42 protein-coding genes, 2 tRNA genes and 1 pseudogene (1 of these 45 only partly in view) are annotated in these 55589 nt (G+C 68.5%); 17 read left to right on the top strand and 28 right to left on the bottom strand.

Going from position 1 to position 55589, the window contains the following annotated elements; translation table 11 throughout:
• The 3 genes from AC1DKN_RS11700 to AC1DKN_RS11710 form a co-directional block, all read left to right on the top strand.
• Positions 1-396: the 3' portion of a tRNA (cytidine(34)-2'-O)-methyltransferase gene (locus AC1DKN_RS11700; protein ID WP_026538402.1), read on the top strand. Its footprint begins 72 nt before the window's first position; only the last 396 of its 468 coding nucleotides appear in the window; its start codon lies beyond the left edge, outside the window; the stop codon is at positions 394-396.
• A 307-nt stretch (positions 397-703) separates the two neighbouring features.
• On the top strand, positions 704-1309 hold the full coding sequence (gene sigK / locus AC1DKN_RS11705) for an ECF RNA polymerase sigma factor SigK (protein ID WP_223913940.1): 606 nt from the start codon (positions 704-706) through the stop codon (positions 1307-1309).
• A gap of 10 nt (positions 1310-1319) precedes the next feature.
• The gene (locus AC1DKN_RS11710; RefSeq protein WP_043436603.1) at positions 1320-2219 is read left to right on the top strand and encodes an anti-sigma factor; all 900 of its coding nucleotides are present in this window, start codon (positions 1320-1322) and stop codon (positions 2217-2219) included.
• A gap of 136 nt (positions 2220-2355) precedes the next feature.
• Here the strand turns inward: AC1DKN_RS11710 and AC1DKN_RS11715 are convergent, their stop codons facing one another.
• From AC1DKN_RS11715 to AC1DKN_RS11740, 6 genes are all read right to left on the bottom strand, one after another.
• On the bottom strand, positions 2356-3750 hold the full coding sequence (locus AC1DKN_RS11715; protein ID WP_223913985.1) for a GntT/GntP/DsdX family permease: 1395 nt from the start codon (positions 3748-3750) through the stop codon (positions 2356-2358).
• Between the two features lie 54 nt (positions 3751-3804).
• Positions 3805-4335, bottom strand: coding sequence for a gluconokinase (locus AC1DKN_RS11720; protein ID WP_028277966.1), 531 nt, complete (start codon positions 4333-4335; stop codon positions 3805-3807).
• A gap of 74 nt (positions 4336-4409) precedes the next feature.
• On the bottom strand, positions 4410-5189 hold the full coding sequence (locus AC1DKN_RS11725) for a PIG-L deacetylase family protein (RefSeq protein WP_230008546.1): 780 nt from the start codon (positions 5187-5189) through the stop codon (positions 4410-4412).
• 4 nt (positions 5190-5193) lie between these two features.
• Positions 5194-6144 (bottom strand): electron transfer flavoprotein subunit alpha/FixB family protein, encoded by a 951-nt coding sequence (locus AC1DKN_RS11730; protein WP_223913937.1) that lies wholly within the window; start codon positions 6142-6144, stop codon positions 5194-5196.
• Between the two features lie 16 nt (positions 6145-6160).
• On the bottom strand, positions 6161-6961 hold the full coding sequence (locus tag AC1DKN_RS11735; RefSeq protein ID WP_230008547.1) for an electron transfer flavoprotein subunit beta/FixA family protein: 801 nt from the start codon (positions 6959-6961) through the stop codon (positions 6161-6163).
• A 255-nt stretch (positions 6962-7216) separates the two neighbouring features.
• Positions 7217-8947, bottom strand: coding sequence for a S1C family serine protease (locus tag AC1DKN_RS11740; protein WP_476848767.1), 1731 nt, complete (start codon positions 8945-8947; stop codon positions 7217-7219).
• A 296-nt stretch (positions 8948-9243) separates the two neighbouring features.
• On the opposite strand from AC1DKN_RS11740, the gene AC1DKN_RS11745 reads away from it, so the two are divergent.
• The 3 genes from AC1DKN_RS11745 to AC1DKN_RS11755 all read left to right on the top strand — a co-directional run bounded on the left by AC1DKN_RS11745 (position 9244) and on the right by AC1DKN_RS11755 (position 13845).
• Positions 9244-11292: a TPM domain-containing protein gene (locus AC1DKN_RS11745; RefSeq protein ID WP_476871336.1), complete on the top strand. Its 2049-nt coding sequence runs from the start codon at positions 9244-9246 to the stop codon at positions 11290-11292.
• Between the two features lie 156 nt (positions 11293-11448).
• On the top strand, positions 11449-12240 hold the full coding sequence (locus tag AC1DKN_RS11750) for a PspA/IM30 family protein (protein WP_223913934.1): 792 nt from the start codon (positions 11449-11451) through the stop codon (positions 12238-12240).
• Positions 12241-12420: 180 nt separating this feature from the next.
• Positions 12421-13845, top strand: coding sequence for a cryptochrome/photolyase family protein (locus AC1DKN_RS11755; protein WP_476856667.1), 1425 nt, complete (start codon positions 12421-12423; stop codon positions 13843-13845).
• A gap of 107 nt (positions 13846-13952) precedes the next feature.
• Here AC1DKN_RS11755 and AC1DKN_RS11760 read toward each other — a convergent pair.
• The 4 genes from AC1DKN_RS11760 to AC1DKN_RS11775 all read right to left on the bottom strand — a co-directional run bounded on the left by AC1DKN_RS11760 (position 13953) and on the right by AC1DKN_RS11775 (position 18979).
• Positions 13953-14026 (bottom strand) — tRNA-Met (locus AC1DKN_RS11760).
• A 259-nt stretch (positions 14027-14285) separates the two neighbouring features.
• Positions 14286-14359: transfer RNA gene (locus tag AC1DKN_RS11765), tRNA-Met, on the bottom strand.
• Positions 14360-14619: 260 nt separating this feature from the next.
• On the bottom strand, positions 14620-17616 hold the full coding sequence (locus AC1DKN_RS11770) for a UPF0182 family membrane protein (protein WP_476871337.1): 2997 nt from the start codon (positions 17614-17616) through the stop codon (positions 14620-14622).
• A 214-nt stretch (positions 17617-17830) separates the two neighbouring features.
• Entirely contained in the window at positions 17831-18979 is a 1149-nt protein-coding gene (locus AC1DKN_RS11775) for a YlbL family protein (RefSeq protein WP_476871338.1), read from the bottom strand.
• 257 nt (positions 18980-19236) lie between these two features.
• Here AC1DKN_RS11775 and AC1DKN_RS11780 point away from each other — a divergent pair, with 257 nt between their 5' ends.
• Positions 19237-20763 (top strand): zinc-dependent metalloprotease, encoded by a 1527-nt coding sequence (locus AC1DKN_RS11780; protein ID WP_476871339.1) that lies wholly within the window; start codon positions 19237-19239, stop codon positions 20761-20763.
• Positions 20764-20770: 7 nt separating this feature from the next.
• Here AC1DKN_RS11780 and AC1DKN_RS11785 read toward each other — a convergent pair whose 3' ends face one another.
• From AC1DKN_RS11785 to nudC, 3 genes are all read right to left on the bottom strand, one after another.
• Positions 20771-21400 (bottom strand): M48 metallopeptidase family protein, encoded by a 630-nt coding sequence (locus AC1DKN_RS11785; protein WP_476871340.1) that lies wholly within the window; start codon positions 21398-21400, stop codon positions 20771-20773.
• Complete coding sequence (locus AC1DKN_RS11790; RefSeq protein WP_476871355.1) at positions 21400-23502, bottom strand: ATP-dependent DNA helicase UvrD2; 2103 nt, start codon at positions 23500-23502, stop codon at positions 21400-21402. Before AC1DKN_RS11790 ends, AC1DKN_RS11785 begins: the two co-directional genes overlap by 1 nt.
• A 181-nt stretch (positions 23503-23683) precedes the next feature.
• On the bottom strand, positions 23684-24775 hold the full coding sequence (gene nudC / locus AC1DKN_RS11795) for an NAD(+) diphosphatase (protein WP_476871341.1): 1092 nt from the start codon (positions 24773-24775) through the stop codon (positions 23684-23686).
• 187 nt (positions 24776-24962) lie between these two features.
• Here nudC and AC1DKN_RS11800 point away from each other — a divergent pair.
• Positions 24963-26231: pseudogene (locus AC1DKN_RS11800) on the top strand (macrolide 2'-phosphotransferase); the annotation flags it as partial.
• A gap of 377 nt (positions 26232-26608) precedes the next feature.
• On the opposite strand, the gene AC1DKN_RS11805 reads toward AC1DKN_RS11800, so the two are convergent.
• From AC1DKN_RS11805 to AC1DKN_RS11815, 3 genes are read right to left on the bottom strand one after another with little or no spacing between them, the layout of a single operon-like run.
• The gene (locus AC1DKN_RS11805; RefSeq protein ID WP_476871342.1) at positions 26609-30214 is read right to left on the bottom strand and encodes an ATP-dependent helicase; all 3606 of its coding nucleotides are present in this window, start codon (positions 30212-30214) and stop codon (positions 26609-26611) included.
• Positions 30211-33564, bottom strand: coding sequence for an ATP-dependent helicase (locus AC1DKN_RS11810; protein WP_476871356.1), 3354 nt, complete (start codon positions 33562-33564; stop codon positions 30211-30213). Before AC1DKN_RS11810 ends, AC1DKN_RS11805 begins: the two co-directional genes overlap by 4 nt.
• Positions 33565-33590: 26 nt before the next feature.
• Positions 33591-34007: an MGMT family protein gene (locus tag AC1DKN_RS11815; RefSeq protein WP_028277185.1), complete on the bottom strand. Its 417-nt coding sequence runs from the start codon at positions 34005-34007 to the stop codon at positions 33591-33593.
• 110 nt (positions 34008-34117) lie between these two features.
• Here AC1DKN_RS11815 and AC1DKN_RS11820 point away from each other — a divergent pair, with 110 nt between their 5' ends.
• From AC1DKN_RS11820 to AC1DKN_RS11835, 4 genes are all read left to right on the top strand, one after another.
• Positions 34118-34828: a 3'-5' exonuclease gene (locus tag AC1DKN_RS11820; RefSeq protein ID WP_028277186.1), complete on the top strand. Its 711-nt coding sequence runs from the start codon at positions 34118-34120 to the stop codon at positions 34826-34828.
• 423 nt (positions 34829-35251) lie between these two features.
• Entirely contained in the window at positions 35252-36187 is a 936-nt protein-coding gene (locus AC1DKN_RS11825) for an ABC transporter substrate-binding protein (RefSeq protein ID WP_223913927.1), read from the top strand.
• A 3-nt stretch (positions 36188-36190) separates the two neighbouring features.
• Complete coding sequence (locus AC1DKN_RS11830) at positions 36191-36955, top strand: amino acid ABC transporter permease (protein ID WP_028277188.1); 765 nt, start codon at positions 36191-36193, stop codon at positions 36953-36955.
• Complete coding sequence (locus AC1DKN_RS11835; protein ID WP_028277189.1) at positions 36952-37689, top strand: amino acid ABC transporter ATP-binding protein; 738 nt, start codon at positions 36952-36954, stop codon at positions 37687-37689. Before AC1DKN_RS11830 ends, AC1DKN_RS11835 begins: the two co-directional genes overlap by 4 nt.
• A gap of 79 nt (positions 37690-37768) precedes the next feature.
• Here AC1DKN_RS11835 and hemL read toward each other — a convergent pair whose 3' ends face one another.
• The 10 genes from hemL to hemE form a co-directional block, all read right to left on the bottom strand.
• A complete protein-coding gene (hemL, locus tag AC1DKN_RS11840; RefSeq protein WP_476848756.1) occupies positions 37769-39100 on the bottom strand; it encodes a glutamate-1-semialdehyde 2,1-aminomutase in 1332 nt (443 codons plus the stop codon).
• A gap of 45 nt (positions 39101-39145) precedes the next feature.
• Positions 39146-40246 carry an LLM class flavin-dependent oxidoreductase gene (locus tag AC1DKN_RS11845; protein WP_476871343.1) on the bottom strand — a complete coding sequence of 367 codons (1101 nt, stop codon included), beginning with the start codon at positions 40244-40246 and terminating at the stop codon, positions 39146-39148.
• A complete protein-coding gene (gene hemB, locus AC1DKN_RS11850; RefSeq protein WP_476871344.1) occupies positions 40243-41226 on the bottom strand; it encodes a porphobilinogen synthase in 984 nt (327 codons plus the stop codon). The genes AC1DKN_RS11845 and hemB overlap by 4 nt, the downstream gene beginning before the upstream one ends.
• A complete protein-coding gene (locus tag AC1DKN_RS11855) occupies positions 41223-42191 on the bottom strand; it encodes a uroporphyrinogen-III synthase (RefSeq protein ID WP_476871345.1) in 969 nt (322 codons plus the stop codon). The genes hemB and AC1DKN_RS11855 overlap by 4 nt, the downstream gene beginning before the upstream one ends.
• 19 nt (positions 42192-42210) lie before the next feature.
• A complete protein-coding gene (gene hemC / locus AC1DKN_RS11860; RefSeq protein WP_230010623.1) occupies positions 42211-43209 on the bottom strand; it encodes a hydroxymethylbilane synthase in 999 nt (332 codons plus the stop codon).
• Entirely contained in the window at positions 43206-44489 is a 1284-nt protein-coding gene (locus tag AC1DKN_RS11865; protein ID WP_476871346.1) for a ferrochelatase, read from the bottom strand. The genes hemC and AC1DKN_RS11865 overlap by 4 nt, the downstream gene beginning before the upstream one ends.
• A complete protein-coding gene (gene hemQ, locus AC1DKN_RS11870; protein ID WP_028277195.1) occupies positions 44486-45232 on the bottom strand; it encodes a hydrogen peroxide-dependent heme synthase in 747 nt (248 codons plus the stop codon). The genes AC1DKN_RS11865 and hemQ overlap by 4 nt, the downstream gene beginning before the upstream one ends.
• Positions 45233-45389: 157 nt before the next feature.
• Positions 45390-46229, bottom strand: a complete 840-nt coding sequence (locus AC1DKN_RS11875) for a hypothetical protein (RefSeq protein WP_476871347.1) — start codon at positions 46227-46229, stop codon at positions 45390-45392.
• Between the two features lie 277 nt (positions 46230-46506).
• Positions 46507-48042 carry a protoporphyrinogen/coproporphyrinogen oxidase gene (locus tag AC1DKN_RS11880; protein WP_476871348.1) on the bottom strand — a complete coding sequence of 512 codons (1536 nt, stop codon included), beginning with the start codon at positions 48040-48042 and terminating at the stop codon, positions 46507-46509.
• Positions 48043-48046: 4 nt separating this feature from the next.
• On the bottom strand, positions 48047-49204 hold the full coding sequence (hemE, locus tag AC1DKN_RS11885) for a uroporphyrinogen decarboxylase (protein ID WP_476871349.1): 1158 nt from the start codon (positions 49202-49204) through the stop codon (positions 48047-48049).
• Positions 49205-49374: 170 nt separating this feature from the next.
• Here hemE and AC1DKN_RS11890 point away from each other — a divergent pair, with 170 nt between their 5' ends.
• Positions 49375-50769 (top strand): glutamyl-tRNA reductase, encoded by a 1395-nt coding sequence (locus AC1DKN_RS11890; protein WP_476871350.1) that lies wholly within the window; start codon positions 49375-49377, stop codon positions 50767-50769.
• A 38-nt stretch (positions 50770-50807) separates the two neighbouring features.
• Here the strand turns inward: AC1DKN_RS11890 and AC1DKN_RS11895 are convergent, their stop codons facing one another.
• Both AC1DKN_RS11895 and moeB read right to left on the bottom strand, forming a co-directional pair.
• On the bottom strand, positions 50808-51893 hold the full coding sequence (locus AC1DKN_RS11895) for an SDR family NAD(P)-dependent oxidoreductase (RefSeq protein ID WP_476871351.1): 1086 nt from the start codon (positions 51891-51893) through the stop codon (positions 50808-50810).
• An 85-nt stretch (positions 51894-51978) separates the two neighbouring features.
• Positions 51979-53202: a molybdopterin-synthase adenylyltransferase MoeB gene (gene moeB, locus AC1DKN_RS11900; RefSeq protein WP_476871352.1), complete on the bottom strand. Its 1224-nt coding sequence runs from the start codon at positions 53200-53202 to the stop codon at positions 51979-51981.
• A gap of 108 nt (positions 53203-53310) precedes the next feature.
• Here moeB and AC1DKN_RS11905 point away from each other — a divergent pair, with 108 nt between their 5' ends.
• From AC1DKN_RS11905 to AC1DKN_RS11920, 4 genes are all read left to right on the top strand, one after another.
• The gene (locus tag AC1DKN_RS11905; RefSeq protein WP_374208359.1) at positions 53311-54006 is read left to right on the top strand and encodes a TetR/AcrR family transcriptional regulator; all 696 of its coding nucleotides are present in this window, start codon (positions 53311-53313) and stop codon (positions 54004-54006) included.
• A gap of 61 nt (positions 54007-54067) precedes the next feature.
• On the top strand, positions 54068-54292 hold the full coding sequence (locus AC1DKN_RS11910) for a DUF3107 domain-containing protein (protein WP_028278253.1): 225 nt from the start codon (positions 54068-54070) through the stop codon (positions 54290-54292).
• Positions 54293-54349: 57 nt separating this feature from the next.
• Positions 54350-54652, top strand: a complete 303-nt coding sequence (locus tag AC1DKN_RS11915; protein WP_476848746.1) for a hypothetical protein — start codon at positions 54350-54352, stop codon at positions 54650-54652.
• Positions 54653-54819: 167 nt separating this feature from the next.
• Positions 54820-55589, top strand: a 770-nt coding sequence (locus AC1DKN_RS11920; RefSeq protein WP_476871353.1) for a DUF222 domain-containing protein, incomplete at its 3' end; no start/stop codon positions are given.

Consider the following 55589-nt stretch of genomic DNA (forward strand, 5'->3'; position numbering starts at 1 on the left):
ACGGGGGCCGAACTGCATCTGGTGGAGCCCCTGGGCTTTGACTTCTCCGACGCCAAACTCCGGCGGGCGGGCCTTGATTACCACGACCTCGCCGTCGTGACCGTCCACCCGGACATCGACGCGGCGTGGGCCGCTCTCGAGCCGGAACGGGTATTTGCCTTCACCTCCGACGGCGAGACCACGTACACAGACATCCGCTACCGTGCCGGCGACGTCCTCTTGTTTGGTCCTGAATCCGTAGGCCTGCCCGAGGAAGTCAAACACAGTCCCCGGGTGACGTCCCGGGTGCGCCTGCCGATGCTCCCAGCCCTCCGGTCACTGAACCTGGCCAACGCGGCATCCATCGCCGTCTACGAGGCGTGGCGCCAGAACGGGTTTGCAGGGGCCAAGTTGTAGCGGTCCGCCGCGAAGGCCCGCCAGGACGTGCGGCGGCCCCCTGGGCGGCCCGCGGGAAAGAATTCCCGCGCAGCACGCCCATCCAGATGCCGGGGCGCACCGAATCACTTCTGAAGGCGGACACCAATCCGCCCACTCACATTGTGTCTACCGGGCATAGTGCGGAGAAACGGAAGGGAGCGAGGAGCGGCAGGTGAGAACAGTACATCTGGACAGATCCTCTGCCCGCGTGGCAGGGGACGGCCCCTCGACGCATGCCGCACCGATTGGCCCGCGTTGGGCTGCAAGCGCCCTATGCTTGGGAGTGATGGAAACTCCGAATGCCCCGAACCCCGAGGCCGCCGCACCGGCGGACACCTCAGCCGACATCAACGGCCGGCTCAGCAGCCTGCTGGCACTGATTGCCCAGGGCGACCAGACGGCGTTCGCGGAATTTTACAGCCTCACCTCCAGGCGCGTCTTCGGCATGGCACGCCGGGTCCTGATCGATACCGAACTCAGTGAGGACACCACCCAGGAAGTCTTCCTGCAGGTCTGGCAGAACGCCGCCAAATTCAATCCCGCCGCCGGCAGTCCGCTCGCCTGGCTCATGACGATCTCGCACCGACGCGCCGTTGACAAGGTCCGGTCCTCGCAGTCCGCCACCGACCGCGAAGCCAGATACGGTGCCAGCAGCCAGGAGATCGACCACGATTCCGTCTCGGACGAAGTCGGCAGCCGGCTCGAGGCCGAGGCCGTGGTCCGGTGCATGGAGACGCTGACCGATACGCAGCAGGAGTCCGTCCGGCTGGCGTACTACGGCGGCCTCACCTACCGGGAAGTGGCCGAGCGGCTGAATGCCGCGGTACCTACCATCAAGTCCCGCATCCGCGATGGACTCATCCGACTGAAGACCTGCTTGGGGGTGAGCTGAATTGACCGATATGAACGCACATGAGAACAACAACCGCCTCCCCGGCGGCTTCACCGCCGAGATCGCCACCGACCTGTCGTCCGGCCGCGTGGTGGACCTTGCCGAGGTCTATGCCCTCAACGCCGTGGACGACGCCGAACGCGCCGCAATCGAGCAGTTCCTCGCCTCCGCACCGGCAGCAGACAGGGCTGCCTTCAACGAGCGGGTCCGGCAGGCCCGGGAGACCCTGGCCACCAGCTTCACCGCAGAGGAAGAGCCTCCGCCCGGGCTGCTGGACCGGATCATGTCATCCTTGCCTGCGCAGACAGCAGAGCAGGCCGCAGCGCAGTCCCCCGCCGCAGTGCCGCTTCCCGGCACGGGTCCGCAAGCGACGCCGGTGCTGCCGCATCCGGTACGTGACGGCTCCGCTCTGCCCGCCACCGACGAACTCGGTGCGGCCCGCCAGCGCAGGGAAGAGCGCCGCCGCCCGCAGGGCATGCGGAACTGGCTTATCGGCGTCGCCGCAGCAGCCGTGATCGCCCTGGGCGGTGTGGGCGTCGGAGCCTACGTGGCCAACCAGAACGATCCCCTAAATCAGGTGATGCAGGCCAGCGACGTCCGCCAGGCTACTGTCGACGTCAACGGCGGCGGCACCGCCACCGTGTCGATTTCCCCGTCCAAGGATGCCGCCGTCGTCAAAATGAACGGCGTCCCGGCCCCGCCCGTGGGCAAGGTCTATCAGATGTGGCTGATCCCCAAGGACGGCTCGGCCCCGGTCTCGCAGGGCCTCATGGACGCTGAAGCCCTGTCCAAGCCCGCGGTGGTCAAGGGCATCGGTTCCGCGGCCGCGCTGGGCATCACCGTGGAGCCCGAAGGCGGATCCGCGTCGCCTACCCTGCCGACCGTCGCCGCCGCACCGCTGGACGCCTAGCCACCCGCAGGAGACAGCAAGCCACCCGCACACACAAAGCCGCCCGGGCCTTGACTCCTTCCGTAGAAGGACTCAAGGCCCGGGCGGCTTTGTGTTGTGGCCGGCGGACGTCCCGGCAAGCCGGCTTCCCGCCCGGCTAAATGACCAGCGAGAGCAGCATGACCAGGCCGAAGCTCACCACGGAGATCAGGGTTTCCATGACGGACCAGGTCTTGAAGGTCTGGCCCACAGTGAGTCCGAACAGCTCCTTGACGAGCCAGAACCCGGCGTCGTTCACGTGCGAGAAGAACAGCGAGCCCGCGCCGATCGCGAGGGCCAGGAGGGCGGCGTGCGTCGGCGACAGCGAGCTGGCCAGCGGTGCCACGATGCCGGCGGCCGTCACGGTGGCGACGGTGGCTGAGCCTGTCGCCAGGCGCAGGGCAACGGCCACGATGAAGCCGAGCACAAGCACGGACATGTTGGTCCCCTCGGCCCAGGCCTTCACCGAGTCACCCACACCGGCACCAATCAGCGTCTGCTTGAAGCCGCCGCCTGCGCCGACAATCAGGATGATCCCCGCGATCGGGCCCAGGCTGGCAGCGATCTTGCTCGTAATCTTGGCGCCGTTGAGGCCCACGGCGTAGCCGAAGGTCACCATGGCCAGCAGGACGGCCAGGGTCATCGCCACCAGCGGCTGCCCGACGAAGTCGAAGAACATCCGGATCGCGGGGGCCGTCTTGGGGTCCGGCCAGATGATGTCCACAACGGCCCTGAGCAGCATGAGGACCACCGGGAAGATGATGGTCAACAGCGTGACGGTGAAGTTCGGCGGGCGCTTGACGCCCTCCATGTCCGCGCCGTGCACGGTATCGACGCCGCCGGCGACGGCGGGGGCACCCACCGGGACCCACCGGGCCGCCAGGCGGGAGAAGAGCGGGCCGCAGATAATCACCGTGGGGACGGCGATGAGGATGCCGAGGGCCAGTGTGGTGCCCAGTTCAGCCTTGACGGCGCTGATCGCGATCAGCGGTCCCGGGTGCGGCGGCACCAGCCCGTGCAGCACGGACAGGCCGGCCAGCGCCGGGATGGCGATGCGCATCAGGGGCATCTTGGAGCGCTGCGTGACCAGGACGATCACCGGCAGCAGCAGGACGAGACCGATCTCGAAGAACATCGGCAGGCCGATGATCACGGCTACGAGCGTGATGGACCAGACCAGCTTGTTTCCGGTGGCCTTTGCCAGGAGGGTGTCGACCACCCGGTTCGCGCCGCCGGAGTCCGCGAGCAGCTTGCCCAGCATCGCGCCGAGGGCGACCAACAGACCGACTTCCTTCAGGACGCCGCCCACGCCGTCCTCGAAGTTGATGATCACCTTGGCCGGTTCCACACCGGCAGCGAGGCCGACGAATCCTGACCCCAGAATCAGGGCCAGGAAGGGGTGGAACTTGAATTTGGCGATCAGGACCACGAGCAGGGCGATGCCCAGACCCGCGATGATCAGTAGTTGGGTATTGACGCCGGTCCCGGCCTCAACGGCAGCCGGAAGCTGCATTGCTATCAGTGATTTCACAAAAAATTCCTTGGTCGCGGCGAAACGCGGGAAGGCTCAGGGCCTGGCGTCGGCGGCGTCGAGATTAAGTCGGGTGATGATTTCCTGTGCTTCTTCCGCCGGCGTTGCGGAGACGGACAGGGAGATGAAGTTTTCGTCTGCCGTGGGGGCTTCGAGCGCGTCGAACTGGGACTCCAGCAGGGCCGGGGGCATGAAGTGCCCGTGGCGGGAGGCCAGCCGGTCGGAGATCTTGTCCCGTGATCCCTCGAGGAACACGAAAACCACCCCTTCGCCGCGCAGAACGTCCCGGTAGCGCTTCTTCAGCGCCGAACAGGTCACGACGCCGGGATTCCCGGCGCCGGTGTGGGCCCGGATCCAGTCCGCAATGCTTTCGAGCCAGGGCCACCGGTCCTCGTCGGTCAGCGGCTGTCCTGCGTGCATCTTTGCCACGTTTGATTCGGGGTGCAGGTCGTCGCCCTCGGCCAGGTCCCAGCCCAGCCTGCCGGCCAGAAGTCCCGCGACAGTTGATTTGCCGGATCCGGAGACGCCCATGATCACAAGAACGGGGTGTTGCGCAGTCTTCGCCATCAAAGTCTGCCTTCCATCAATAAATATGATTTAAACAGAGGCCAGCATATGGCAGAGGTTGTGCTGCAGCAACACTAGAAACCGGCGATGGTCCCCTGGCCGTTGACTGTTACGACATGGAACGCCTCGGCGCTGCGCCCGGCGGGAAGTCCGGCGCGGGCCCCGGTGCCGAGCATGAGGCCGCGGACCGTGCGCTCCATGGCGTCGACGTCGGGGTGCTGGCTGACGTGGATGTGGATGGCGGCCAGCTTGCTCTCCACATGCCCGGTGACGTCCACGAAGTGGTTTTCGCGCTCTTCCGGCCCGGCGAAGAGCCACAGCCAGGGCAATTTGTAGGCCTCCAGCCCGGACTCGGCCAGTTCCGGGTATGCGAACGGGTTTTCCAGCGCGGGGTACACGGCGCGGGTCACCGCCTCCCCCACGGCGAGATGATCCGGATGGCTCTTCTGTATCCGGTTCCAGTTGCGTTCCGGATGCATGGAGAGCACGACGTCGGGCCGGAGCTGCCGGATCAGGCGCACCACCTCGCGCATCACCTCATGCGAGGGTTCGAGGTAGCCGTCACGCTGGTGCAGGTAATGGATGTCTGTGACGCCGACCAGGGCGGCGGCGCGCTCCTGCTCCGCAACGCGCAGCCGCACAATTTCCTCGCGCTGCTCCGGATCAAAGCCGCCGGCGTCGCCGTCGGTCATGATGCAGTAGCTGACCTGGACTCCGGCGGCGGTCCAGGCTGCAACCGTGCCGGCTGCGCCGAAATCGATGTCGTCCGGGTGGGCCGTGAAACAAAGCACCCGCTCAATCCGGGTGGTCTCCGGGTCGAACGGGCTTTGTGCCGGGACGGCGGTGGTGCTCATGCGGTCAGCCTCTGCGCTTCTTGATTTCGGCGGTGGCCTGCGGCAGGACCTGGAAGAGGTCGCCCACAATGCCGAAGTCCGCGATCTCGAAAACCGGCGATTCGGCGTCCTTGTTCACGGCCACGATCACCTTCGCGGTCTGCATGCCTGCCTTCTGCTGGATGGCTCCGGAAATGCCCGCGGAGATGTAGAGCTGCGGTGCGACGGTCTTGCCGGTCTGGCCGATCTGCGCGTCGTGGCCGATCCAGCCGGCGTCCGTGGCCGCCCGCGAGGCTCCGATGGCTGCGCCGAGGGCGTCGGCGAGTTCCTCCAGCGGACCAAAGTTGCCGTCCACGCCACGGCCGCCGGCCACGACGATCCGCGCCTCGGACAGATCGGGGCGTCCGCTGGCAGGCTTGTCGGTGCGCGCCGTAACCCGTGCGGCAGCCGCGGTCACGTCAGGAACCTGGACAGTGATGCTCTCCGGCGCCGTGCCGGTGACCGCGGGCTCGGGCGTGATGCTGTTGGGCTTCACGGTCAGCACGGAAACGGGTGTCACCGCCTTCGCGGCGCTGGTGTAGGACCCGGCCAGGACCGACTTGTGCGCCGTTCCGTCGGGATCCACGGCCACGACGTCGGTGATGACGCCGGCGCCGAGCCTGATGCCGAGCCGGGCGGCGATTTCCTTGCCCTCGGCCGAGTTCTCGGCCAGGACCACGCCCGCACCGGCGGCGGCGGCGGCCGCGGCCAGGAATGCCGCCTTGGGTCCGACGAGGTAGTCGTCGAGGTCCGTGGCGGACGGGCGGTACAGTGCCTGGGCGCCGTACGCGGCCAGGGTCGAGGCGGCGTCGTCGTGCAGTTCGCCGTTGACGGCGGCGACGGTCTCGCCCAGGGACCGGGCGATGGTGAGCAGTTCCAGGCTCGACTTCTTCAGCGCCGCACCGGGGTTGTCGATGAAAACGAGTACTTTTGCCATGTTCGGATAATCCCCTTTAGAGCAGCTTCTGGGCGGCCAGGAACTCGACCAGCTGGATGCCGGCGTCGCCTTCGTCGGTAATGATGGTGCCGGCCGTCCGCGGCGGGCGGGCCTCTGCGGTCTCGACGGCGGTCCAGGAACCGGCCTGGCCCACCTGGGCGGCGTCCACGCCGATGTCGGCAAGGCTCAAGGTGGTGATGGTTTTCTTCTTCGCCGCCATGATGCCCTTGAAGTTCGGGTACCGCGGATCATTGATCTGGTCGGTGACGGAAACGACGGCCGGGAGTGTGGCCTCGATGGTGTCCGCGTGGGTGTCGCCGTCGCGGCGGGCGGTGAGCTTGCCGGCGTCGAGCTCGAGGGACGCGGCGAAGGTTACCTGCGGGAGGCCCAGCCGCTCAGCGAGCTGTGCCGGGACCAGCGAGGTCTCGCCGTCCGTGGAGGCCATTCCGGTGAGGATGAGGTCCGCGGGGACATCCGCGCCCAGGTGGCGGATCGCGGCGGCCAGCGCCAGCGACGTGGCCGCGGCATCCGAACCGGCCAGGGCCTCATCGCTGAGGTGCACGCCTTCCGTGGCGCCGATCTGGAGGGACTTCTTCACCGCATTGACTGCCCCGGCCGGGCCCATGCTCAGCGCAATGACCTTGTTGCCGGCCGCTTCTCCGCCGCGGGCCTCGGTCAGCTGCAGCGCAGCTTCCAGGGCGTATTCATCCAGTTCGGACAGGATGCTTTCGGAGCGGTCCACCGTGTTGGCCTCACCTGTGAGGTGGCGGTCGAACTGCGCATCCGGGACGTGCTTGACCAGCACAATGATTTTCAGAGTTTCTTCCACTGTGTCTACAGCAGCCTTCCATGCGGGTGGACAGCCGCCCCTGACGGGGTCATGGCCACGGAATGCCCGGCAGCCGGGCTGTTCCTAGCTAACCATATAGCCGCCGGGCAGCGCGGCCAGGGTTAAGGTCTGTGTCAGTGAACTGGCCCGGGACGGCAAAGGCCGGGCCGCACCTTTTCGGTGCCGCCCGGCCTGTTTGCTGCTGCCTTGATTTACAGCTGCGCTGTTTGCTTCCGCCCAGCTCTACTGCTCGGCTGCAGCGCCGAGCGTCACGTCGACGTCCTTGAGCTGGCCACCGCGCAGCACCGTCACCTTGACCGTGGCCCCGGCGGCCTGTTCCCGCACCGCCGCGGTGAGCTGGTTGGGATCGCTGATGGTCAGGTTCTGGAACTTCGTCACGACGTCGCCGACCTTGATGCCGGCCTTGTCTGCGGCCGAGCCGGACTCGACGGTCGCGACCTCCGCGCCCACCGAGAACCCGGAGGAGGACGAGCCTGCGGCCTTGGGCTTCACGCTGACCCCGAACTGCCCGTGGGTGGCTTTGCCGGCGCTGATGATCTCCTGGGCCACGCGCTTGGCGTTGTTGATGGGGATGCTGAAGCCCACGCCGATGTTGCCGCTGCTGCTTCCGCTGGCCGCGTCGCCGCCGGCGGAGGCGATCGCGACGTTGACGCCAATGATTTCGCCCTTGGTGTTCACCAGCGCGCCGCCGGAGTTACCCGGGTTGATGGCCGCGTCCGTCTGGATTACGTTGATCGAGATGGATCCCTGATCCGCGGTGCTCGGAGTCTCGCCGCCGCCGGGGGGCGCGAACTGGAAGCCCTGGTCACCGCCCTGGGAGTTGTCCGCACCGCCCTTCGGCGCAGCCGAGGATGCCACGCTGATGGTCCGGTTCAGGGTTGAGACGATGCCGTCCGTGACTGTGCCGGTAAGTCCCAGCGGCGATCCAATGGCGACGGCGGTGTCACCGACGTTCAGCTTGCCCGAGTCACCGAGAGTTGCCGGGACCAGTCCCGAGGGGTTGTCGATCTTGATCACGGCGAGGTCGGAAAGCGGGTCGGTACCGACGATCTTCGCGGAGTAGACCTTGCCGTCGCTCGTCCGGACCTCCATGGTGGCGTTCGCGGCCTTGCCGTCGAGCGTCACCACGTGGGTATTGGTCAGCACATGGCCCTGGGTGTCGAGGATGATCCCGCTGCCGGTGCCGCCGTCGCTGCCGCTGGTCGCTTTGATGGTCACCACACTGGGGGAAGCCTTGAGGGCGGCGGCGCTGATGGCGTTGACGTCTTCCCTGTTGTTGACGATCACCGGACCGGCCTGGCTCGTGTTGCTCGCGGCGGACGGGGAAAGGCGATCGCCCAGCAGGGCGTTGCTGCCGGCCACCACGCCGCCGCCGATCAGGCCGGCGGCCACGATGCTGGCCACGAGGGTGGGGACGCCGAATGCCGCCTTGCGTTTGGGGGCGTGCGCCGGGTCGTTCGCAAAGCCGGGGCCGGAAGGGTAGGACGGACCCGGCTGCGGCTGGCCGCCGTAAGGGTTGGCGCCGTAGTGGGCCTGGCCGTACTGGGTTTGCGGCGACTGCCCGTACGGGGTTTGCTGGGACTGGCCGTAGGGCGGGTGGCCGGGCTGGGCGGGCTGGCCCTGGCCGGACTGGGAGAACCCGCCGTACGGGCCGGTTTGCTGGGCCGGGGCGCCGATCTGCTGGGTATCCGCGGCGGAGGGCTGTTGCTGCTGGTACACCGGACGCGGCGCGCCGTCCTCGGCGCGGTCCAGCCGGAGGGTCGGGTTCTCGGGCGCCGGGCTTCCGACTACTGAGTTTTCGGACGTCGTGCTTTCGGATGCCGGACTTCCCGGTGCCGCCTCAGGCGCGCGGCCGGCATGCGGCTGCTCCGGCGAGCCCTCCCGCACTCCCGCCGGTTCCTGGTTCTGTTGTGTCGGCTCCGGTGACACACCCGGCACTGGGTTCTCAGTCATGAGACTTCCTTTCGTCCTCGTCTGCCTATAACTATGAACGCTCAGGCTGACACTAGAGCGGACATTTGCTGGGAGGTTCCTGAACGGACAGTTTGCGGCCTGCGGGCCCGTGTTTCCCAGTTTAAGCCCGTTTCGCTGGTGGCATATTCCCCTAGGTGGACTGCCTTTTGGGTGCACCATAGAATCAAATGGAAATGCCACAGCGACCTGCGGCTTTACATCTGCGTGGGGGCGCTGCTGCTTTCTGTGACGGCTGGTTCGACCGAACCGGTCCCAGAAGTGCTGAAGGGTTGCACATGCGGTCTAAGTTGAATCGTTTCCTCGCCGTCCTTGGCGTCGCTGGATTGCTGGCGCTCCCCGCCGCTCCGGCCCTCGCCGAAGATCCGGTGGCCATTCCGTCCGGGCAGAACATCGTGGACAGTGCGAACGTGCTCGGCAGCCGCAAGGCCGAAGTCCAGGACGCCATCCAGAAGCTCCTCAAGGACCACAAGTACAACCTCTACGTCATCACGGCAAAGACGTTCGAGAATCCGGCCGAACCCAAGGCGTGGGCCCAGGCCGTCGCGACCAACAAGGGCATGGGCAAGGCCGACGTCATCCTGACCATGTCCGACGACGGCAAGTACTACTTCTCCCCCAGCTCGGCCAGCGCCATCTATCCCAAGACGTCCACCATCGTCCAGAACGCCATCGTGCCGAACCTGGCCGGCGGAAAGCGCGACTTCGCCCAGGCAGCCATTGACACGGCCGCTGCGGTGGGCGACGCGGCGGGCGGCGGCAGCGGAACGGTGCCGTCCGGCGCCGGAGCGGGCAGCGCCGTCCTCGTGGGAGTCGGCGTCGTGGCTGTGGGCGGTGCGGGAACGTATCTGTACCTGCGCAGCCGCCGGAAGAAGGCCCTGCAAAGTTCGGGGGCGTCAGCCGGGGCCCAGGGCGGGCAGCCGGACCCGCTGGCGGGGCTCAGCGTGGCCGAGCTGCGCCGGAAGAGCGATTCGCTGCTGATCGAGGCCGATGACGCCATCAAGTCCAGCGAGCAGGAGCTGGGATTCGCCCAGGCCCAATACGGGGACGCCGCGGTGGGCAATTTCACCAAGGCTCTGCAGGAGGCCAAGGGCCACATGACGGAATCGTTCAAGCTGCAGCAGCAGCTTGACGACCACATCCCCGACACCGAGGAGCAGCAACGGAGCTGGCTCGTTGAAATCATCGGCCGCTCCGAAGCCGCGCTGGCATCGCTGCAGGAACAGAAAGCCGATTTCGATTCCCTCCGGGAGCTGGAAAAGAACGCCCCGCAGGCCCTCGCCGCCGTCGGCGCCGGCGCCGCGGACGCCCAGGCAAAGCTTGCCGCCGCCGAACAGTCACTGACCGATCTGCGGGCCAAGTACGCCGAGAGCGCCCTGGTCCAGGTCGCGGACAACATCAAACAGGCCAAGGAACGTCTCGACTTCGTGCAGAATGCCTCCACGGCGGCGCAGGAAAAGCTCGCCGCGGGTGAAAGCAGCCTCGCCGCGGTCGCCGTCCGCGCCGCCGAGGAGAGCCTGCACCAGACGAACGTGCTGATCGGCGCCATCACCAAGGTGGCCGGCAGCCTCGACGGGGCACGCAACAGCCTCGAAGCCGCCGTCGTCGATACCGCGCAGGACCTGGCCCAGGCGAAGGCGATGATCCAGTCCGGCGCCCATCCGGAACTTGCCGGCCCCGTGGCTGCGGCGGAAGCCGCGCTCGCCCAGGTCAAAACGGAAATCCAGGGCGGCAAGATTGATCCGATCGCGACGCTGGAACGGGTCGTCACGGCCCACCAGGCACTCGACCAGTCCCTGGCCGGAATCCGCGACCAGCAGGACCAGGCGCGCCGGGCCCAGGCCTCACTGCAGCAGAGCATCATGTCGGCCCAGGCCCAGATCAGCGCGACGTCGGACTACATCACCGCCCGCCGCGGCGGCGTAGGCACCGACGCGCGCACACGCCTGGCGGAAGCCCAGCGGAACCTGGACTATGCGCTCTCCATTTCCCGCACCGACCCCGTCACGGCCTTGCAGTACGCACAGCAGGCCTACGCGCTGGCGGCACAGGCCGCGCAGCTGGCCCAGTCCGACGTCGACCAATTCGGCGGCTACGCCAACCAGGGCCAAGGCTACGGTCGGGGCGGCATGTTCGGCGGCAGCGGCGGGGGCGGCCTCGGCGGCGCGATCCTCGGCGGAATCCTCATCAACTCGATCCTCCACGGCGGAGGCGGCGGAGGCTGGGGCGGCGGCGGAGGCGGCGATGACTCCGGCGGCGGCTGGGGCGGCGGCGGCGACTTTGGCGGCGGCGGAGACTTCGGTGGCGGGGACTCCGGAAGTTTCTAGCCTGTTCGCCACCCCGCAGGGGACACAGTGGGAAAGCAGTAGCAGGAAACTCGACAGACCACGCGCCGGCCGCAAGGGCCCGGACAGCGGATAGATGCGATACATCATCGATCACTGGAATCAGTGAGACAACGGAGCAGGACGAAAGGTAACACCATGGTTAAGCAGTCCATTTTCGGCCGCATGGCGCAGCTGGCGAAGGCAAACATCAATTCGCTGCTGGACCAGGCCGAAGATCCGCAGAAAATGCTGGACCAGATGGTCCGTGACTACACGAACAACATCGCGGAGGCGGAGTCCGCCGTGGCCCAGACCATCGGCAACCTGCGCATGCTCCAGGACGACTACAACGAGGACGTCCGCAACGCCCAGGACTGGGGCAGAAAGGCCCTCGCAGCCTCGCGCAAGGCCGACGAATACCGGGCGAAGGGCGACGTCGGCGATGCCGAGAAGTTCGACAACCTGGCCAAGGTGGCCCTGCAGCGCCAGATGGGTTCCGAGAACGAGGCCAAGGCCGCCGAGCCGAGCATCGCGTCCCAGACCGAGGTGGTGGACAAGCTCAAGCACGGCCTCGACCAGATGAAGGGCAAGCTCAACGAACTGACCAGCAAGCGCAATGAGCTGGTGGCCCGGTCCAAGACCGTGCAGGCCCAGAGCCAGGTCCACGATGCCCTCAAGAGCATCAACATCATGGACCCCACCTCCGAGGTGGGCCGCTTCGAACAGAAGATCCGCCGCGAGGAAGCCAAGGTCCGCGGCCAGCAGGAGCTCGCCGAGTCGAGCCTGGACGCCCAGTTCAATTCGCTGGAAGATCTTGGCGAGCAGACCGAGATCGAAGCCCGGCTGGCAGCGCTGAAGTCCGGCGGCGCCCCCGCTGCCATCGGCACCGGCGAAAAGAGCGCCGAGTCCGGTTCCACGGTCGAGGAGGCCGACTTCGACAAGCTCTGACCCGCCGGTCCGGCGCTTCCGCAGGACTGCTGCACGCTTCGGGCCCGGGGCCGGGCTCCGGCGGACGAACCTGACACCTCAGGATCGCCCGCCGGGGCCCGGCCCTCGTTGTGCCCTGCATGGCCCCATGTCTCACCGCACAGGCGCCCGCGGCGGCGGGCGCGCGTGTACCGTGGATCCATGTCTGCGACCCTTGTGTGGCTCCGTGATGACCTCCGGCTGGATGACAATCCGGCTCTGGCGGAGGCCGCTGCCCTGCACCAACCCCTGACCGTCGTCTATGTCCTGGATGAGGAGTCACCCGGCATCCGGCCGCTGGGCGGCGCGGTGAAGTGGTGGCTCCACCATTCCCTGGCCGGCCTGGCCGCCGCGCTGGAGGCCACTGGCTCGCGGCTGGTGCTCCGCCGCGGCCCCGCCGCCCGGGTCATCCAGGACCTCGCGGTGGAAACGTCGGCAGACGCCCTGCTGTGGAACCGCCGCTACGGCGGCCCTGAACGCGCCGTCGACGCCGGCCTGAAGAGCTGGGCCGGCGGGGAGGGCCTCAACGCCACGAGCTTCCAAGCGAACCTCATGTTCGAGCCGTGGACCGTGCGCACCGGCGGCGGGGGCCCCTACAAGGTCTTCACGCCGTTCTGGAAGGCCTGCCTGGCCGGTGCCGAGCCCCGGCAGCCGCTGGCGGCTCCGGACCAGCTGCCGGGCCCTGCACGCACCCAGAGCGGCGGCCTGCCGGCGAGCGAACCGCTCGAAAGCTGGGGCCTGCTCCCCCGGAGCCCGGACTGGAGCCTGGGGCTGGCCGACACCTGGACGCCGGGAGAAGCCGGCGCCCTCAGCCGCCTCGAGGACTTCGTGGATGGCCCGGCCGCAGAGTACGGCACCGGCCGCGACGTCCCGGGCGTCGAGGGCACCAGCCGGCTCTCCCCGCATCTGCGCTTTGGCGAAATCAGCCCCTTCCGGATCTGGCACACGCTGCGCCACAGCTTTGCGGCGGGGGCGCCGGCCGACGTCGGGATCTTCCGTTCCGAACTTGGCTGGCGGGAATTCTGCTGGCAGCTGCTGTACGAGAATCCGGATCTGGCGACACAGAACTACCGGCCGGAGTTCGACCGCTTTCAATGGCAGCCGGCGTCGGGCGACGAGCTCCAGGCCTGGCAGCAGGGCCGTACGGGCTACCCGATGGTGGACGCGGGCATGCGCCAGCTCTGGCAGACGGGCTGGATGCACAACCGCGTGCGGATGGCGGCCGCGTCCTTCCTGGTGAAGAACCTGCTGGCCGACTGGCGGCTGGGCGAGGCCTGGTTCTGGGACACGCTGGTGGACGCCGATGCCGCGAGCAATCCGGCCAACTGGCAGTGGGTGGCGGGCTCGGGTGCCGACGCGTCGCCGTACTTCCGGATCTTCAACCCGGTCACGCAGAGCAAGAAGTTCGACGCCGCCGGTCGTTACCTGCGCGGGTACATTCCCGAGCTCGCCGCGCTGGATGACAAAACCGTCCACGAGCCCTGGAAGGCCGACAGCGCCGCCCCCGGCTACCCCGCACCGATCGTGGACCTTGCCGAGTCCCGGGCGCGGGCGCTGGCAACCTATCAGCGGCTCAAGGACGGCTGAGAGCCGGCACGGGGGCGGCTCAGGGCAGACGCAGCGCAGGCCGCCGCCGCGGACTTAAAACGAAAGGTCCGGAACACTGTTTCCAGTGTTCCGGACCTTTTCTCCAGTTGCGGGGACAGGATTTGAACCTGTGACCTCTGGGTTATGAGCCCAGCGAGCTACCGAACTGCTCCACCCCGCGTCGCTTGATCAACTCTACCCTAGTTTCCGGACCGCCTTGACCACGTGCCCGGCCGCCGTCCAGTCCGGCACATCCAGATCGATGGACTGCGAGGCGATGGTCTGCGGGGCGAGGCGATGGTCTGCGGGGCGAGCCGCTCGAGCGGTCGCCCCTTTGTCCTATGACCGGTTTCCCGGTTCCCGGCTTCCGGACCGCCCCCCAGCGGCTTAAAGCAAAAGGTCCGGAACACTGTTTCCAGTATTCCGGACCTTTTCTCAAGTTGCGGGGACAGGATTTGAACCTGTGACCTCTGGGTTATGAGCCCAGCGAGCTACCGAACTGCTCCACCCCGCGTCGCAAGATCAACTCTACCTGCCGGTGAACTTGAGGCCAAATCGAAGCGACGTGATGTGCATCTCGCCGCCCGCGGGAGCGTCCGCCCCGGTCTCCCGGGCCCGTCCGGCCAGGGCCGCACAGGGATCGAATCCGGTCCGTCTACGCCACAGGCCGGGATTGCCCCTCCGTAGGGGCAAACCCGGCCTGTCGCACCGTTCACAGCCTGCGCCTGGCCCTCGCGCAGCGCGCAAGGACCTGCCAGGGTCAGCTGCGCAGCGTTAACCGCCCGCCGTCGCCGACGGTGTGGGCGACGGTGTGGCGGCGCCCGCCGGCGCGGCCGGGGTTTCCAGCTTTGCTTCGGCCTCGAGTGCCTTTTGCAAGGCAGCGTTCAGCTTCTTTTGCTGCTCACCGTAGGTCGCGAAGTCGCCCTTCGCGAGGGCGTCCTGGCCGGCCTTGATCGCCGCATTGGCCTCGTCCAGCGCGGCCTTCAGGTCTGCCTTCGCGTCGGTAGTGCCGGGCGGCGGAGTTGCCCCACCTGGCGTGGTGGGCGTGGCCGGTGTTTGTCCCTTGTTGGCCGAGTCACCTGCTGCGGCACCCGAATTTCCGCCGAAGAGCTGGTTCAGGGCCTCGTCCAGTGTGGGCGCGAACCCGATCTTGTCGCCGAACGCCACCAGGACCCGCTGCAGCGTCGGGTAGGAGGTCTCCCCCGTGGAGCGCAGATAGACCGGCTGGACGTACGCCATGCCGCCACCAACCGGCAGGGTCAGGAGGTTGCCGTTGAGCACCGCCGACGCACCCTGGCGCAACAGGTTAAGGGCCTGCGAAACGGTGGGGTCGGAGTTGAACTTGTTCTGCGCCTGGCCCGGTCCGGGGACCTGGGTCTCCGGCGGGATCTGCAAGAGCCTCAGCTGGCCGTAGCTGTCCGCTTTGACGCCCTTCTGGTTGCCGGCGTCGGAGTCCGCGGCCAGGAAGCCGTAGAGCACGTTGCGGGCGTTGCCGTTGACCACCTGCGGGATGAACGACGAGGTCAGCTGGAACGCCGGCTTGTCCTGGTCGGGCATCTTCAGCGACATGTAGTACGGCGGCTGTTTGACTTCGTCCTTGACGGTGGGGTCGTTGGGAACGGACCAGGCGTCAATGTTGGTGTAGAAGCTGTCCGGGTTGGTCACGTGGTAGCGGCCCAGAAGCTCGCGCTGGACCTTGAACAGGTCCTCCGGGTAGCGCACGTGGCTCATGAGGGCACCGGACATCTCCGAATACGGCTTCACCGACGTCGGGAAGATCTTCTGCCAGGCTTTCAGGACCGGATCCTGGTCGTCCCAGGCGTACAGCGTCACGGAGCCGTCATAGGCGTCCACGGTGGCCTTGACCGAGTTGCGGATGTAGTTCACCGAGCTGTTTGGCAGGGCTACTGTCCGGTTCGCGGCGGTCTGTGAGTCGGCCGTGGCGGCAGAGAGCTGCTCCTGCTGGGAGTACGGGAAGTACGGGCTGGTGGTGTACCCGTCCACGATCCATTTCACCCTGCCGTCGACGACGGCGGGGTACGGATTGCCGTCAACAGTCAGGTAGGGCGCCACCTTTTCGACGCGGTCCCGCGGGTTGCGGTCGTAGAGGATCTGGGACTCGGCGTTCACGCCGTCCGAAAGCAGCAGGTCCGAGGACTGGAACTTGATCGCGTAAAGGATCTTGTTGAAGAAGCTGCCCACGTTCGGGCCGCCGTTGCCCGTGAAGGTGTACTGCGTCTCGCCGTCGCCTTCCTTGGCCGCGGGCCGGTCCTGCTCACGGTGCGGTGCACCGTCCGGGGCGCCCACGATCGAATAGTCGGGCGAGTCCTGGCCGAAGTAAACGCGGGGCTGGTAGGTCGAATCGTTGCCGAGCGCGCCGGTGGACGGGATGCCCGCCTGCAGGAAGTCCGGCTTGCCGTCCACGGTGAACTTGTTGCCCTTGGCGGCGACGACGCCGTAGCCGTGGGTGTAGACAACGTGCCGGTTCAGCCAGGACTGCTGGTTCGTGGCGAGCCCGTCCGGGTTGAGTTCGCGGACGGCGATGACCGTGTCCTGGATCTTGCCGTCGATCTCGTAGCGGTCCACGTTCAGGGCGCTGGGGAACTGGTAGTAGGGCCGGTACTGTTCGAGCTGCGAGAACGCATCCGAGATCAGGTTCGGATCCAGCAGCCGGATGTTGGCGGTGGTCTGCGCATCGGGGGCCAGCGCTCCGGTGGTGGCGTTGGTGGTGGCGTTGTACCGCTTTTCCTGGACCTTATCCAGGCCGTAGGCGGCACGGGTCATCGCGATGTTCCGCTTGATGTATTCGTTCTCCAGCGTCTGCTCCGAGGGCCGGACCTGGAACTGCTGGATGACCCACGGGTAGACGCCGCCGGCCAGGATGGCCGTGATGATGAGCATGGCGGTGCCGATCACCGGCAGCCGCCACTTGCCGATGACCGCGGCGACGATGAACAGCACGGCGACGATGGCCGCGGCCACGGCCAGGATGGCCTTGGTCGGAATGACGGCGTTCACGTCCGTGTACAGCGCACCGGCCCAGCGCCCGCCGTTATTCTGCACCGTGGAGTAGCGGTCCAGCCAGAAGTTGAGGCCCATCAGCACCAGGAAGGCGGCGCCCGTGACAGCCAGGTGGATCTGCGCGGCGCGGCTGGTGAAGATCCCGCGTTCCATGATCCGGATGCTGCCGTAGAGGTAGTGGGTGAGGATGCCGGCAAGGCCAGCGATCACCGTGACGCTGATGAGGAACCCGGTGACGAAGCCGAGGAAGGGAAGAGTCATGAGGTAGAAGCTGATGTCGAGCCCGAACTGCGGATCGTTCTGGCCGAATGCCTCCTGGTTCAGGAACAGGAGGACTTTCTGCCACTGGCTGGCCGCGGCGCTGCCGGCGAACAGGCCAAAGAGGATGGGAAGCCCCACCATCACGACGCGGCGGATCGGTTCAAGCTGCGCCTGGTAGCGGTTGAGGTTGTCCCGGATTTCCGAATCGGGGGCGTACACCGGCCGCGCATGGTAGGCAATCCTGATGGCGAAGAAGACGGCCAGGAACATGACAGCGAAACCTGTCAGGAAGATCACGATCCTGGCCAGGTTCTCGGTCAGGAACACTTCGAAGTAGCCGAGCTGCTGGTACCAGAGGACATCCGTCCAGACATTGGCGAAGAAGATGAATCCGACCACGATCAGGGCCACGATGATCAGCGTCGGCGTCAGGGCGCCGCGTCGTGTCTGGGGTCTTCCGGGCGGGACAGTGCTGGCGGGACGGGACAAACTCGGTACCTCATAGCTGGTCGTCTACTGCTGGTTTTTAGTTATCAGTCGCTGCTGTGGCTCAGTCTGGCGACCAAGTGCCGGTGTTGCAGGTTGATGCATTCTAACGGCCGTCACCGCCGTTCCGTCAGGGCCCTGCAGCAGGGTCCCGGCGGGACGGCGCGGCCGTCAATTAGTGCCACGAGTGGGGACGGCGCTTAGTTCCGCGGCCAGTCTAGTTGTTGGTGCAGACAGGCAGGCCCGATGTGTCGCCGCCTGACGCGGCCAGTTCAACTGCCTTGCGGGCCTCGGTGAGGTTCTCGACCCGGACCACCTGCAGGCCGTCGGGGATGTGGCCCAGCACGTCTTCGCAGTTGGCCGCCGGGGCCAGGAACAGTGTGGCCCCGCCGGACCGCGCCCCCTGCATCTTCTGGGCGATCCCGCCGATGGGTCCTACGGCACCGTCCGGGGTGATGGTTCCGGTTCCGGCGATGTGCTTGCCGCCGGTCAGGTCCCCGGGAGTGACGGTGTCAATGATGCCAAGCGCGAACATCATGCCCGCACTGGGGCCACCGACCTTGTCGAGCGAGATGGTGACATCAAACGGGAAGGTGAACTTGTACTGCAGCAAGACGCCCAGGATGTAGCGGCCCGCACTGTTCTTGGCCGGCGTAATGGTGACTGGCACCCGGTTGCCGGCGCGTTCGACGATAACCTTGGCGGGCTTGCCGTTGCCGGCGGCCAGTTCCGCCTGGACCACGCCGAGCGCAGTGATGGGCTTGTCATTGATGGAGACAAGTTCGTCCCCTGCCTGCAGCAGTCCCTTCGAGGCGGAGTCGTCCGGGAGCCCGGCCACCTGCATTTTCTGCCCGAACGGAATCTTCAGTTCCTTCAGTGCCGAGGCGATGGCGTTCTCCTGGGAGGTGGTCATCGCGGTGGCGCTCTCCTGCTGGGACTGTTCCTTGGTGACGCCGGTGGGGAAGAGCAGTTCCTGGGGGTAGACGGCCTTGGTCCCGTTCAGCCATGCCGAGAACGCCTCGAAGACGCTGACCGGACCGTTGGGACCGCCGTCGACATAGACAGTGGTCAGGTCCAGGCTGCCCTTGGCAGGAAACGACTCATGGCCGCTGACGCTGATCACCGGTTTGCCGTTGTCCTGGCCGATGGTGTTGAAGGTGGGGCCGGGAGACTCGATCACGTAGGGCACGGGCAGGCTCACCGCGGTGATGCCCAGTGCGGCGGCAAGCAGCCCCGAGACAAGCATGGCCGAAGACCGGTTGTTGCGCGGGCGCCGCATGCCGGCGCCAGCCAGTCGCGCCCACCTGCCCCGGGCAGGGCCGGCCGCTGGGTCGCTGGCGGGCTGCTCACCGTGGGTGATTGTCATTGAACGACCTCTCCGTGCCGGCACGAGCTGCTGCGGCCCTGCCAGGACAAGCCCGAGAGGACACCGCGACCACGCACCAGGGCCGCAGCCTAACCCGAGGCTGCCGCGTGCAAATATTCCAACTTCCAAGCCTACGCGCTTGGGACCCCGGACCGCTCTTTGCCTACAGCGAACGTGGCGCGGTTTCGGCAGACAGCCACTCTTGCACAGGGGTACCGTGAAGTTGAGAAGCAGCCACACCGACGATCGGCGGGATCATGACCTCCAACCCACTCAATCCGTCCAATGGCGACGAGGAACCCAAGGATCCCTTGGCCGAAATGCTCAAAAACCTGATGGGCGGGCAGGGCATGGGCAATATCGACCCCGCCGAGCTCGCCAAGGCAGCAGGCCTCCCGGACGATCCAAACCTCCTGGCCCAGATGTTTTCCCAGGTGCAGGCGATGATGAGTGCCCCCTCGGAGGGGCCCGTCAATTGGCAGCTGGCACATGACAACGCCCGGCGCGTCGCCGCCAGCGGAACCGACCCCTCGGTCACGGCGCATCAGTCGCGGGAGGTCGATGAGGCCCTTCGGCTGGCCGAACTGTGGCTCGACCAGGTCACCGGGCTTCCGGCCACGGGACTGATCGGCCGGGCGTGGTCCCGCGCCGAATGGGTCGAGGAAACCCTTGGGACGTGGAAGCGGCTGACCGAGCCCGTGGCCAACAGCATTGCCAATGCACTCTCGGCCGCCATGACCGAGCAGATGCCCGAGGAAATGAAGTCCATGATGGGCGGCGCCTCCTCGATGATCCAGAACATGGGCGGGGCGATCTTCGGCATGCAGCTCGGCCAGGCGATCGGCGCGCTCTCGGCCGAAGTGGTCAGCTCGACGGACATTGGCGTGCCCCTCGCAGACCTTGAAATGGCGCTCCTGCCGGCCAACGTGGCGAAATTCGGTGAGGGCCTCAGCCTGCCGGAGAACGACATCCGCCTGTTCCTGGCCGTGCGAGAGGCTGCACACGCCCGTCTCTTCGTCCAGGTACCCTGGCTGCGCGGGCACCTGCTCGGCGCGATCGAGGCCTACGCCCGCGGCATCCACATCGACACGTCCAAGATCGAAGAACTGGCACGCGAGATCGATCCCAGCAACCCCGAGGGCATCCAGGAGGCGCTCTCGCAGGGAGTCTTCATGCCGCAGCGCACTCCCGCCCAGGAGCAGGCCCTCGAAAAGTTGGAGACCGCGCTTGCCCTGGTGGAAGGCTGGGTGGACGAACTCACCTGGGGTGCAACCGAGAAGATGTTGCCGTCCGCGGCCGCGTTGCGCGAAACCGTCCGGCGGCGCCGGGCCACCGGGGGCCCCGCGGAACACGCGTTCTCCTCCCTCGTGGGACTCGAACTGCGGCCGCGCCGGCTCCGCGAGGCCGCCACGCTGTGGGCCTTGCTCAAGGAAGAGCGTGGGGTCGACGGCCGCGACGCCGTTTGGCAGCATCCCGACCTGCTTCCCACGGCAGAGGACCTGGAAGATCCGCAAGGCTTCAGCGAACGCCGCAAACTCGCCGAAGCCAGCGACAGCGAAGTGGATGACGCCCTGCAGAAACTGCTTAGCGGAGGGTTCGACGAGCAGGCCGGCGCCGACGCCACGGACACCGAGGGCACGGCGGATTCAGAGGGCACCGCGGATTCAGAAGGCACCGCGGATTCAGAAGGCACGGCGGATTCAGAGGGCACGGACGAACCGGCGGCCAAGGACGACGACCGTCAGGACGGCGGACCGGACGACGGCGGCACGCCCAAGGCCTAGCCGAACGCTAGTAGGCCCCGGCCGGGATTTCGGTTCCGTCCGGGGCTTCGTCGTATCCGCCGTCGGGTGCCAGGCCGCGTGATGTCGCAAACGAGACCCCTTCCAGGAAGGCCTTGGCACGCTCAGTCTCCGGGTACGCCGTCAGCAACCGCCAGAAGGCGGCATCGTGGCCGGCCACCAGGAGGTGGGCCAGTTCGTGAAGCAGCACGTAGTCGATCACCCACTGCGGCATGGGCTGCAGCTTCGCCGAGAGCCGGATGGTCCCTTCGGACGGCGTCGCGGAACCCCAGCGCGAATTCTGGTTGGTGACCCAGCGGACCGAGGAGGGCACCGCTCTGCCGCCCAGGTACTTCGCCGACAGATCCGCGGCGTGGGCGGCAAGGTCGGCATCGCTGCGGGGGCGGCGCCGGCCGGAACCCCGCGCCGCCCGGTCCCCCTGGCGCCGGAGTTTCTCCAGCATGCGATGGACCCACTCCCGTTCCTGCGCCCTGCTGAAGGACGCGGGGATGGCGACGACGGCGGTGCCGTCCTCCCAGAACGCGGCGACCGTGCGGCGTCGGCGCGCAGAGCGGCGGACCACTACCGGGGCGCCGTCGGCGGTGGTCAGCGGTGTGGCCGCCGGAACTGAACCGGACATCACTGAACCGTGCTTTCGGCCAGGACTGTCAGAACGGCCTCGCCGTACTTCTCCAGTTTGGATGGACCCACGCCGGCGAGTTTGGCCAACTGCTCCAGCGACTCGGGGCGCGCCTCGGCGATGGCGGTCAGGGTGGCATCGGTGAACACCACGAATGCCGGGACGTCCGCCTCAAGGGCCACGTCCTTCCGCCACTGCCTGAGCGCGTCGAACGTCTGTTCCTCGTAACTGGGCGGGCACTGGTTGCAGCGGCCCACCTTGCGCTCCGCGCCGCTGGAGAGCATGCTGCCGCAGACCCGGCACGACGCCGGAACGGCCGCCTTCCGGCGCGGCGCCGGGCCCTTGCCCCGCAGGTGGGAGCTGGCCACCGAGTCGGGGCGAAGGCCGTCCAGGAAGCGCGAGGGCTTGCGGTTGGCGCGTCCGCCGGGTGTCCGGGCAGTGGACCAGGACAGGGACAGGTGTTCGCGGGCGCGGGTGATCCCGACGTACAGGAGCCGGCGTTCCTCGTCCACCGCTTCCGGAGTGTCCGCGAACGAGATCGGCACGAGGCCCTCACTCAGCCCGACCAGGAACACGGCGTCCCATTCCAGGCCCTTGGCGGCGTGCAGCGATGCCAGGGTAACGCCCTGCACAGTCGGCGCGTGCTGGGCCAGGGACCGTTCCTGGAGCTCGTTGACAAAGTCCGGGAGCGAGAACTGCGGGCCCCTGCTGATCACGAGTTCGTCGGCCAGCGCCACGAGGGCGGCCAGCGATTCCCAGCGCTCCCGGAGAGCGCCGCCGCTGTGCGGCGCCGCGTCCGTGTAGCCCAGGGAGGCGACGATGTCCCGGACCAGCTGCCCGAGCGGCTCGTGCGTGGCGGTTTCAGCCACCGCCCGGGTCGCGGCCCGGAGCTGCAGGATGGCGTCCCGGACCTCCTTCCGCGCGAAGAACCGCTCACCGCCGCGCAGCTGGTAGCCGATCCCCGCCGAGGCCAGCGCCTGTTCGTAGGCTTCGGACTGCCCGTTGGTGCGGAAGAGCACGGCGACCTGGCTCGCCGGTGTTCCGGCGTCGAGGAGTTCGCGGATCCGCGCGGCGACAGTGGCGGCCTCCGCCTCGTCATCCGAGCATTCGGTGAACCGCGGCACCGGGCCCGCCGGCCGCTGCGCCACCAGCTGCAAAGGCGTTGCCCAGGCGGCGTCCGCCACCGGGCCGCCGCTGCGCCGGCCGGCGAGGAGGTCGTTGGCGAGCCTGACGACCTGGGGCGTGGACCGGTAGTCCCGGATCAGCTTAACGACGTGGGCCTCGGGATACATCGCTTTGAACCCGAGCAGGTGCTTCGGGGAGGCGCCGGTGAAGGAGTAGATGGTCTGGCTGGCGTCGCCCACGACGCACAGCTCGTCGCGTCCGCCGAGCCACAACTCCAGGAGCCGCTGCTGCAGCGGCGAGACGTCCTGGTACTCGTCGACGACGAAATGCCGGTACTGTTCCCGGACGGTCGCTGCCACCTTTGGGTCCTCCTGCAGGATCCCCACGGTGATCAGCAGCACGTCCTCGAAGTCGATGACGTTGCGGTCGGTCTTGACGTCCTCATAGGACTGGAAGACCCGTGCCACGGCCGTCAGGTCGAAGCCGCCCGGATTGCCCCGGCCCTGGGCGTTCTCCAGATAGTTCGCCGGGGTCAGCATGGATACCTTGGCCCACTCGATTTCGGAGGCGAGGTCCCGGATGGAGGCGCGGTCCGTGCTGAGCCGGAGCCGCCGCGCGGCCTCGGCAATCATCTGTGCCTTGTGGTCCAGCAGGTTGGGCAAGGTGCCGCCGACCGCCTGCGGCCAGAAGAACTGCAACTGGCGCAGCGCCGCGGCGTGGAAGGTACGGGCCTGAACGTTGCCGACGCCGAGGTCACGGAGCCGGCTGCGCATCTCGGCGGCAGCCCGGGCCGTGAAGGTGACAGCGAGGAGCCGTTGCGGGCTGTACACCCCTGAGTGCACGCCGTAGGCGATCCGGTGCGTGATGGCGCGGGTCTTGCCGGTCCCGGCACCGGCCAGGACACACATGGGCCCCTGGAGGGTGCTGGCAACCTCGCGTTGCTCAGCGTCGAGGCCGCCGAGGATCCGTTCCTCCAGCGAACGGCCGTCAGGTTCCGGGGCATCGGCAGGCGGGGCATCGCCCGACGTCGTGCCGCCCGACGGTTCCCCGCCGGGGATGGTGCTGAAGTTCAATTTCTCTGTGGTCACTTTTGCTGCTCAGTCGGTAGTCGGTGTCCTGCGGATAGGGGCAGGCGGTGTCAGCCTGTATGGGGCAGTGTCAGGCGCTGTCCGCGGCGTCCTGAATGATGCCGCCGTACCAGTGTTCAATAAGGGACCGGGCGATGGAGAGCCTGCTGGAAATGACGATCTCGCCGCTGAGGACGGCGTCCTGCAGTTCGCTCCGGCTGAACCACCGTGCCCTGGTGACCTCGACGCCGTCGGGCCGGGCTTCGGTGTCCGGCGTGGTGGCCGTGAAGCCGAGCATCAGGGAGGCGGGAAACGGCCAGGACTGCGATCCAAGGTACTGGGACGCGGTGACGCGGACCCCGACTTCCTCGCTGATTTCGCGCTGCACGGCCTGTTCGAGCGACTCCCCCGGTTCGACGAAGCCGGCGAGGGTCGAATAGTTCCGGGCGTCGAGTGGGCCACCTCCGCCCAACAGCAGTCTCCCGTCGGGGCCCACCACGGTGACGATGATGGCCGGATCCGTCCGGGGGAAGTGCTCGGAGTTATCGGCCGGGCAGCGCCGGACCCAGCCACCGGCTTCCGGCTGCGTGGGAGTGCCGCAGCGCGGGCAGTGAGTGTGGGTGGAATGCCAGTTGGCGATGGCGCTGGCTTCGATGAACAGCGCAGTGTCCGTGGCGTTCAGGCGTGCCGCGACTTCGCGGAAACCCACCCACTGCGCATCGCTCGGAACGCCGGCCACGTGAGCCTCGAATTCCTCGGCCTGGACTTCGAACTGAAGCGGGAGGACAAAGAGGACAAGCTCGGTGCCGGCGTCGAGGTCCGAACCGGCCAGGGCGGAACCGAGGTAAATCACGTGTTCGGGAGCGTACGGGGTGTTGGCCAGGTGCCCGGAGAGCTCGGCCGCGTTGAGGAGCACGAGGCTGTTGCCGCTGACGAGGGCCTGCCTGCCGGAGAGCACCACGGCCTGCGCCGCGCCTGAACCGACCAGCTCCGCGAGCATTCCGGGTTTCACCCGCGCGGCGGATCCGCGGTCGATCAGGGCCGGGCGCACGGGAAGGACCGTCTCCATGAGGTGGTTTGCCGGCAGGAGATGCGGCGGCGGCGCCGCACCGTCGGATGCCGGGGATTCGGAGGGTGTTTGCTGTGATGCCGATGAAGATGCCGCTGACTCCGCAAGACTCATACACCCACCGTACTGACTCGGGCAGACAATTGACATTTGCCGACCATGCCGCCGGGCGCTCCACAGCATGTGCGGGACAAGCCGCCTGCCCCGGATTCAGCGCCTATTTCCCTCCGATTTGTCCCCGATCTCAAGACTCGCCGGAGTGCATCGCCGACTTGGGCGCCGCTCAATCTACCGTGGAAGGGTGAGAAGGAAACCAATCGAACTGGCAGCTGTAGCAACGGCGGCGGTACCCGGCCTGACCCCGACCGCCGTCAGCTCTGCGCCCGACGATCCGGCGGACTTCGACGCGGCCCTCCTGCTGGACTCTGAGGGCAAGCGTTGGCGCGTCCGCTCCCCCCGGCATGCCGAAGCGAGCGCCCGGCTGGAAACCGAATTCCTGGTGCTGCGTGCGTTCGCTCCCGGCATCCGGGCCGAGCTCCCGTTCCTCATGCCCACAGTGGCGGGAACGGTCCGGCAAGGCCAGCTCAGCACGTTTGTCTATTCGCACCTGGCCGGCGCCACCCGCTCCCTGGACGAGCTCAGCAACGGCTCTCCCGCGCTGGCCCGCGAAATCGGGGCGGCCCTGGCCGCGATCCATGACCTCCCACGGTCAATCGTGAGCAACGCCGATCTGCCCAGCTACACGCCCAACGAATTCCGCCAGCGGCGCCTCAATGAACTGGACCAGGCGGCCACGACCGGAAAAATCCCGCCGCTGCTGCTGCGGCGCTGGGAACACGCCATGGAAGACGTCTCGCTCTGGCGCTTCAATCCCTGCGTCGTTCACGGCGACCTCCACGAGGACAACCTGCTGGTCGAGGGTGAGCGTGTGACCGCAGTGACAGGCTGGACCGACCTGCGCATCGGTGACCCGGCGGACGACATGGCCTGGCTGGTCGCCTCCAACGAACAGGACTTTGTGAATGCGGTCCTGGATCACTACACCTCCAGCCGGCGCGACGCGCCCGATGCGCACCTGTTGCGGCGGGCCGCGCTCTCCGCCGAATTCGCCCTGGCGCAGTATCTGGTCAAGGGCATGGCCGCCGGCAACCAGGAAATGATCGACGAGGCGGAATCCATGCTCGCCACACTGGCCGAGGACGTGGCCGAACACGGCGGCCAGCCGATCAGCGTGGAACCGCTGCCGCAGCCGGTCGCGGCACCCGAACCCGGCACAGAACAAGCCATTGCCGACGCCGGTGCTCATGTCGATGCGCCGACGGTCCCGGCCGCGCCGGCCCCAGCGGCCAACGGGACGGCGCCCGCCGTCAGCAAGGTCACGCTGCTGCCTATGGAGCCGGTCACGGGCAGCGCTCCGGCTGATGATGCCACTGCCGGCATCAGTGCCAGGCCCGCTGTGCACGTCACGCCTATCCCCCGCGAAACGGGGGCTGACGAACCGGCGGCTGTCCCCCAGCCCATCGCAGACACAACCACAGCCGCAGCCGCAGCCGCTGAAGCAGGCGACCAGGCAAGCGCCGAGCCGGGCGCCGGTACGGCCGCAGGTGCGTCCGCCGACATCACCGCAATCCCCGGCGCCGCCAAGTCCTCCGAGCCCTCCAGCGCTGATGCCGCGCTGGACGCCGCCCCGCAGGCGGCGGCCCCCGACCCGGACTCCGGGAAGGTCAGTGAGGCCGGTGACAGCGACGCCGGGGCCGCGGTTCCAGCCGGTACCGACACATCGACGCAATCGATCGCCGTCGTCCAGCCCGGGTCCGGTGACAACACGTCAACCGCCGCGATCACGGTGGTCGACTCCGCGTCCCGCTAGCGCCGGCTGCCGGCCGGTTCAGGTGTACTGCCCCGCCCGGATCGTTCGGCGGGCTTTCTCCGGCCGGCTGACAGCAGCTAGGCGCCGCTGTGCGTCGCTGTCCTCCCTAGCGCCGCCGACACGATTTCCTCAAGCTTTTCCGCTGATCCGAGGTCATGGGGGCGGACCACCTGGTTGTCGGCCACGTAGTAGAAGGCGGCCCGGACGTCCTCCAACGGGACCCCCTTGAGCCGGGCCCAGGCCAGCCGGTAGACGGCGAGCTGGACTGCCTTGACCTTCAGTTGGGCCGCCGAGGGGCGGCGGCCGGTCTTCCAGTCCACAAGATCCCAGCGGCCGTCGGCGTCGCGGAACACGGCATCGATCCTGCCCCGGACCACGACGTCGCCGATCCGTGTCTCGACCGGGACCTCGACGTGGGCGGGGGCGCGGTGGGCCCACTCGGACTGACGGAAAGTTTCCACCATGGAATCCAGGCCGTAGGCCTCGTCGATGTGGTCGTCAGCGCCGGCTGCCTCACCCAGGTCCAGCATCCCGGCGGCGCCGAAGTATTCCTCCACCCAGGCGTGGAAGGCCGTGCCCTTGCGCGCCGACATCCCCGGTTCGCGCGGGATCGGCCTGCGCAGGCGGGCCACAACGGAGCCTGGGTCATCTTCCAGGTCCACGAGAGTCGACGCCGAGATGTGCCCGGGCAGATGCACATCCTGGACCACCGAACGCCGGGAGCGGCGTTCCAGCAAAGTGGCCGCCTCCTGCGCCCACCCGGCGGCAGGACCGCGCAAGACGGGACGTCGTCCGTCCGGGCCAGGGTCCACGTGTCCGTCCGGGCCGGCGTCCATTGCCTGCAGGACGCGGGCCGCTGCGGATTCCATGGCCGCCCGCCGGCCCGGGACAAGCCGCAGCCGTTTTCCCGTCCGGGGGTCATGCGGGCCCTCCAGCGGATCATAGGGCCAGGCGGCGACTTCGAGTTCAGAGGTCAGGGGGCTTTCGGCTGGCAGCGCGTCCTCGCTGACGGACAGCGGATGGATTTCGGCCGCGCCGTCGGCGGTGAGGCCCTCGAGCCCGGCAAGGAAGGGAGACATCTCCGCCAAACCGGCCCGGGACCCCACCCACGCCGCACTCGATAGCCAGAGCACGTGTTTGGCACGGGTGTACGCCACGTAGGCCAGGCGCCGTTCCTCGGCCTCGCCGTGCGCCTGGACGGCAGACTTGAACTCCTTCTCGGCGTCAAGCCAGCCTTTTTGGTCCGGCTGGTCCAGGTCCCATTGGGGCAAATCGGTGCGATCGCCGCGCAACGGCCACGGCAGTGCCGCACTGCCGCTGCTCCACCGCGAGTCGCGGCTGCTGGGGAACGCCCCGGAATTGAGCCCGGGAACGAACACGACATCCCATTCCAGCCCCTTGGAGGCATGCACGGTCAGCAGCTGGACGGCTTCGTGGTTCACCTCCGGCGCTGCGGCATCCAGACCGTTTTCCTCGGCCGCCGCAGCTTCCAGCCATGCGAGGAACGCCAGGACATCTACCCGCTGGGAGGTGTGCAGGAACCCGGCCGCCGCGTCCTGGAAGGCGTCCAGGTTGCGGCGGGCCTGATGGATGCTGATCCCGGGCCGGGCCGCAACTTCGATGTCCAGGAGCATCGCCCGTTCGACCTCCCCGAGCAAAGTGGTGAGGTCGTCCCCCATGTAGCTGCGCAACTGCCGGAGCTCGTCCGAGAGCCGCTGCAGACGGTCCCGGGCCTCCGGGCTCAGTCTGCGTCCGTGCGCCGAGGTCCAGCCGTCGCGGGGCAGCCAGTCCAGGGCCTCGACCAGGCTGGCGGCGTCCGTGATGTCGCCTTCGATCACAGCGTCATCCAGCGCGTCTTCGGCGGCACGCCCGTCATCCTCGGCACCCTGTCCGGCGTCGCCGGCCTCCAGGCCGCCGGGGCGACCCCGACGGCGGGCCAGGAAACTCGACCAGTCCCGCAGGGCCATCAGGTCCGCCGGGCCGATCCGCCACCGCGCGCCGGCCAGCAGGCGCATGAGGGAGTCCGAGCGGCCCGGGTCGGCCAGGACCCGGAGCGTAGCGACAAGATCGATGATTTCCGGCGTGTCCAACAGCCCGCCGAGCCCAACGATTTCATAGGGAATACCCCGGACTTCGAACTCGCGGCGAATGCATTCCATCTGTGCCCGGCGCCGGCACAGGACAGCCATGGCCGGCGGAACCGGGTCGGCGGAGTGCGCGGCGTCGAAGTCTGTCACGCGAAATTTCAGCACGTCGCCTGCGATCGCCGCGGCCTCGGCTTCGTCCGTGGCGAACCGTCCCATCACCACCCTGCCGTCCACCGCGGCCGGGCTGGGCTGCAGTGGCGGGACTTCGACGGCGTCGGCGCTTTCCCGGGCCCCGGCGGCCCCGAGGTTCGCCGCCGCTTTGCTCAGCGGCGCCGAAATGAGGTTGGCCGTGGCCAGGATGTTGCGTCCGTTGCGCCACGCTGTAGTCAAGTAGGAGGTGGGCGCCACGGCAAAGCGCCGGGCCTGCCCGCTGCCCCGGTCCCGCGAGCTGCCCCGGTCCCCCTCGCCGCCGTGGGCGGTGCCGGTGCCTTCGCTGCTGACGAGGATCGGGAATTCGCGGACGAAATGGAAGAGTTGCCCGGCGGACGCTCCCCGGAATCCGTAGATGGACTGGTTCGGGTCCCCCACCGCGGTAACCGCATGGCCGTCGCCGAAGAGCCGGGAGAACAGCACCAACTGGGCGTGCGAGGTGTCCTGGAACTCATCGAGAAGCACCACCTTGTAACGCTGGCGCTCTGTTTGGGCGGCGACCGGAATCTCACTGGCCACCCGCGCCGCCAGGGCCACCAGGTCACCGAAGTCCAGGGCGCCGCGGGCGCGCTTCGCCTCGGAATAGCGGCCCACCATGTCCGCGACGCTGGCCCGCGTGCGAAGCATCGCGCTGAGCTCGCCCGCAGCCTGGGTGGGGTTCCTCTTGGCTTCTGCGACATACGGGAGCGACTCGAACGCGGCGACCCGCTCCAAGAGCCAGCCACGGACCTGGGCCGGGTCCTGCAAATGCTCGGAGCACTCTCCCGCCAGCTGGATCACGGCCTTGACGAGCGTTGATTTGGCGGACCGGAAGTGTTCGTAGTCCCCGTCAAAGGCTTCCACCACCTCGCTGGCGAGCTGGAACGACTGGGCGCCGCCGAGCAGCACGACGTCGCGTTCGACGCCGAGGCGGAGACCGTAGTCGGACACAATGCCGCTCGCATACGAGTGGTAGGTGGAGACCTTGGGTTCGAGCGCATCCGCGCTCAGCAGCCCGGCAGGGAAGAGCGTGTTCCCGGTGTCGGCCGCCGCGATGCGCGCCAGCGCGGCCAGCTTGGCCCGGATCCGCGAGGCGAGTTCACCGGCGGCCTTGCGGGTGAAGGTGACGCCGAGGACTTCCTCCGGCCGGACCCAGCCGTTGGCGACGAGCCACACGACCCGGTCCGCCATGGTGGCGGTCTTCCCCGAGCCCGCCCCGGCGATCACGAGCCGCGGCGTGAGGGGCGAGGAAATGATCAGGGACTGTTCGGCCGTGGGGCTGTTCCCCTCCCCCAGCAGTGCCGACAGCTCTTCCGGGCTGAACCGCGGCTCAGGAAGGGGCTCGGGGAGGGGAGCCGGTGCCGGATGCGGGTCGGTCGGGCCGCTTGCCGGCGCCTCGGGGCTCATTCAGTAACCTGCTTTCCCCGCACGCACAGCGGGCACACTTCAGGGAGCCGGCAGCCGTGGCCGCCGTGGCCTCCCTTGGACGGATCGTGGCGGGCCTGGAAAACGCTGCCGGACATCACGCGGGCCGCGTCGCCGACCATCTCCAGTGCCCAGTTGTCCTGCGGATCCAGCGGTGCCTGGGCCTGGATGCCGGGGCTCTTGGTGGTGGTGCCCAGCTGGGCCAGGACGGCGCCGCCCGGCAGCGGCGGCGGACCGTCGTCGGGACCCGCGAAGCCGCCGGCCAGCACGGCGGCCTGGTAGGCACCGAGCTGCGGGTGCCGGTCCAGATCCGCTTTGCCGGGCTGGCGTTTGCCGGTTTTGAGGTCGATGATCACCAGCCGGCCCTCGGCGTCGATCTCCAGCCGGTCGACCTGGCCCCTGAGCACGGCGGGCCGCGCCGGACCGGCGCTTCCGCCCTCGCCCGGATCGGATCCGGCCTGTGTGGAAGCGGCCTCCGCCGGAACGTCCGGCAGCTTCACCTCAAAGTCCTGTTCGACGCCGATCAGGCTCCGGCCCTCGCTGCGCATCACGAGGACATACTGGGCGAGCTTGCGGACCATGGACTCGGCTCGCTGGAAGTCCAGTTTGCCTTCCCAGTTGTCCTTCATCCCCAGCGTGGGCCAGCGCCGGACGAGTTCGGCGACATACTCGCTTCCCGAGGCGTCCGGGAGGTCCTGCGCAATGGCGTGGACCAGCGTTCCGAGGCTGCGGGCAAAATCGGTGGCGGCTTCACCGCCGGCGGCTTGGACAAACCAGTCCAGCGGAGATTTCTGCACGGTTTCGACCTTCGAGGGCGACACGAACACGGTACCGCCCGGCGGAACCACCGCCTCCTCCGAGGACAACTCCGCCAGCCCCCACCAGCTCGCGGGGTGCGCGCCCGGAACCGGCGGCTGGGCCGTGGCCAGGCCCCCCAGGACGGCCGCGGCTTCCGCCGATTCGGCCGCCCTCGGGTCGAGCTGGGCGTACTGCCGCAGCTCCGCTACCAGCGCCCGGAGCGTCAGCGGACGCTCGACCGGGGTAAAGCCCCGGCGGTCCTGCCCGGACCGCAACGGCGCCACATAGTCCAGGAACGAGGACGGCTGCTCATCCTCCGAGGACACCGCCGTGCAGATCAGCACCTCCCGGGCGCGGGACACTGCCGTGGAAAAGCTCCGGAGCTCGTCATAGCGTATTTCGCGCAGCCGGCTCTGCGGATCCAGTCGCAGGGCATACTCCACGCCGTGCTCGACGGCGTCGGCGAACAACGTGCTGCCCAGCAGTTCGCCGCGCAACCGGGTGTTGGGCCACACGCCTTCCTGAAGTCCGGGCACAATGACCACCGGCCATTCGCGGCCGGCCGCGCTGGCAGGGGTCATGAGCTCCACCGCGTCTTCCAGCTGCGCCCGGGCGGCCAGGGTATCCATGGGAAGTTCCTGGCTGAGCAGGTATTCAAGGAACTGCTCCGGGCCGGAACCCGGCAGCTGGTCCACAAAGCGTTCCGCGGTATGGAACAGCGCCATCATGGCATCAAGGTCACGGTCGGCCCGGGCACCGGCTGAGCCTCCGGCGAGGGCGGCGTCGGTCCAGCGGGAGGCCAGGCCGGTGGAATGCCAGAGCGCCCAGAGCACCGTCTCTGCGTTGCCTCCGGGGGCACCGGCGGCGTCCCGGCCCGCTGCGATCATCCGGGCAATCCGGCGGGCCGAGTGACCCTCGATGCCCAGCGTTGCGAGCGCTCCCGGCTCCAGCAGGGCTTCGACCAGGAGCGCGTCGCTGGTGCGCCCGCCGCCGCCCAGGAGTTCCTCCCGGCGCAGCGACTGCCGCAGCCTCCGCAGTTCAATCGCGGTGGCGCCGCCTATCCGGGACGTCAGCAAGGACACCGCTGACTCGGGTGTGAGCACGGCAGGGTCCAGGGCCACCGCATAGGCATCGAGCAGCGGACGGACCGCGACCTCGTCCCGGACGGCGGATTCGGCGACGGGAATCCGGACCGGAATCCCCTGGCCGGCCAGGTACCGCTGCAACTGGCTGAGCTGGCCGCCGTTGCGCACGATCACGGCGATGTCCCCGAGTTCCCGGGCGTCGTTCAGCTGGGCTTCGAGGATCCGCTGGGCCACATACCGCAGCTCGTGGACCGGGGACGGCAGCAGGTGGGCCTCGACCGTCCCCGCCCATGCGCCGGCGGCTCTGTCCGGTGTCGGGACTGGTTGCCCGTCCGGCGCCGGCACCGGTCCGGGCTGTTCGAGCCGGCGGGCGGACTGCCCGCCGGACCTGCGGGAGATGCGCCCGGCCACTGACAGCCATGCCTCCGCCACTGCCGGGTCCTGCCGATGCGCCGTCCACAGGGGTCGTTCCAGGATCGTCCCGTCAGGTGCCAGGAGGCCGGGAAGCTCCGCCACGAGATCGGGGCGTGCCCCGCGGAAGCCCTGAACCACGGTGTCGGGCGAGGCAGTGATGATGGCATCCTTGCCGGCGGCGATGTCGGCGAGCAATTCGAAGACCGCCGGGTTCGCCTCCTGGATGTCATCCACGAGAATCAGCTGCAGGCGGTCGCGTTCGGCGGCGAGGAAATCGGGTGAGTCCTGGAAGATCTGGCGCGCGGCAGTGATGATGCCGGCGGGGTCGAAGGCCTCGGGCATGCGCAGGTCCAGGACATCGCGGTATTCGGAGTACAGGGCGGCCGCCGGAATCCAGTCCGGCCGGTTGCACTGCCGGGCCAAGGCCACAAGGTCCTCGGCGGTCCGCCCGGATTCGATGATCCGGTCAAAGAGCTGGCGCACTTCCTGCCGGAAACCGCGGGTCTGCAGGGCGGCGCCCAGGTCTTCGGGCCAGGGCAGCTCGAGGCCGGGCAGCGCATGGCCCTCCAGCAGTTCCTTGATGATCAGGTCCTGTTCCGGGCCGGAGAGCAGCTTCGGCTGGCGCGGAAGCGGCAGGAGGCCTTCGGCCTTGGCACGGCGGATCAGATCGAAGGCATATGACGCCCAGGTCCGTGCCGGCGTCGTGCTCAGGCTCCGGTCCAGGCGGGCCGTGAACCGGTCGCGGAGCGTATCCGCGGCGAGCCGCCCGGGAGCCAGGATGAGCATCCGCTCCGGATCCAGACCATCGCGCAGGGTGCGGCGGACGGCAGCCTCGACAAGGACCGTCGACTTGCCGGTGCCGGGCGCGCCGGGCACCAGGACGGGGCCGGAGCCGGGCGGGACCTCGACGGCGGCAAGCTGGTCCGGTGACAGCACCGGCACCGCGCTGTGCTGGGTCCGGGGCGGCAACAGGCGCAGCCCCGCTCCCGTTGCGCGCCCCGCCCCGGGAAGGGGACGGGACCCGGACCGCTGCAGGCTTGGTTCAAGGTGGCTGGGGGTACTCACACAGTCATTTCATCATCGGGTACCGACAATTTATGCGACTCCCGCTCGAGCCGCTCCGCGATGGCATCGATCCGGTCGAAATCGGCGTCGGTGGGCGCCCACCGGCCGGAGGCCAGGTCAACACGCCAGCGCCCCTCGCCGGTCCGGCGGAAGTCCTCGTAGCGGCCCAGAAGCGGCGTCCCCTCCTGCAGATAAAGGCCCAATGCCTCGTGCTCCAGGCCGGGCGGGGCGTCTCCGCTGGATTTCAGGACACGCCACCAGGGCACGCTGCTGCCATAGTGGCTCATGACCGATCCGACCTGGCGCGGGCCGCCGGCGCCGAGGAGTTCCGCAACGTCGCCGTAGGCCACCGCCGTGCCGGCCGGGATCAACGCCACGAGCTCCAGCACCGCCTCCACATACTCCGTCCGCATCGGTCCAGCCTAGCCGTTCCGGACTCCGGAACAGCGCCGGGACGGCAGGCGGAGGCGGCACGCCGCCACCCCGGTCAGGAACTGTCAGTGGCAGCAGGTAGCGTTGAAGCATGAGCACTTGGAACACCCTCCCCCGCGCAGCCTTCGACCTCGAAACCACCGGGCGGAACTCCCGCGCGGCGCGGATTGTCACAGCATCCATCACCGTGGTGGACTCCGACGGCGGGATTGTCCAGGAACACGAGTGGCTCGCGGACCCCGGGGTTGAGATTCCCACCGAGGCCAGCGACATCCACGGCGTCACCACCGAGAAGGCCCGCAGCGAAGGCCGCCCCGCCGCGGAAGTGACGCGGGAGGTCGCCGCCGTGCTCCAGGAGCTTTTCGACACGGGTGTGCCGGTCATCGCCTTCAACGCCAGCTACGACTTCACGGTGCTCGCCGCCGAGTCTGCCCGCTACGGCGTCCCTCAGTTGAGCCGCTTCCCCGTGCTGGATCCGTACGTCATGAACAAACAGGTGGACCGCTACCGCAAGGGCAAGCGCACGCTCACCGCCTTGTGCGAGGAGTACGGCGTCAATCTGGACAACGCGCATACCTCCGCGGCCGATGCCCTGGCAACCCTTCGGATGCTCGATGCCATGGCCGGAAAATTCCCCAAGCTCAGGATGCCGGCGGGCAACCTGCACCAGCTCCAGGTCGAATGGGCCTCTGCCCAGGCCGCGGACTTCCAAAGCTACCTGCGCAAGACGAAGCCGGCCGCCGTGATCGAAGGCGACTGGCCCGTCCTGCCTCCCGAGGACGCCAGCCGGGGCGACTTCTAGGATTTCCGGACGCCGGGACTCCAAACGCCGGGATTCCGGACGCTGGGCCCCGGCGCGGGAGCACTTCTTAAAACGAAACGTTCGCCGGCGGAACGGCTTGACTAGTCCCCCGCTGCGCGCAAATCCAGTGATTGCGACGGAGGTCACACGGCCCGGGGCTTCCACTTGCCGCCCGCTCCGGCGCCGATGATTCCGCGCCACCCCGCCAGCACTATCAGGATCAGCGCCGATCACACGCGATCCTGAAGATAGTTCGCAGAACGCACACATCATCTCTGATTTGTTCGGATTGAATGGGCGCCCACGTCGGATGACACAATTATCTTTCGCGGCGTGTCTGCTCCACCCGGCGCCCAAGCCAGCGGCCGGGGGCCCGATGAGCCTCCCGCGACCCACTGAATTTCAGACGAAAGTGATTGCGTGATGAAAAGCAAAGCCTTGAAGTGGCTGACCACCGTTCCCGTGGCCATCGCCGTGGCGGTTTCCCTTGCAGCCTGCGGCGGCGGTTCGGCCCAGTCAACGGCGTCACCGACGGATGCCCTCCAGGGCAGCGACCAGAAGTCCCTGGACAAATACACGACCAAGGACGTCACTCCCCTGGACCAGATTGACAAGTCCAAGCTCGGCCTGATCAGCGACGGAACCCTGACTGTGGGCACCCTTTCGGACGCCCCGCCGAACATCTACATCGACAAGTCGGGCAAGTTCACCGGCTACGACAACGAGCTCCTGCGCGCCATTGCGGACAAGCTGGGCCTCAAGGTGGAGTTCAAGGCGACCGGCTTCGCCTCGCTGCTCGCCCAGGTTCAGAACAAGCAGTTCGACCTCGGGTCCTCCTCGATCTCCACCACTGACGCGCGCCGCAAGACCGTGGGTTTCACCAACGGTTACGACTTCGGCTACATGGCCGTGGTCGCCAAGAAGGACTCCAACATCAAGGGGTTCAAGGACCTGACCAAGGACACCCGCATCGCCGTGGTCCAGGGCACGGTGCAGGATGACTACGTCACCAACACCCTCCAGATCGAGCCCGTCCGCTTCGAGGACTACAACACCGCGTACGCCAACTTGAAGAACGGCCAGGTCGACGCCTGGGTCGCTCCGTCCCAGCAGGCTACCGGCCAGGTCAAGGAAGGCGACGGCACGGTCATCGCCGAGTCGGTTGTAAACACCCAGAACTTCACCGCGTACGCCGTGAACAAGGAAAACCAGCCGCTCATCGACGCGCTGAACTCCGGCCTCGACGCCGTGATTGCCGACGGCACCTGGTCCAAGCTGACCAAGGAATGGTACCCGGACCGCGAGACCCCGGCCACGTGGTCCCCGGGCTCCAAGGCTGTCACCGTTCCGAAGTCCTAGTCCATGGATGCACTCGATCAACTCGTAAAGACCTTCTTTGACTGGGAGGCGATGGCAGCCGTCCTGCCGAACATGATTATGTTCGGCCTGCCCAACACCCTGATCCTGGCGGTTTCCTCGGGCGTGCTCGGGTGCATCCTGGGCATGGTCCTGGCCGTCATGGGCACGTCCCGCCTGACGCCGCTGCGGTGGCTCTCCCGGATCTACACGGACATCTTCCGCGGCGTTCCGGCTATTGTCATCATCCTCCTCATCGGCCTCGGGCTCGGACCCATAGTCCGGGTAGCGACCGGATCCACGAACCCGTTCCCGCTGGCCATCTTCGCCCTGACGCTCATGGCGGCGGCCTACATCGGCGAGATCTTCCGCTCGGGCATCCAGAGCGTGGAAAAGGGCCAGCTGGAGGCGTCCCGGGCCCTGGGCTTCAGCTATGGCTCGTCTATGCGCCTCGTGGTGATTCCACAGGGCGTCCGGCGCGTGCTCCCGGCCCTGGTCAACCAGTTCATCGCGCTGATCAAGGACTCGTCCCTGATCTATCTGCTGGGCCTGATCGCCAGCCAGCGCGAGATCTTCCGGATCGGTAACGACGCCGCCGCCAATACGGGAAACCTCTCGCCACTGGTTGCCGCCGCGTTCATGTACCTCATCCTGACCGTTCCGCTCACCCACTTGGTCAACTACATCGACAAGCGTCTGCGCACCGGCCGTCCGGAGAAGCGTCAGCCTGACGACGCCGCGGCCTTGATCGGGAAGGGAGCACAGCCATGAGCGAATTCGCCTCCGGCTCGCTGACCGGCAAGAACCTGCACTTGTCCTTCGGCACGAACCATGTCCTCCGCGGCATCGACCTTCATGTCGAGAAGGGCACCACTGCCTCGGTGATCGGGCCCTCCGGCTCAGGAAAATCGACGCTGCTGCGTGTCATGAACCGTCTGATCGAACCGGACCAGGGCGACATCCTGCTCGATGGCCGCTCGGTCCTGAAGGACAACCCGGACGAGCTGCGCCAGCGGATCGGCATGGTGTTCCAGCAGTTCAACCTGTTCCCGCACAAGACCGTGGTGGACAACGTCTCGCTGGCGCTGCGGAAGCTGCGCAAGCTGCCGGCGGAGCAGGCCCGGGCCGAGGCACTCGAGCAGCTCGACCTGGTGGGGCTCAAACACAAGGCCGACGCGCGTCCTGCCAACCTCTCCGGCGGCCAGCAGCAGCGTGTCGCCATTGCCCGCGCCCTGGCCATGAAGCCGGAGGTGATGTTCTTCGATGAGGCCACCTCCGCCCTCGACCCCGAGCTCGTCAAGGGTGTGCTGGCGCTGATGGCCGACCTCGCCAAGGGCGGCATGACCATGGTGGTGGTGACCCACGAGATGGGCTTCTCCCGCAATGTCTCGGACACCGTGACGTTCATGGACGCCGGCGTCGTCGTCGAGTCCGGTCCCCCGGAACAGATCTTTACCAGCCCGCGGACCGAGCGGCTGCAGGGGTTCCTCGCGGACGTTCTGTAGTTCGCTCCAGCGTCACGGCAGCTTAAATGACTGATGGCACCCGCAGTGGCGGGTGCCATCAGTCATTTAAGGGCTGAGGCTACGGCTTGGCGCCGGCCGCCGCCTTCGCCGCGGCTGGCAGTGCGTCGAAGATCCGGTTCATCGCGGCGTCGTCGTGCGCGGCGGAGAGGAACCAGGCCTCGAAGACCGACGGCGGCAGGTAGACGCCGGAGTCCAGCATGGAGTGGAAGAACGGGGCGTAGCGGTACACTTCCTGGCCCTGGGCGTCCTCGTAGTTGTGGACACCCCGGGCGCCCGTGCCGAAGGCCACGGAGAACAGGTTGCCTGCGCGCTGGATGGAGTGGTCCACGCCGGCCGCATCGAGTGCGGAGGACAGCGCCGCGGAGAGTTCCAGCGAGCGGGCATCCACGAACGAATAGACCTCGGGGGTGGCGTGCGTGAGGGTCGCGACCCCGGCGGCCATGGCCACCGGGTTACCGCTCAGAGTCCCGGCCTGGTAGACCGGGCCCAGCGGCGCCAGGTAGTCCATGACCTCCGCGCGTCCGGCGAGAGCCGCCGTCGGCATGCCGCCGCCAATCACCTTCCCAAATGTCAGCAGGTCCGGGGTCCACGGCTGGGCGGCACCGGCGGCGCCGCCGGTGAGGCCCCAGTAGCCGGAGTAGCCGGTGCGGAAGCCGGTCAGGACCTCGTCGAGGATCAGCAGGGCACCGTGTTCGCGGGTAATCCGGGAGAGGCCGGCGTTGAAGCCGTCGCCGGGGGCGACCACGCCCATGTTGGCGGGAGCGGCTTCGGTGATGACGGCGGCAATGCTGTCACCGTGCTTGGCGAAGGCGGCTTCGACGGCGCCGAGGTCGTTGTAGGGCAGCACGAGCGTCTCGGCGGCGGTCGCGGCGGTGACCCCGGCCGAGCCGGGCAGCGCGAGGGTCGCCAGGCCGGAGCCTGCGGCGGCGAGGAGGCCGTCGAGGTGGCCGTGGTAGCAGCCGGCGAACTTGATGATCAGATTGCGGCCGGTGAAGCCGCGGGCGAGCCGGACGGCCGTCATGGTCGCCTCGGTGCCGGTGGAGACCATCCGGACGCGCTCGGCGGCCGGGACGCGCTCCTTGACGATTGCGGCAAGGTTGGCCTCGTCCGGCGTGGAGGCACCGAAGGAGAGACCGCGGTCGACGGCGGCGTGCACGGCCGCCAGGACCTCCGGGTGGGCGTGCCCCAGCAGCGCCGGGCCCCAGGAGCAGACGAGGTCGACGTAGTCGGCACCGTCGGCGTCGGTCAGGTAGGCACCCTTGGCGGACACCATGAACCGCGGCGTCCCGCCCACGGAGCCGAAGGCGCGCACGGGCGAGTTCACGCCGCCCGGCATCAGCTGGCGGGCACGGTCAAAGAGTTCCTCGTTGCGAGGCATGCTGGAAGTCATGGTTTCTATTCTTTCAGTTCGCGGCGAGGTCTGTTCGCGGCCAGTTCAGTTGGCGCTAAGCAACGCGGCCACGCGGGGCGCCACTTCGGTGCCGAACAGCTCAATGGAGCGCATCATGGCCGTGTGCGGCAGGGTGCCGTTGCTGTACTTGAGGTCAAAGCGGTCCACGCCCAGGTTCTTTTTGAGCAGGGCAATCTTCGCGGCCACGGTTTCCGGCGACCCGACATAGAGGGCTCCCTCGGGCGTACACATCGCGTCGAACTCGCCCCGGCTGGCGGGGCCCCAGCCGCGTTCGGCCCCGATCCGGTTCCGCTGCTGTAGCCAGTGCGGGAAGAACTCCTCGCGGGCGTCCTCATCCGTGGCGGCAACGTGGCCGGGCGAATGCGTGGCCATCTGCTGCATCGGGTGCCCGTACTTGGCCATGGCCTCACGGTAGAGGTTGGCGAGGGGCGCGAACGACCGCGGCTGGCCGCCGATGATCGCGAAGATGATCGGGTAGCCGTACTCGGCACAGCGCAGCACCGACTCGGGGGTGCCGCCCACGCCGATCCACGTCGGCAGAAGGTGGTGTTCCAGCGGCGGATAGACGCTCAGGCCGCTGATGGCCGGCCGGGTGCGTCCCTCCCAGTGGACCGGTTTCTGCGCCCGGACCTTGTCGAAGAGCTCGAGCTTTTCCTCGAAGAGGACCTCGTAGTCCGCCAGGTCCAGGCCGAACAGCGGGAAAGACTCGATGAAGGACCCGCGGCCCAGCATGACCTCTGCCCGGCCGCCGGAGATGGCGTCCACGGTGGCGAAGCGCTGGAACACCCGTATCGGGTCATCGGAGCTGAGCACTGTCACGGCCGAGCCGAGCCGGATGTTCTTGGTCCGGGCAGCCGCCGCGGCCAGGAATACCTCCGGGGCGGAGACAGCGAAGTCGCGGCGGTGGTGCTCCCCCACCGCGAAGGCGTGCAGGCCGACCTGGTCCGCGAGTTCGGCCTGTTCCAGGAGCTGGCGCAGCACCTGGGCGTGCGGGACGGGATGGCCGTCCGGGAAGACCCCGACGTCGCCGAACGTGTTCAGGCCCAGGAGGATGCGGTTGGGCCCCACCGGCGCGGTGGGTGTGGACTTGAGCGGGGCGTCCGCGGATTCGGGGGCCGTGTTCATCGGGTTTCCTTCAGCCAGCCGGCGAGCTCGCTCGCCCAGTAGGTCAGCACCATGTTGGCGCCGGCGCGTTTGATGCCCAGGACGGACTCGGTGATGGCGGCCCGGCGGTCGATCCAGCCGTTTGCGGCGGCGGCCTCGATCATCGAGTACTCGCCGGAAATCTGGTAGGCAGCCACGGGGACCGGGCTCATGGCGGCGACGTCGGCGAGGATGTCCAGGTAGCTCATGGCAGGCTTCACCATGACCATGTCGGCGCCTTCGGCCAGGTCCAGGTCCACCTCGAGGATGGCCTCCCGGCGGTTGGCGGCGTCCATCTGGTAGGTGCGGCGGTCGCCGGTCAGCTGCGAGTCGACGGCCTCGCGGAACGGGCCGTAGAACGCGGAGGCATATTTCGCGGCGTAGGCCACGATGGCGGTGTTGGCGTGCCCGGCGTCCTCGAGGGCCTGCCGGATCACGGCGACCTGGCCGTCCATCATGCCCGACGGGCCCAGGACGTGGGCGCCGGCGTCGGCCTGGGCAACCGCCATCTGGCCGTAGATTTCCAGGGTGGCATCGTTGTCGACGTAGCCGTTGGCGTCCAGGACACCGCAGTGGCCGTGGTCGGTGAATTCGTCGAGGCACACGTCGCTCATGACCACGAGGTCGCCGCCGACCTCGGCGCGGACGTCCCGGATGGCCTTGTTCAGCACGCCGTCGGGGTCCAGCGACGCCGTCCCGCGCGCGTCCCGGACGGCGGGGACGCCGAACAGCATGATGCCGCCGACGCCCAGCTGGACAGCCTCGGCCGCGGCACGCCTGAGCGAATCGGTGGTGTGCTGCTGCACGCCGGGCATCGAGGCGATCGGGTTGGGCTCACTCAGGCCTTCGCGGATGAAGGCCGGCAGGATGAGCTCCGAGGCTGAGAGCCGGTGTTCGGCCGTCAGCCGGCGCATGGCCGGGGTGGTGCGGAGCCGGCGGGGGCGGTGGGTCGGGAAGCTCATATGGTGTCCTTTGCTGAGGGCTCTACGGCTGACGGAGGCGGTGGGGGCTGCTGGTGGTCAAGGGACCGCACGACGGCGGCAACCAGGCCGGACGCCGTCGGCTCTTCGGCGACGGCGTCGACGCTGAGTCCGAGGGAGGCCGCCTCGGCCGCCGTCGAGCGTCCGATGGCGACGAAACGGCAGGTGCCCAGCGGGCCGAGGTCCGCGTGGATGCGGCGGGCGGCGCTCGGGGAGGCGGCGACGACGGCGTGCAGCCGGCCGGCCACGATTTCGGCTTTCGCCTCGGCCGTGGTGAGCACGGTGGGCGGCGGCGCGTCCTGCCCGGCCGGACTGATCCCCTGCGACAAGGTCGCTTGCGGCGGGGCCGGCGGGAATGCGGGCAGGGCCCGGCGCGGATCGGCAGGATAGTCGACGGTGTTGTACGCGGTGACGGCCTGGACGGCCGCACCGCGGGCCTCGAGGCCCTTGCGGAGCCGCGGGTCCGCTATGTCCGCCTGGGGCAGGAGCACGCTGCCCTGGTTCGCGGGCCAGATGTCGAGCAGGCCTGTGCCGGATTGCTGGCCCGTGGGTGCAAGGTCGACGCTGATGCCCCGGGACTCCAGCTCACGGCGGGTCGCCGGGCCGATCGTGGCCACGAGGATGCTGCCGGGCAGCCAGCTGCTGAGGGAGGCGCCGCGTTCCGCGGCTTTCGCCTCAAGTGCCTGGACTGTGGTCACGCTGCTGATCACGAGCCACGTGTAGGCCCCGGCGCCGAGAGCGTCGAAGGCGACGTCGAGGGAGTGCTGGTCGCTGGCCTGCTCAAAGTCAATCAGCGGGAGCAGCAACGGCTCGGCGCCGACACGGCGGAGGGCCGTGACGAGTTCCCCCGCGCGGTCCGGGCTGCGGGCAACCAGCACGCGGGCGCCCTCCGGCACCCTCATGCCGGTTGGGCCGCCCGTGTGGTTGCGGTCGCTGTGCCGTGCCATGAAGTGGTGGATCCGCGGTTCAGGAAGCTGCCAGGTCCGCGATGTCCGCGGCGCCGCGGGCCAGCAGGACTTCCGCCAGCTCGATCCCGAGCAGCGTTGCCCCGACCTCGGTGAGGCCGTCGGTGGCTTTCTTGTCGCGGACGGTTGCCGTGCCGTCGACGGCGCAGACCACCGCCTCGAGGTGCAGCATGCTGCCCTTGCGGTAGGCGTAGGCGCCCACCGGGGCGGCGCATCCGGCCTCCAGCCGGGCCAGCAAAGCCCGTTCGGCCGTGACGGCGAGCCGGGTGTCCGGATCATCGAGGGCCGCGAGGGCCTGCGCCAGCACGCCCTGGGAGCCTTCCGTGGACCCGGCCCGGCGGGGAGCGTCGGCGGTGCGGCATTCGATCGCCAGGGCCCCCTGCCCGGCGGCCGGCAGCATGATGTCCGTCTCGAGGTATTCGCTGACCGCGTCGAGCCGGCCGATCCGGTGCAGTCCGGCGGCTGCGAGCACGACGGCGTCGAGGTCGTTTGACTTGCCGTCAACGACGGCGTCGTTCGTGTTGCCCGACAGCCCGGGGACGCGTCCCAACCGGGTGTCCACGTTCCCGCGGATGTCGCGGATGTCCAGGTCCGGACGCACGGCGCGGAGCTGGGCCGCGCGGCGCGGGGAGCCGGTGCCGACGCTCGCGCCGCTCGGCAGGTCGGCGAGCTTCAGCCCGTCGCGGGCGCACAGCACGTCCCGGACGTCGACGCGTTGGGGTGTGGCCGCGAGGCTCAGGCCGAGGGCCGGACCGGTCGGGAGGTCCTTGAGCGAATGCACGGCGATATCGCAGACGTCCTGCAACAGGGCGTCGCGGAGCGCGGCGACGAAGACGCCGGTACCGCCCATCTGGGACAGCGAGCCTTTGAGGACGTCGCCGTCGGTCCGGATATGGACCAGCTCCACGGGGAACCCGCCGACGGCGGCCAGCTGGTCCGCGGTCTGCTGGGTCTGGGTCAGGGCGAGTTTGCTGGCGCGCGTGCCGATCCGGACGCTCATGCGGTTCCCTGGCCCGCCGCCGCAGCAGCCGAACCCGAAGCCACAGGTGCGGCCGGGTAGGGATCGTGTCCGGTCCCGACGGTGGTGTCGGCTCCGGCGATGGTGGGCTTTTCGCCGCGGAAGTTAGCGCAGCAGCCGGGACGGCAGACGTCGTACCAGGGGCCGAGCGTGGTCAGGTGCGGCCGCTCGGCGATGTTGTTCGCGACGGTCCGCTCGCAGATGAGGTCCACAAGCCCGGCGACAAACTTGCGGTGCGTTCCGGGCGTGGGGACGCGGGTTGCGGCCAGTTCCAGCCGGGCGCAGGTCTCAAGCGCCTCGGTGTCCAGATCCCAGACCACTTCCATGTGGTCGCTGACAAAGCCCAGCGGCACAATCACGATGCCCTTGACGCCCTGGCCTGCGAGCTCCTCGATGGCGTCGTTGATGTCCGGTTCGAGCCACGGCACGTGCGGGGCGCCGGAGCGGGACTGGTAGACGAGGGACCAGGGTGCGGTCAGGCCGGTCGCGTCTTCCACCCGGCGGATGATCTCGGTGCCGGAGGCCAGGTGCTGTGCGGCGTAGGCGGAGTCTTCCTCAAAAGTGCGCGGCTCGCCCTCGGACCGGCCGGCGGCCTCGGCATCGCGGGTCGGGATGGAGTGCGTCGCGAACAGGATGTGCACGGGGGCGTCCGGGGTGCCGGCGGCGGCCAGCTGGGCACGGACGTCGGCGAGGCCGGCGGCGGTGCCCTCGATGAAGGGCTCCACGAACCCGGGGTGGTCGAAGTACTGGCGCACCTTGTCGACCTCGAGCTTGCCGTCGAGCCCGGTTTCGGTAAGCGCCATGCCGATGTCCTCGCGGTACTGGCGGCAGCTGGAGTAACAGGAGTAGGCGCTCGTGGTGAGCATGAGCACCTTGCGGTGGCCGGCGTCGTACATCTCCTGCAGGGTCTGCGGGATGTACGGATCCCAGTTGCGGTTGCCCCAGAACACCGGCAGCGCGATGCCGCGGGCTGCAAGTTCGGCCTCGATGCCGGCCTTGAGCTGACGGTTCTGTCCGTTGATGGGGCTGATGCCGCCGTTGGCGCGGTAGTGGTGCGAGACCTCTTCGAGCCGTTCGTCAGGGATGCCGCGGCCGCGGGTGACGTTGCGGAGGAACGGGATGACGTCCTCCTGGCCTTCGGGGCCGCCGAAGGAGGCGAGGAGCACTGCGTCGTACTCCTTGGGGGCCATCCGGCCGGCCTCGGTGACGGTGTTCACGGCGGTTACCGGGGCGGCGGATTCCTGCGGATCGAGCGGGCTCATGCCAGGACCTCGGCAATCTCGGCGGCGGTGACGCGGCGGCCGGTGTAGAAGGGGATTTCCTCGCGGACGTGGTGCCGGGCTTCGGTGGCGCGCAGGTGGCGCATCAGGTCCACGAGGTCCACGAGCTCGGGGGCTTCCAGTCCGAGGATCCATTCCCAGTCGCCGAGGGCGAACGAGGAGACGGTGTTGGAGATGACCTGGGGGAAATCGCGGCCCAGCATGCCGTGGTCGCGGAGCATGGCGCCGCGCTCGGCATCCGGGAGCAGGTACCACTCGTAGGAGCGGACGAAGGGGTAGACGCAGAGCCATTCCGCCGGTTCAACGCCGCGGGAAAACGCCGGGGTGTGGTTCTTGGCGAACTCGGCTTCCCGGTGCACGCCCATGGCGGACCAGACGATCTCGGTGCCGGCGAACAGTTTGCTGCGCCGGATGTCCCGCACTGCCCGCTGCAGCGCTTCCGGCCGGGGACCGTGCAACCAGACCATAATGTCCGCGTCGGCCCGCATCGCCGAGACGTCGTAGCTGCCGCGGTGGACAACTCCGGCGTCGGCGAGGCTTTTCATCAGGGCCTCGAAGTCCTCAGCGGCATCGGCACCGCGCAGGATGTCCGCTGACCGCTTGAATACGGTCCAAAGGGTGAAGAACTGCTCAGTTGAATCTTCGGGCGCCGATGCCCCGGCGACTGATTCTCCGGGGGCTGACATTCCGGTTTTAGTGACAGATTCGGCAGAAGTGTGGCTCATGCATACCAGTCTGCCTCCTCTCCCCAGCTAAGTCGAAAAAAAGCACTTCTACAGCGCGTAGAAGTGCTTTATTTCACATGCGGGGCACGGGAGGTGGGGGCGCGTCCGCGGGAGGCGGGTCTGCGGGAGGGTGCGCATCCGCGGGAGGCGGGTCCTGTCAGCTCCGGCGCATCCGGAGGACCACGGCGCCGGCGCCGAGCGAGAGCGCCACCAGGCCGATGCCCCAGCCGACCAGCGGGGACAGGCCGGCCGGTTCCAACGTCGAGGTTGCCTCGAGGGAGGAGTTGCCGGAGTGGCCCTTGGCCGGAGCCGGCGCCTGGGTCCAGCCGGCTGTGTTTGAACCCGTTGGGGACGGGTGCGGTGTGGCCGACGTCGAGGCCGACGCCTGCGCGCCGGCACCGTTGCCCGCGGCCGGCACCGCGGTGCCGGACTGTGGATCGGCGGCCGGGTCGGCGGCCGCGCTGCCCGGTGCCGGCCGGCCCGGGGCCTGTCCGGTGGGGGCAGACCCGGCGGATCCGCCTGCGGCGGGAGCTCCCGGAGCCGGGGCGGCGGGCGGCGCGGCGGGGTCCTGCGGCCCGCCGGGCGGCGCAACCTTCGAGGGCGGGGTGCTCGACGCCGGTGGAGTGCTGGTGCGCGGGGCCGTGGGTTCGGGATTGCTGGGCTCGGGGTCGCTGGGTTCCGGGTCGCTGGGCTCGGGGTCGCTGGGTTCCGGGCTGCTGCCGTGCGACGGCGGCGGCTGCGACGGGGAGGACTCGCCCGAGCCGGCGGACGGCGAGGGGCTCGGCGTCGTCGAGGAACCCAGCAGGCTGTCCAGCACGTCGCCGAGGCCGAGGGTCAGCGAACCCTTCGCGGACGGTGCGGTGGACGCCGCCGCGGACAACCCTGCGGCCGCCTGCGAGGCAGGAGCCCCGGCGGTGCCAGCCAGTACGGCCCCGAGCGCGACCGCCGCCGCGCCGCTTCGAAGGCCCCGATGGCGGCCGGTCTTCGTTGTTGACACCTTGGACCTGAAAATAAACATGGTCATCGAGCCTAGCCGGAATCGACCAGCAGGAAAAACTTGCAAGTACCGCGAATTTCCGGCACGAAACCGCCGTGACCGGAGGGGTTCAGGGTGCCTTTGGAACCGCTGTGATTCCTGTGACTGAAGGTGTGCTTGGGACTCGGAAACCTCGTTCGGAACAGCCACATTCAGGGTCACCGAATTCAGCGCAGGCACATTGAGGCAACCACATTCAGCGCAGCCACGTTCAGCGCAGCCACGTTGAGGACAACGTTCAGGACAACAGGGCGCGGACCTGCTGCGGGGTGTCGGCCACGATCGCTGCCAGGCCATTGCCGGACAGCCAGCCGCCCACCACGGCAAGCGTGCCGTCCGCGGCGCAGACGCTCCGGACGGCCGCGACGCGCTGCCTGTGGCCCAGGGACGCAAACGGCAGCGCGCCGGCCCAGCGGACCACGTCCCAATCGGCCACGTCCCCGGCGCCGACTGGCACCGCCAGCAGGGCCGACGCATCAGCCAGGGCTGCGCGGAAAAGTTCATCGTCGGAGCGCGGCGCCGCGGCCAGTCCGCCGCCGCGGGGCTCGGGCAATGCCCGGGGAGTAACAGCCCCTGGAGCTGCACTCCGCCCGTAGGAGAGCCGGAGCACATGCCGTCCCGGGCCTGCCTGCTCCGCCAGCCACGCCCATTTGGCGGTGGCGTGCGTCAGCGCCTTGGCCTGCACACCCGGGCTCTGCGGCGCAACAAGCACGCCGGTGCCGCGTGGCGCCGCGTCGAGGGCCGGGAGGTCCACCACGAGCGTGACAAGGCTGACGTCGGGTCCGGCATCGGGGCGGTGGCCGGCAAGTTCCGGCACGGACTCCTCAAGCAGCCCGACGGCGGCGGGACCCTCGACCGCAACCGCGAGGAGCCCGGCGTCGAAAGTGGCCTGGTCCGTGGCCACGCGCCAGCCGTCGGCTGTGCGCCGCACTGACCGGGCCGCGGTGCCGGGCAGCAGGGTGACTCCGCGCTGACGCAGATCGGCCAGCAGGGCGGCGACGAGGGTGTGCATGCCGCCGCGCAGCCCGGCGACGGCGGAACCGGCCTTCTGGAGCCCGCCGGCCTGGCCTGTTCCGGACGGTCCGGCTGTTCCGGCTGGTCCGGGGGGTCTGCCCGTGGCGGCCGCCGCTCCCCTGCGCTGGGCCGCGACGGCGGCGGCGAGGGAACCGTGCTGGCGGATGCCGGCCCGCAGACCGGGGGCCACCATGTCGACGTCGAGCACTGAAGGGTCGGCCGAGTGGACGCCGCCGACCACCGGTGCGACGAGCCGGTCCAGGACCCGCCTGCCCATCCGCCGGCGGACAAGGGCTGACACGCTCGTTGCCCCGGCAGCGGTGCCCAGCGAGGCCGGCAGCACGGCGTCGACGGAGGCGCGGAGGGATCCCAGCAGGCCCAACGACCGGCGGACTTCCGGGTCCCACGGGCTCGCCGGGATGCCCAGCACACCGGTCCTAGGCAGTTCCCGGGGGCCGTCAGGCAACTGGACCCAGGCCCCGCCGGGATTCGGCGCAACGATCTCGCCGGCCAGCCCCAGCTCCGCGGCGAGATCGGCTACGGCGGCGGTGCGGGTGGCGAAAGACTCCGCGCCGCTGTCCAGGGTCAGTCCGGCCACGACATGGCTGCCGACGCAGCCGCCCCAGGCCTCGCCGGCCTCCAGGACGGTGGTGCGGACCCCGGCCCGGGCGAATTCCCGTGCCGCAAGCAGTCCGGAAATCCCGCCCCCGATCACGACGGCGGTACCTTCCACGGGAGTCCCGGCGGCGCCTGCGTCCACGCCCCTACTCCGGAGCGATGGAGTGGATGAGTTCGACGACGCGCGTGAGCACCTCAGGGTCCGTCTCCGGCGGCACGCCGTGGCCGAGGTTCAGGACGTGCCCGGGCGCCGCGGAGCCGGCCGCGATCACCTCTCGGACGTGGGCTTCGAGGACTTCCCACGGTGCCGAAAGCAGTGCCGGGTCGATGTTGCCCTGCAGCGGGACGGTGCCGCCGAGGCGGCGGTTGGCTTCGTCCAGCGGCAGCCGGTAGTCGACCCCCACGACGTCAACGCCGACGTCGCGCATCGCGACGAGCAGTTCCGAGGTGCCGGTGCCGAAGTGGATCAGGGGTGCGCCCAGGTGCCGGACATGGTCCAGGGCACGGGACGACGCCGGCGCAACGAAGCGCTGGTAGTCGGCCAGTCCCAGCGAACCGGCCCAGGAGTCGAAGAGCTGGCCGGCGGAGGCGCCGGCTTCCAGCTGTGCGCGGAGGAACATCCCCGAGGCATCGGCGGCCCAGTTGGCCAGGGCAGTCCAGGTTTCGGGGTCGGCGTGCATCATCGTGCGCGGGCCGAGGTGGTCGCGGGAAGGCTTGCCTTCCACCATGTACGCGGCGAGGGTAAAGGGCGCACCGGCGAAGCCGATCAGCGGGGTGCTGCCGAGCTCGGCCACCGTGAGCCGGACGGCTTCGCGGATGGGCTCCAAGGCCTCCCAGGTCAGCTGCGGCAGGGCGGCAACGTCCGCGGCCGTGCGGACCGGTTTGTCCAGGACGGGTCCGACGCCGGGCACGATGTCCACTCCGACGCCGGCCAGCTTGAGCGGGATGACAATGTCCGAGAAGAAGATGGCGGCATCGACGTCGTGGCGGCGGACCGGCTGCAGGGTGATCTCGGAAGCGAGCTCGGGGCGCAGGCACGAGTCCAGCATCGCGACGCCCTCACGGACCTTGAGATATTCGGGCAGTGAGCGGCCGGCCTGGCGCATGAACCAGACGGGACGGCGGGAGGGCTTGCCGCCGCGGTAGGCGGTGATCAGCGGCGAATCCGCGGTGCGGCCGTCCATCAGCGGGTGGCTGGCATCGAGGCCGCGGGCGGCGCCGTCTGTGGCTGCATTGCCGGCTGCGCCGTTGTCGGACGTACTGAATGTGGTCGTGCCGGCACGTGCCGCAGCGCTTGGAGTCATGACTTCGATTGTGCCCAAATTTGTGCCCAAAAGATAACGACAGCCTGTCACGCCGGCTCTGACACCGGCCCCGAGTGCCGCGTCGTGGCGGGAATCACAGGCCAGGGTGCCTGGGCCCACGCCCGGACAGTTGTTCTACACGGGCGCGAAAAAGCTATGATGGTGATGCTGTGGTTCTTTTTTCATTGGTGGCTACACACGCCGACATCGACCTCGAAACCGTTGCTCAGTTGAGCACCGGTGCTTCAGGGATCGCCACATCCGCCCTCGCCGGATCGCCGGCCGTGGCGGGTGCCGTTGTCCTTGCCACCTGCAACCGCCTTGAAATCTACGGCGAAGCCCCCCATCCGGACGCCGTCGCCGCCGCCCGGGCGGCCCTCATCACCCACATCAGCGGCGCCAGCGGACTCAACGATCAGCTCGTCTCCCGCGCCTTCAGCACCCGCACCGGCGCCGAGGTCAGCCAGCACCTCTTCTCGGTCAGTTCCGGTCTGGACTCCGCTGTGGTGGGCGAACGGGAAATTGCCGGGCAGGTCCGCCGCGCCTTGATCACGGCCCAGCACGAGGGCACCGCCAGCTCCGGCCTGGTCAGGCTGTTCCAGGCCGCGTCCAAGACCGCGAAGGACGTCGGCGCCCAGACGGCATTGGGTTCGCGCGGGCTCTCCATCGTCTCCGTGGCCCTGGACCTCGCCACTGACCTGTCGGAAAACCCGGACTGGTCCGCCAAGAAAGCCGTCGTCTTCGGGACCGGCGCCTACGCCGGTGCCACCATGTCCCTGCTGCGGGAACGTGGCTGCACCGATGTCTCTGTCTATTCCTCCTCCGGCCGCGCCGCCGGCTTCGTCGCTACCCGGGGCGGCACGGCACTGAACGAGGGCACGCTTCCGGGCGCAGTTGCCGGGGCCGACGTCATGATCGGCTGCAGCGGCTCCGACAGCCGGGTCGAAGCGGACGAACTCGCCCGGATCCGGGCGAACTCGCCCCAGCCGCTGATCGCGATCGATCTCGCTTTGACCCATGACTTCGACCCCGCCGTCGGCGACCTCGACGGCGTCGAACTGCTGACGCTGGAATCGGTCCGGCTGGCCGCACCGCAGGAACAGGCCGAGTCGCTCGAACAGGCCAGCAGCATCGTGGCCGGGGCGGCCAGCGCCTTCGAGCAGGAGCGCGAGGCCAGGAGCGTCGACTCGGCGATCGTCGCCTTGCGCCGCCACACGATGAACGTCCTGGATGCGGAAATGGAAAAGGTCCGGGCCCGGCACGGCTGCACGGCCGCCGCCGAAGAAGTCGAATTTGCCCTGCGCCGCATGGTGAAGCAGCTTCTCCACGTCCCCACCGTCCGGGCCCGCGAACTGGCCTCCAACGGACAGCAGGACGCCTACATTGCCGGTCTTGAGGCGCTGTACGGCATCACGGTGGAGCCCACCGCCGGCGCAACGGTTGCAGGTGCCGCCGGTTCCGGGGCCGCGTGCCCCGTGGACCACAACGCCGCTGTCCACAACCCCGGTGCCCACAACCCCGGCGACCCCGGCCCCGCAGCGGGCGACATCCGCGAAACCGCGTAGCTGCCCCGCGCCTCCCCGCACCGCGGCTTATCCCTGGATTATCCGGGGAAAGCGTTGATCCCGGTCATTTCGGCCGACACCTGCCACAGCCGTGTGGCCGCTTCCCGGTCCACGGCGTGGGCGTCCACTCCCCTGATCCTGGCTTCGGGCGATCCCGGCACCGTGGCTTCGGCGATGTCGCAGTCCTCGCAGTAGACGCCGCCCATTCCTTCGAGCGCCGGCGCCGTTGCGGCCCAGACCGAGGTGGCGGCGCCCTGCGCGGGTGTCTTGAACCGCGGGTCAAGTTTGCCGTGCTCGTCCATCCAGCCCGCGGCGATCATCTCCTCCCGCGGCAGGTGCCGTTGCAGCTCCGTCATGATCCCGCCGGGATGTACTGCGAAGGCGCGCACGCCAAAGTTCCGGCCCAGGGCATCGAGCTGGACGGCGAAGAGCGCGTTCGCCGTCTTGGCCTGGCCGTAGGCACGCCATTTGTCGTAGCCGGCGTCGAAATTGATGTCATCGAAGCGAATGGCCGAGAGCTTGTGGCCGGTCGAGGACAGCGAGACCACGCGGGCTCCCTGCGCCGCGGCAAGCGCCGGCCACAGCAGGTTGGTCAAGGCAAAATGACCCAGGTGGTTCGTGGCGAACTGTGATTCCCAGCCGGGTCCCACCCTTTGCTCCGGACTTGCCATGATGGCGGCGTTGTTGATGAGGATGTCCAGGCTGCGGCCTGAGCCCGGCGCCGCGCCAAGTGCCGCGTCTGGTGCCGCGCCTGGTGCCGTTCCGGTCGCCGGGCCGGCCAGGAAGCCGGCGGCGAACTCCTTCACACTGTCCTGGTCCGCCAGGTCCAATTCGGCAACTTCCAGTTCGGCAACGCTGACGCCGCCGCCAGCCGTTGCCGGCGTCAGCCCCGCCGCGGCCAGGACGTCGCGGGCATGCTCGGGCCGCCGGGCCGGCACCACGACGGTGGCGCCGGCGGAGGCCAGCGCCCGCACGGTCTCCAGGCCCAGCCCCGAGTAGCCGCCCGTGACAATAGCGGTCTTCCCGGTCAGGTCGATGCCGGCAATGACGTCGGCCGCCGTCGAATCCCGGCCGAACCCGGAGCCAATCTTGCGCTGGGACGTCACTGTATTTTCTTCGCTCATGACCAAGCCTTTCGTTTTAGGGCGCCGCTCGGCGGAGCGTGTTGTGCGGTATCGCGGCCTTGCTGGCCATATGGTCCGCCGCGGCTCAATACACCGGTTTCCCGGGCTCCACGTCCCGTACCCAAGCGAGAATGCCGCCTTCAAGGTGGCTGACGCGCTCGTACCCGGCGGCGCGGGCTGCGGACAGGACGGCGGCCGATCGTGTTCCGGCCTTGCAGTGGAAGACAATTTCGGCATCCTGGGGCAGTTCCTGCCACGCCTCGCCGGCAAGGATGCGGCCTTGCGGGATCAGCTCCGACCCCTCAATGCGGACGATTTCGTATTCTCCCTGCTCCCGCACGTCCACGAGGTGGAAGTCTTTGAGGCCGGCCTTGCGGGAGGCCAGCATGGTGGCGAGCTGGGTCGCCGTCACGGTGTGCTCGGTACCGGCATCCGCCGTTGGAGTGATCCCGCAGAAGGCCTCGTAATCGGTGAGTTCGGTGATTCGTGCTGCCGCCGGGTCCTTGGTCACCTTGATCTCGCGCCAGGTGCCGCCCAGAGCGTCATAGAGCGCCAGCCGGCCCAGCAGGGACCGGCCGACGCCGGTGATCAGTTTGACCGCCTCGGTCACCATCAGCGCTCCGACGGCGGCGCACAGCATGCCGAACACGCCGCCTTCGCCGCAGGACGGCACGGATCCGGGCGGGGGTGCCTCCGGGTAGAGGTCCCGGTAGGTGGGCCCGAACTGTTCCCAAAAGACGCTGACCTGGCCGTCGAAACGGAAAATCGATCCCCAAATGTAGGGCTTGCCGAGGATGGCGGCGGCGTCGTTGACGAGGTAGCGCGTGGCAAAGTTGTCGGCGCCGTCGAGGATCAGGTCGTAGCCGGCAAAGAGCTCCAGTGCGTTGGACGCGTCGAGCCGGACGTTGTGCAGCCGGACGTCCACGAGCGGGTTCAGGGCCTTAATGGCGTCGCGGGCGGACTCGATTTTCGGCCGGCCCACATCCTCGACACCATGGATGATCTGGCGTTGGAGGTTGCTGAGGTCGACGTCGTCGTCATCGACGATGCCAAGGGTGCCGACCCCCGCGGCGGCGAGATAGAGCAGGGCCGGGGAGCCGAGGCCACCGGCACCGATCACCAGGACTTTTGCGTTCTTGAGGCGTCGCTGGCCGATCGCGCCGATCTCCGGAATGATCAGGTGCCGCGAGTAGCGTTCCACCTCGTCCGGCCTGAGGTCCGCAGCCGGGTCGACCAGCGGTCCGGGCTGCGGATCCAGCTTCGTCTGGGGGGTTGCGGGGGCACCGGCGGCGGTGAACTTGGAAGCCATACTTCAATCTATGCCCGAAGATACCACCAGGTCATATTACCCGCGCGTAAGGTGTAATTGAGTGCAAGGTAGTTCAGTACAAAATGCAAATGATTGCCATTGCGCGCAATGGGGTGGATAAGGGAAAGAAGGCCGACAGTGGTTCATCAGGCACCGTTGGAGCGGGACGAGTCCGGCAAGCCGACGGCAGGGCAGCCCCGGAGCGGACAACGCTCGGCCCGCCTCCCCCGCGACGAACGCCGGGCTCAGCTGCTGGCGGCCGCGCAGGAAGTTTTCGTGGCGAACGGCTACCACGGTGCCGCCATGGACGAGATCGCCGAGACCGCCCACGTCAGCAAGCCGGTGTTGTACCAGCACTTCCCCTCCAAGCGGGACCTCTACCTGGCTCTGCTGGACAGCCACCTCAGCAAGCTGACCGACCTCCTGCTTGGCGCCCTGAACTCCACCACCGACAATGACGAGCGCGTCCAGGCCGTCATGCGCGCCTACTTCCGCTTCATCGCGCACGACGACCAGGCCCACCGGCTCGTCTTCGAGTCGGACCTGATTAACGATCCCGACGTCAGCGCGCGGCTGGAAACGTTCAACAAGACCTTCGCCGACGCCGTCGCTCACGTCATCGCCGAGGACACCAAACTGCCTGAGCTGGAGGCCCAGCTGCTGGGCCGCGGACTCGCCGGCATGGCCCACGTGAGCGCACGGTATTGGCTGGAAACGGACGGGAACCTGGATCTCGATGTAGCCAGTGACCTCATCTACCGTTTAGCTTGGCGCGGAATCTCCCGCTTCCCCAAAGAGACCTAGACTACAACTAGAGATTGACCTTAGACATTTTTTGGACGTTGATTGGCTGGGAGGCCTTGCTGTGGAAGTAAAGATTGGTATTCAAAACATTGGCCGCGAAATTGTCCTCGAATCGGCGCAGGATGCCGAAGCCGTCGCCAAGGTAGTTGGCGACGCGATCGCCAAGGGCAGCGAACTGCGGCTGACGGACGACAAAGGCCGCCTGGTGATCGTCCCCGCCAATGTTCTGGGCTACGTGGAAATCGGCGCAGAAGAGGCCCGCCGCGTCGGCTTCGGTGCCCTCTAGCCCCGTTCTTCCCACCACCGTCCTTCATCGCAGTTTCTACATCGTGAGGTGTCCTGAATGCTTTCCCTGATTGTGGTCGCCATGGTGACCGTGGCTGCGGGTTTCGTGGTGTGGGCCAACGACAAGCGGCACCAGAAGTACGGCGTCGCCGTCCCCGCGGGAGTCGCTGCATCCGTCGGTATGCTCAGCTGGATCATCTTTATAGCGGCCGGATTCGGCTACCAGCCGGGCCTGACCTGGATCCCATGGATCCTGCCGATGGTCCTGGGCACTGCGGCCTCGATCGCGGCCGTGGTGTACCTCGGCAGGGCCCGGACGCGGCAGGACACCGAGAGGCTCACGGGCATCCTGAAGCTCTAGTTCGTTAGCCCCGCGCAGCTGTTTTCGGCGCGCAACTGTGACCACGCACCCAACGGGGTGCGTGGTCACAGTTCGTTTGGGGTTCGGCCGAGTGCGCCGTACCGGAGTCATTCCGAGGCGGAACCGTGCCCATCACTTTTGTCGGAGCCCTCAAATAGACTCGGGCCATGGAAGCCGTCAGGGATTTCATCAGGGATTTCACCGCCTGCGGGGACGAGGCGCAGGGCACGGAGCGGGGTGCAGCCCCGGTCGGGCAATCCGGTATGGACGCCGCCCTGGCCGCGCTGCGGGCGGTGGGTTCGACGGCGGTGGAGGATGCGGGGTCGTGGGGCTTCCGGGCCGCGTCGGACTTCGCCGGCGGCGTGGAGGAAGTCTCCCGCGCGGTGGAGTATCTGCAGCTCGTCGCGGCCGCCGCCGTCGACCGGACCAGGAAGCAGTCCGCCGCCACGGCCACGGGGGCGGTCACGGGGGCGGTCACCGGGTGGACCACCGGCTGGCGTGAGAGCGGCGGCGGGTGGCAGACCGGCGCACCCGGTACCGCGGAAGCTGCCGGCGCCTCCTTGGCCTCGGCTCGCGCGGGCACGTCCGCTGCTGCGGAGCCCTCCGGCACGTCCTTGTCCTTGGCTCCCTCCGGCACGTCCGTTGCGGCGGCTCCCGCCGGAAGCCCCGGAACGGTGGAACCGGCCGTGCCGGAATCGGTGCTGGATGACGGGTACCGGAACACGGTGGAGTTCCTGCGGGCGCGGCTGCGGATCGGCGCCGCGGAGGCCAGGCGCCGGCTGGCGCTGGCCGACACGCTGCTGCCCCGGCAGGGACTCGCCGGCCGGCCCATCCCGCCCGTGCACCCGGAGCTCGGAGCCGCCGTCGCGGCCGGCGAGGTCGCCTCCCGCGCCGCGACCCTCGTCACGCTCGCCCTGGACCGGGTCCGGCACAGCTG

The organism is Arthrobacter sp. 01N444 (assembly GCF_056399305.1).

Bases quoted from the DNA above. Each gene is read 5' to 3' on its own strand.
- AC1DKN_RS11710 (WP_043436603.1), top strand. From the start codon at position 1,320: ATGAACGCACATGAGAACAACAACCGCCTCCCCGGCGGCTTCACCGCC.
- AC1DKN_RS11725 (WP_230008546.1), bottom strand. From the start codon at position 5,189: ATGAGCACCACCGCCGTCCCGGCACAAAGCCCGTTCGACCCGGAGACC.
- AC1DKN_RS11905 (WP_374208359.1), top strand. From the start codon at position 53,311: ATGGGGTGGATAAGGGAAAGAAGGCCGACAGTGGTTCATCAGGCACCG.
- AC1DKN_RS11845 (WP_476871343.1), bottom strand. From the start codon at position 40,246: ATGAACACGGCCCCCGAATCCGCGGACGCCCCGCTCAAGTCCACACCC.
- nudC (WP_476871341.1), bottom strand. From the start codon at position 24,775: ATGAGTCTTGCGGAGTCAGCGGCATCTTCATCGGCATCACAGCAAACA.
- AC1DKN_RS11815 (WP_028277185.1), bottom strand. From the start codon at position 34,007: ATGCGGACGGAGTATGTGGAGGCGGTGCTGGAGCTCGTGGCGTTGATC.
- AC1DKN_RS11755 (WP_476856667.1), top strand. From the start codon at position 12,421: ATGTCTGCGACCCTTGTGTGGCTCCGTGATGACCTCCGGCTGGATGAC.
- hemB (WP_476871344.1), bottom strand. From the start codon at position 41,226: ATGAGCTTCCCGACCCACCGCCCCCGCCGGCTCCGCACCACCCCGGCC.
- AC1DKN_RS11805 (WP_476871342.1), bottom strand. From the start codon at position 30,214: ATGAGCCCCGAGGCGCCGGCAAGCGGCCCGACCGACCCGCATCCGGCA.
- AC1DKN_RS11865 (WP_476871346.1), bottom strand. From the start codon at position 44,489: ATGAGCCCGCTCGATCCGCAGGAATCCGCCGCCCCGGTAACCGCCGTG.
- AC1DKN_RS11915 (WP_476848746.1), top strand. From the start codon at position 54,350: ATGCTTTCCCTGATTGTGGTCGCCATGGTGACCGTGGCTGCGGGTTTC.
- moeB (WP_476871352.1), bottom strand. From the start codon at position 53,202: ATGGCTTCCAAGTTCACCGCCGCCGGTGCCCCCGCAACCCCCCAGACG.
- AC1DKN_RS11785 (WP_476871340.1), bottom strand. From the start codon at position 21,400: ATGTCCGGTTCAGTTCCGGCGGCCACACCGCTGACCACCGCCGACGGC.
- AC1DKN_RS11745 (WP_476871336.1), top strand. From the start codon at position 9,244: ATGCGGTCTAAGTTGAATCGTTTCCTCGCCGTCCTTGGCGTCGCTGGA.
- hemL (WP_476848756.1), bottom strand. From the start codon at position 39,100: ATGACTTCCAGCATGCCTCGCAACGAGGAACTCTTTGACCGTGCCCGC.
- AC1DKN_RS11720 (WP_028277966.1), bottom strand. From the start codon at position 4,335: ATGGCGAAGACTGCGCAACACCCCGTTCTTGTGATCATGGGCGTCTCC.
- AC1DKN_RS11830 (WP_028277188.1), top strand. From the start codon at position 36,191: ATGGATGCACTCGATCAACTCGTAAAGACCTTCTTTGACTGGGAGGCG.
- AC1DKN_RS11715 (WP_223913985.1), bottom strand. From the start codon at position 3,750: ATGCAGCTTCCGGCTGCCGTTGAGGCCGGGACCGGCGTCAATACCCAA.
- sigK (WP_223913940.1), top strand. From the start codon at position 704: ATGGAAACTCCGAATGCCCCGAACCCCGAGGCCGCCGCACCGGCGGAC.
- AC1DKN_RS11780 (WP_476871339.1), top strand. From the start codon at position 19,237: ATGACCTCCAACCCACTCAATCCGTCCAATGGCGACGAGGAACCCAAG.
- hemQ (WP_028277195.1), bottom strand. From the start codon at position 45,232: ATGAGCCACACTTCTGCCGAATCTGTCACTAAAACCGGAATGTCAGCC.
- AC1DKN_RS11835 (WP_028277189.1), top strand. From the start codon at position 36,952: ATGAGCGAATTCGCCTCCGGCTCGCTGACCGGCAAGAACCTGCACTTG.
- hemC (WP_230010623.1), bottom strand. From the start codon at position 43,209: ATGAGCGTCCGGATCGGCACGCGCGCCAGCAAACTCGCCCTGACCCAG.
- AC1DKN_RS11730 (WP_223913937.1), bottom strand. From the start codon at position 6,144: ATGGCAAAAGTACTCGTTTTCATCGACAACCCCGGTGCGGCGCTGAAG.
- AC1DKN_RS11750 (WP_223913934.1), top strand. From the start codon at position 11,449: ATGGTTAAGCAGTCCATTTTCGGCCGCATGGCGCAGCTGGCGAAGGCA.
- AC1DKN_RS11775 (WP_476871338.1), bottom strand. From the start codon at position 18,979: ATGACAATCACCCACGGTGAGCAGCCCGCCAGCGACCCAGCGGCCGGC.
- AC1DKN_RS11820 (WP_028277186.1), top strand. From the start codon at position 34,118: ATGAGCACTTGGAACACCCTCCCCCGCGCAGCCTTCGACCTCGAAACC.
- hemE (WP_476871349.1), bottom strand. From the start codon at position 49,204: ATGACTCCAAGCGCTGCGGCACGTGCCGGCACGACCACATTCAGTACG.
- AC1DKN_RS11825 (WP_223913927.1), top strand. From the start codon at position 35,252: ATGAAAAGCAAAGCCTTGAAGTGGCTGACCACCGTTCCCGTGGCCATC.
- AC1DKN_RS11895 (WP_476871351.1), bottom strand. From the start codon at position 51,893: ATGAGCGAAGAAAATACAGTGACGTCCCAGCGCAAGATTGGCTCCGGG.
- AC1DKN_RS11740 (WP_476848767.1), bottom strand. From the start codon at position 8,947: ATGACTGAGAACCCAGTGCCGGGTGTGTCACCGGAGCCGACACAACAG.
- AC1DKN_RS11855 (WP_476871345.1), bottom strand. From the start codon at position 42,191: ATGGCACGGCACAGCGACCGCAACCACACGGGCGGCCCAACCGGCATG.